We start from the raw sequence: 56,950 nt of genomic DNA, 5'->3' as shown, positions 1-56,950 counted from the left end.
AGCAAAAGGAGTGTTTTCCATCACGCCCTTCATCACCGGGAACATATAGTTCTTTTCCATGATGATCTTTTGACCTTCTGGAGAAAGCATCAAATTAACAAACTGTTCGGCCAGGTCACAGTGCCGACAGAAATCCGGAATCCCCACAAACTCGAACTGCACCGGAAGCGCTTCTGTAAACGGCAGCGCCAGATAGTCTTTCTTTTTCTCTTCAGTTTCGTGATACAGCGGAGAGGTCACATACGAGTACACCAACTTGGTCTGCTTGTTGGTGAAAAGTCCATAAGCTGTCGACCAGGTCGGGGAAAAACTATGGATTTGCGACATCAGCTTTTGCAGATAACGGAAGCCCTCTTCCTCACCTTTGGAGCGAATCACCCAATACAAAAACTGCATTCCCGGCGAACTGGTGCGAGGATCCTGCAAGGCGATTTTTTTCGCCAGCTCTGGTGCCAGCAGGTCATCCAAGGATCCCGGCATGTGGAGCAGTTCTCCGCGACGGGCCACGAACGTCAAAGCGCCCCAGTCATAAGGCACAAAGTAACTGTTTGCCAGTGCCGGCTTCACAGCATCATAGACATCCAACTGTCCCAGGCTGAGTTTGCGCCAAGGTTGTTCAGCCGTCGCTTTGGAAAGATCAAACTGATCCAACCCCACGACAACATCCGCGCCCAGACTTTCCCCTTCGATTTTCAGACGCTGAAGCAAGATGCCCGAATCGCTGCCTTCGATAAATTCAACTTTGCACTTGCAGGTCTTTTCAAAAAGTTCCTTCAAGAGCGGACCCGGCCCCCAACGGCCGGTAAAGGACGCATAACCAAACACCCGCACTGTCGGCAAAGAGCTGGAGGGAGCTGCATTGTCCGTGCGATTTAAAACCGCCAGAAACAACGTCAAAAAGACAACAGAGATGAAAAGAACAAAATGCTTCACAATTTACCACCAAAAACCGCGACGGCGCTTGTAGAAGTAATAATCAAACCCAAGGCAACGACCGGCTCCGACCCAAGCCAAAATCAAATGAATCGCCAGGAAGGTCTTATAAAGATCTTCTGAGGCCGGTCCTGAAATAAAGAGCATCGTCACACACAACAACACGCCCAGCAAAGCCACCGGACGCACGACATATCCGACAATATAGGAAATGGCGATGGCAAATTCCAGACCCAGAACAATAAAGGCCACCGTCTGCCAATTGGGAATCATCGTGCTGCTGGCGAAAATTTTAAACCAGTTCGGTGCATGACTGGCTGGCAGCCACTCGGCCATTTGATCAGCGATGCGTGGACGAGTCAGATAGTCACCGCGATATTTCAAAAGGGCATGTTCCAGGTAGTAATAACCCAGGAAGATTCTAAGGAAAGAAATCGGCAAAAGATGACCAACGTATTTAACGCTCTCAAAGAATGAAACTAACATGAAGACATTGTGAACTAGACACCCTTCTTAGGGCAAGTCTCCTCGAGAAAGCAATGACTGCATGCAGGTTTTCTCGCCTTACAGACAGCTCGACCATGGGAGATCAGATAGTGCGATAACATGATCCAATCATCCTGGGGCACCAGCTTGGACAGCTGACGTTCGATCAGCACGGCATTGTCCGTTTTGACCCACCCCAGACGATTTGCCAAGCGGGTCACATGAGTGTCCACGACGATCCCGCTGGGAATCCCGTAGGCATTGCCCAAGACCACGTTGGCCGTCTTGCGCCCCACACCTGCAAGCTCGACCAAAGCCTCGAGGTCTTCCGGCACATGGCCCTTATGCTTTTCAACCAAAGCCGTCGCACAGGCCTTCAAATTTTTGGCTTTATTCTTAAAAAATCCCGTGGAACGGATGATCTCTTCGATAGACTCGACCGGGGCCTTCGCCATGGCCTTGGGGGTTGGGTATTTCTTAAACAAATGAGGTGTCACCATATTCACCCTCTCGTCCGTACACTGGGCGGACAAGATGGTGGCAACAAGAAGCTCAAAGGGGTTTGTGTAGTTTAAAGCACAATGAGCGTCGGGGTAATATCTCTTGAGAAGTTCAATAGTTGCATGAACTGAGGCCTGCTTGGCAGAAACCTTTTTACTGGTCACCATCGTTCCCGATAGCTTCAACTGGACAGCCTTCCATCGCCTCTTTGCACAGAGCTTCTTCTTCCGGAGTTTCAGGCTGTTTTGCCACGAAAGCATGACCGTCTTCTTCGTGCATGGAGAAGTTCTTAGGAGCCGTCAGGACACAAGCATCACAGGCAATACAAGATTGATCCACGAACATTTTGCCGGGCTTATTTTCTTTCCAACTCTGACCTTTATCTGCCATTGCAATCTCCTTAGGGTGCCAAGCCGCCTTAATATAAGCCTTTTGCCCTTGATGTCAAATCCCCTTCCCGACTTGGGTCGCATTTTTCAGGCCGTCCTGTGTTGAATGCTGGGTTCCCCCTCGCCCCCCGTATAGTATCTATATATGTGCCCCAGGGAGGGATAATGGAAGGACCTCGTTCTCCAATGGAAGCTGAGCTTCCTCAAGTTTTGGACTTTTTGAATAAAAAACTAAGAAATGAAGCCTCTTGGTCAATCGCCGCAGAGTATCCTACGGCCTTTTCCTCTAACAACTTGCACAACATGCGCATTATTGCCGATGAGGGCGCCGTCCTTTCGCATGCAGTGTTAAAGCCTCTCATTATCAAATCCCCGCATGTCATCTTCAAGGTCGGCGCTATCGGGTCGGTGGTGACGGATGACCAGCATCAGGGCCAGGGCTACAGCACCCAAATCATCAAAGACTGCCTGAAGTCGGCCACGGAACAATCCTGTGATATTGCCATCTTGTGGACGGACCTGTTCGATTTTTATCGCCGTATGGGGTTTGAGCTGGCCGGTTCCGAAATCAGCTTTGTGATCGAGGATGAGTTCGACATCCCGCCCATCAACCTGCGTTTCTCGACGGACAATAAAGTTTCTCCTGATGCGATCTATCGCCTTTATGCGGCTCATTCCGTGAACTCGGTGCGCACCATTGAAGAAACCAGAAAGTTCCTCTCAATCCCACAAACCAAGGTGTATACAGCCTGGGAAAGCAACGGTCAGCTGGCAGCCTATGCCATTGAAGGCAAAGGGGTCGATCTGGGGGGCTACATCCATGAATGGGGCGGCTCTGTTTCCAAACTGATGGCGCTGTTCAGCTTTATTCGCTCGCAGAAAGGTCAGCCTTACACCATCATCTGCCCACGCCACGCGCAAAATCTGATCAAGGCTTTGCAAACCAAAACAGTGACTATGAACAACGGCTTCCTGGGCATGATCAAACTTGTGAACTTTGACCAGTTGGCCGCGAAAATAAAACGTGCCTTCCGCGCCGAAGGTGTCGCGGATATCGTGCTGGAAAAGCACCCACAGCACTTTGTCTTTGGTATCGGTCAGGATCTTTACACCATTAACAATGAAACTGACATGGTTCGTCTGTTGTTCGGCCCAGTGGACTATCGTGCCCTGGGAATTTTTAAAGAAGAAACAGTTCTGCAGTTTGAAAAAATTCTGCCTCTGAATCTTTGGATCTGGGGATGGGATTCCATATGAAGCGCTACTTAAAACCCCTGCTGCCCGTTTTGCTTTTAACCTCTGCTATTTCCTGCGTGAAAACGCCGGAAATGGAAGATGAAGAAAATCCGTCCACCCTTCAGGAGGTCGCCGGAGCTCTGGGGGATGCCTGGGACAATGCGGATCCTCTGACCATGTCCGCCAATGACTTCGTCTTGCAGCGCACTTACCGCAAAATCGAAACTGGTGAAGACAAACTTTGGCTTCAGGAAGGAATCACGATCTCCAAAAAGGAAGAACGTGAAAATGACTGGCTCTACACATATCTGTATCAAACCGAAGTGCTGACCTCTGACGGCAACACACAGCAAAGCACTCAGGAAGAGCATCGCACAGTGACAAAGGCCGCTCCTGCCGTCGAAGTCATGGCGCGCGCCGCCCGCCTGAAGGGTGAAGTATCCACTATGGCTGATGACTTGCAAATGTCCTTGGGATACGAGCGGGTTTTGGGTTTGGCCTATGCCTGCCAGTTGTCCGATGCCCAACAAAAAATTTGCAAAGAAACTTTGGGTTACGACAGTTGCGAAATCAAGTGCTTCAATCTGAAAGTGTCTGAAGAGATGCGCCCGGCACCAGACCTGATGAAGACACAACCCAACTGTGGCGGTTTAAGCAATTGCACCATGAAAGTAAAAACTGTGTCGTTTGACTGGGCTGCTTACTACAAGAAGGGTGAAACGACCGAGAAGCAAAAGGTCAATTACAGTGTTTCAATCACTCCGGATCTGCCGTTCTTCTCGCGCGTGACCGACTACTGTTATCGCGCGTTGGCAAGTGCTGGCGACCAGAAAGCCCTGGTCACCGTCTGCAGCCGCTTGGCAAATTATCAAAAGGGCGGAAACTAGATTCCGTCCTCCTTCGTTGCCATGCCCCCACGAATCCGCTAAGCTAAAACCTCTTTCGGGAGGTTTTTTTATGAAAAAAGTGGCCGTTGTTCTTTCAGGCTGTGGCTTTAAAGACGGAAGCGAAATCACTGAGGCTGTGAGCCTGTTGATTGGCCTGAACCAGGCCGGTGCCGAGGTGTCCTGCTTTGCTCCCGATCTGCAAATTTCTGTCACCGATCATCTGACCGGAAAACCCTCCGGAGAAACACGCAGCCTTTTGGCTGAGGCCGCACGCATTGCCCGTGGCCGTATCAAAAGTTTGGACAAGTTGCACGCCAAAGACTTTGATGCTGTTGCCTTTCCTGGCGGCTATGGGGCAGCCAGGAACCTTTGCAACTGGGCTGAAAAAGGCGCTCAGTGTGATGTGAACCCTGAGGTCAAGCGTGTGATTCTGGATTTCTATAATTCCAGCAAACCAATCGGGGCTCTTTGCATTGCTCCCGTGGTGGTAGCCAAGGTTCTGGGCGACAAAAAAGTCACTGTCACGATTGGTGATGACCCAGAGACGGCTTCTGAAATTCAAAAAACCGGCGCTATCCATGAAGAATGCCCGGTGAATGACTATATCACTGATCGCGAAACCAAAGTAGTGACCACACCAGCGTATATGTACGGCGATGCAAAACCCAATGAAGTGTTCGCAGGTATTTTCGGCCTGGCCCATGAATTGGTGGAGTGGGCTTAATAACGTTTAGACAAATAAAGTTAAGTTAGGATTAAAGACAGTTTATGAAGCAAGTTGTAGCATTGATTTTTGGTGGCAAATCCGCAGAACATGAAGTCTCCATGCGCTCTGCCAAGAATGTGGCGGATGCCCTGGATAAAGACAAGTTTTCTCCTGTAATCATCGGCATCAGCAAAGAAGGAAGCTGGTATCGTTTCCCGGACATGAAGGTTTTTGCCGAGGCGACCAAGATTGTTGATCAATCCCTGCCCGCCAATGCCGAACCCGTAGCGTTGATGTCCTTGCAGGGAAAGCCCGTTCTTTACTCGTTGAAAGATCACTCTAAAACTCATGTTGATATTGCCTTCCCGATCATGCACGGAACCATGGGCGAAGACGGTACCATTCAAGGGTTGTTCAAAATGGTTCAACTGCCTTTCGTGGGCTGTGGTGTCTGGTCTTCAGCGGCGGGAATGGATAAAGAGATCATGAAGCGCCTTTTGCAGGTCGCCAACATCCCCAATGCCAAGTACATGCTGCTGACTCCGCACAAAAACACAACCTATGATGAAGTGGTGGCTCAGTTGGGTACGCCGTTCTTTATCAAGCCAGCCAATGCGGGATCGTCAGTTGGTGTTCACAAAATCAAATCAGCTCAGGATTTCGCTGATAAACTGAAGGATGCTTTCCAGTTCGACAGCAAAGTTTTAGCCGAAGAATTCATCCAAGGCCGTGAAATCGAATGCTCGGTGATGGGTTTGAATCATGCTCCGAAGGCGTCATTGCCAGGTGAAGTGATCCCCCAGCACGAATTCTATTCTTACGAAGCCAAGTACCTTGATGATAACGGAGCTTTGTTGAAAATTCCGGCTGAACTTCCGGAGGCCACCATCAAGGCCATCCAAAAAATGGCCGAGCAGACTTATCAGGCCATGGGATGCGATGGTCTGACTCGTGTGGATTTCTTCGTCCGCCCGAACGGGGATCTTTACATCAACGAGATCAACACCATCCCGGGCTTTACCAAGATTTCCATGTATCCCAAGATGTGGGAAGCTTCCGGCGTCACTTACAAAGATTTAATCACCCAGCTTCTGCAGTTCGGTTTTGAAAAGTACCAGGCCGAACAAAAGCTCAAAACCAGTTATCTGGATTAATTTTTAGCAATACTTCTTATCTGGGCCTCTCTAACCTCGGGGAGGCTGGCTCCAATGTCCTGATGTTAATCAAAAAAGCTCTTTTGTTTACAACAATAGTCATATATGCCGATAAGTTAGTGCATATGGGACTTCGACGTTTCTGGAAATTTCTTTCTGTAGCAAATAAACTCTATATCGTTATCGGAGTCATGGCGCTTCTGATTACACTGGAGCTCTTCACTCTTTACTTTGCCATGGACACTCTTTCATCCGTTCGTGGTTTTGTCGCCGGAGAGAGTAATTGGTCCAAAGCGCAAAAAGATGCTGTGCTAAATCTGCACAAGTACGCTCGCACCAAAGACAGTGTGTACTATGAAAAATTTCAAAGCAACGTCCGTGTGCCCTTGGGTGACAGCAAAGCTCGTCTTGCCCTTGAGGAAAATCCCCCGGACCTGGCACGCGCACGGGAAGGATTCCTTGAAGGAAAAACTCATCCCGACGATATTACCGGGATCACCAAGCTGATCCTGCGGTTTCACAATTTCAACTACGTGAACAAGGCCATTCAGATCTGGCGAGAAGGCGACAAGATGACCCAAGAGCTGATTGGCTATGGAAATCAGCTTCACAGTCTTATCCAGCAAGGAGCCAAAGAAGACCAGATTATTGCCGCTTTGGACCAGGTGGATTTGCTCAATGAACGCCTGACGGTTCTGGAAGAGGCTTTTTCTCACACTCTTGGTGAGGGCTCCCGCTGGTTAGAGCAGGTCTTGATGGTGACATTGCTTTTAGCCGTTCTGCTTGTCGAAGGTGTCGGCCTTTTACTGACAGTTTCATTCAGCCGCAATCTTTCCAAAGGTTTGATAGAACTTAACGAGGCCGCCTTCAAGGTCGGCGAAGGCAAGTTCGATGTGAAAGTTCCCGTTCGATCGGGGGACGAACTGGGGCAGTTAGCCGAGTCCATTAATAATATGGCTCACCACCTTAGCAGCAGCATCGGTGGCCGCCGCCAGGCCGAACAAGCCAGTCAGTCGAAAAGCCTCTTCCTGGCCAACATGAGTCACGAGATTCGCACTCCCCTTGCCGCCATCATCGGCTTTTCAGATCTGCTGAAGGACTCTCACCTGACGGAAGAAGAACGCTTGCAATACGTCAACATCATCCATAGGACGGGCGAACATCTGACCCGGATTATCAACGACATTCTGGATCTTTCGAAAGTGGAAGCCGGACATCTGGAGCTGGAGTCCCACAATGTGAATCTTTCATCTTTGCTGAGTGACCTGCATATCCTGATGGTGGCTCGGGTGGGATCAAAACCTGTGCATGTTGAATTCAATCGCCGCGGGTTGGTCCCGGATGTGATCCGCACCGACTCTCTGCGCCTGCGTCAGATCCTGACCAACATTCTGGGGAATGCTGTGAAGTTCACTGATGAAGGCTACGTGCGCATGACTTACGAAATCTCCGGACCCTATCTGGTCTTCACCATTAAAGATACGGGTGTGGGAATCTCCAGCGCACAACGCAGCTTATTGTTCCAGGCTTTCAGTCAAATCGACAGTTCGATATCACGCAAGTATGAGGGCACAGGTTTGGGCCTTGTGCTGTCGCGCCGCCTGGCCCAGATGATGGGTGGCGACGTCACCCTGGCAGAAGGCGAAACCACAAAAGGCAGCACCTTTGTCGTCAAAATTGCGCTGGATATTCCCAGAAATCCGAAGACCAACCCTTCTTTGGGATTACCAAAAGAGGTTCATCTGGGACAACAGCTTTCAGCCACTTCCATTTTGCTGGTCGATGATGTCGAGGACAACCGCCTGTTGATTCAAAGAATGCTGACCAAACGCGGGGCCCAGCTCACCTTGGCCACCAACGGTCAGGAAGGACTCACGAAAGCTCTGGAAAAAGAATTTGATATTATTCTGATGGACATTCAAATGCCCGTGATGGATGGCTATACCGCCACAAAAAAACTACGTCAGGCAGGCTACAAAAAACCCATCATTGCCCTGACAGCGCATGCGATGAAAGATGATCGCGAAAGATGCCTTGAAGCTGGCTGCACGGACTATCTGACCAAGCCCGTGCAAGTGGAATTCCTGATACAAACTATTCTGAATTATTCGATGGAAGGTAACTAAAAGCAGGTGGCCTTTCCATCACGGGTCACACACGCCGCCTGAGCAATCCCACTTGTTCCTTCAGTTCCAGTAGGCCCAACCGGCCCGTCAGCACCGCGTGCCCTATCAACTTGGACTTTGCAGAATCTTCCACCCTTTCCGCTGGGACCCGGAATTCTGCTACCATCGATACCGCCTTTTCCTCCAGCTCCGCCCAGTCCCCCAGCCCCTCCCTTACCAGGATGTTTGGTCAAAGAAACGGAAAACCCAATCTCCTTTTGTATGCTCAACTCTAGCGTTCCACTATGACCGCCGTTTCTCCCGGATTCTCCCCCATGACCTTGCTTTCCGTCTCCGCCAAAAGAGGGGATCAAATCTTGTGACGTCGATGAACAGCCCACTGTGATGGTTCTTCCATTAGCTCCATTCATGTTTGGTGTCGGAGGAGGGCCATCATAGCCATCACCACCGGCTTCCCCGCGCATTTCAATTGCTAAGCGTCCCCTACCGGTTCCTATATTCAGAAACAAATGCCCCCCGGATCGCCCAACAACCCCCTTTGGTGCTTTAGTCAGTTCCGGAAAAGTCCGAATCAAAGCCCCCTGGGAAACATTCAATTTGTCCACATGGAAGCGAACTCGATGCCCCATGGTATTCAGTATAGCCCCTTCTACAAATACCAACTCGGCAAAACGAAACTCAAAGTCACCCGTCTCGCGAGGTAAGGTCTTCTGCCCAGCCCTATACATCTCAAACTCCAACTCTTTCTTTTGTAGAAGTTTGCCTTTGAAAATAAATACCTCGCCCTCAATAACGAACTTATCTCCCTTAACCTCCTCCACCATTGAAGGAGTGACAGGGGCATCCCCAGCTGTTGGTTCGCTTTCATCTCTAATTTCGACGCAGCCGGATAGTAGAAGAAGGGGGACTGAAATAAATAGCAAAAGTAAATACGATTTCATTTTAAGATTCCTTTGTTAGGCCGATTGTCTGATTTCACTTCTTCTCAATTTCAGTTCCTGCCCGAAATCCCAGTACTTCAAGATTGAGTCCGGACGCCGGACTTTGGCCTGTGAACAGCTTTTGCATAGACACATTAATGCTCCGAAAAGGAGACTTCGTCAGGACGACGATGAACGCCCCAAGGATAGAGGCAAATGGAATACAGCAAGATCAACTACTTCGAAAAAGCCGAATCAGCACAACACCGCGAGTTCATCATTTCCCAAAACAATTGCATACTTTGCGGCACCGTACTGGAGCTAAAACATATCGCCGATCGAGAGCTTTCCGAAGTCAAAGAAGAGGCCTTCTGCCCACACTGCGAAGTGAAGACACGCAATCGCACCCATATTCTGAACTAAGTCCAGCCAATGTTTCGACGGGAATCTTGTCAGATGATTGACGTTACCGGGTTCCCGTCAAGATCTTAACATCCGAATAGAACGTCCCTGACCAGGACATATCGGGGTTGCCGAAGCTGGACTGCTTATGCCCAAAGATTGTCGGGCCTTCGCCCTTCATCCATTCGTTCATCCAGACCTGTGCACATTCTAACTGCGTGATCACCTTGTCCAGCTTTTCCGCCGGACCCCACATCACTGCAGAGTGCGCAAGGTAAGAGGTGTTCACCCACTTGGCGATTTCATGCTGATACTTGACCGACGTTATTAGGAACAGAGGACCTTGAAGTTCATCCTGTTGCAAAACAGAGCAGTTTGGCAGATCCACCATCATCGCCGGCTTCACAAAGAATCCGGAACCAATCACCTTCTCTGCACCCCAGGCGACCTTCCCGTGTTCGGACACACCACCTTGAGTTTTCTTTAGAACCTCTTCCACCGCTTCGGCGGAAATCAGTGGTGTCCAAGGGGACGATCCGGATGGATCTCTTAACGGCTCTAACTGATCCAGCCTGGTCTTTAGGGACTCCATAAATTCTTTTTGGAAAGATTCCAGCAAAAACAAGCGCGAAGTGTTCCAGCACATCTGCCCCTGTCCGATCAGGAAAGAGCGCAGAATTTCATCCATATGACTGGCAAAGTCAGTTCCGGCCAATACAATCGCTGCGTTTTTCACACTGCCAGACAACTGCATTTTTTTAAACTGAGAAAGTCCGGCCTTGGCAATACTTTCCATCGTGCTGGTTTTACCCGCAGCCGTCACCGCGTGAATGCTGGGATGACCGGCAATGACTCTTCCTACGTCCTCATCGCCCTGTAATACGTTGACCACGCCGGCGGGAACCCCTGCGGCTTGCAAGACTTCGCCAAGAATCTGCGCCGTGATCGGGGACTTTTCAGAAATCTTGATCACACACACATTCCCCGCCGCCAGCGCCGAGGCCATACGTTCGGTGACCAGGCGCAAGGACAAGGACCAGGACGATATTATTCCCACCAGTCCCACCGGCTGCACCTGAATCTGCGACGAAAGTGGCTGTTGCAGCGACTCTGCATTTTGGCGCAAAAGCTTTATCGCCACCCGGATTGAATTTTCCAGAACAAAACTTTGCGGCAGTCCCTGATGCAAGGCCTCTTGATAAGCATAGTGTGACGCTTTGTCCTCTAGAGCCTGCGCTACCTTCTTCAGTAACAACGCCCGCTCTTCAAAGGAAAGGTCTTTAAAACCAGGCAGTGCTTTTTTAGCGCTTTGAATAGCTTTGATCACATCCATCGCATCGGATGCAGTGATATCGGCCAGCAACTGTCCGTCAAATGGAGAATATTTTGCGATTTTTTTCTGACTGTCGGAAGGGACAAAAGCCCCTCCGATAAAGTTTTGCAGTTCCAACAAAGATCCTAGTATAAGTTTTGGTTTCGATACTGCATCAGATGATGCGCCAACATGTCGGCATTGAGTATCTCATCCGCCACTCCCAATTCAATGGCTTTCTGAGGAGCGTAGGGAAATTGCGCCTCGTCGGGGTGTTGCACCACAGTGGCCCCGCCGACCTTTTGTACATCCACGAGACCTTCCACACCATCAGCCCCGAACCCACCCAACAAGACGGCATAAACCCCTTGCGAATAAGCTTGTGCCGCAGACTGGAACAAGACCGTGCTGGAAGGAAGCTGGGACGCCACCGGAGCACCTTTCATGATATTGATCATCGGCCCTTGGGGGCGTGACACGATTTTGCCATGGTGCTCAGCAGGAATAAAATACACATGCCCCATACGCAAGAACTCGCCGTCTTTAGCCAGGACAGGTGTCACCTTTGAACCGGCTTTTAACTTGCTGATATAGGCCGTCACGAAGTTGGCAACGGTACTGCAGGCCACCACAACAGGAGGCGTATCGGCCGCAAGACCTTTTACGAACTTTTCCAGCGAATCTGCGCTTCCGGCATTGCCGCCCACGACGATCACTTTCAGTTCGGCCGCTTTCTTGCGCGGCATCGTCGAAAGAGTGCTCGTTCGGACCACCTGTGGCGCAGGAGCTTCTTTAAGTTTCTTTAGAATATTCACAGACGCAGCCGCACGCACTTTTTCAACCAGCATGCCGGCCAGATCTTTTAAAACCGCCGGATCGAACTGCGATGGTTTATGGACAAACTCAACAGCCCCCAGCTCTAAAGACTTCATGGCCGCTTCCCCGGTGCTGGCCAATGAAGAAACCATGACCACCGGAATTGGATGATGCTTCATCAGTTTTTCTAAAAACATCACCCCGGACATTTTGGGCATCTCGATATCCAGAGTCAAAACATCCGGCTTCTTGGACAGAATCAGTTCACGGGCCTGATAGGCATCCGCCGCAGCTCCAACGACCTCCAGGCCGTTTTTGGTAAACATATTCGTGAACAAGGTGCGCACCGTCGCGGAATCATCCACCACCAGCACTTTCACATTTTTCGCTGCCGCCAAAGGGCGGAAGCCGGACAAATCCACAGGCTTGTCAACACTGCCGCTTTGCGAAGATGAATTATGCAAAACCTCAAAGGTCGCCGTGTTCAACTTGATCGTGCGGGCCGCTTCTCCGGCGACGTTCTTTTCAAGGATTGGAATTCCCAGTTCGCGCAAAGTTTTTTCCGCAAATTCGATATTGCGCTTCCCGATCCCCTCTCCGATTTGCGCCACACTGATCACATTGCCGCCGCCATAGATTTTGGCCTGCAGCTTGCTGCGATTCGCTCCCAGCCGAACACATTCTTCGACCAACAGAGGAATCGCGTGAACTCCATAGCGGGTGTTCACATGATCATCCGGGGCACCATCAGAAAGCAGATAGTGATTTAAGCCACCGATCCGAGTTGTCGGATCGTGCAGGGCCACAGCCACACAAGAGCCCAGAAGAGTTGAAATGATCGTCTCTTCGCGAAAAGCGGCGATTTTTCCAGGGAACAAATAGTGCGTATTCATGCTGCCACCAGTTTTTCAAGATCCAGCACCATAATACTGCGCGAGTCTTTGATAAAAAACTGGCGAATAAAGTCGGCAGACATCATGTGGGGATGGTTTTCAATATTTTGTAGTTCTGTTTCTTTCAGGGTGATCAGTTCCTCAGTCCCCGTCACCTGCAAAGAGAAGCGAATCCCCTGTTGTTCGCAGATGACATAAAAGCGACTGTCAGTATCCACTGACACAAAGCCATGATCCTGCAAATTCACCACAGGGACCGCTTCGCCCCTAAAAGGCACGACACCCAAGATGCCGTTTTGACGCTCAGGCAGACTGTACAAGGGCAGGCGTGGACTGATCTCAATCACACTCAGGATAGGAATTGCAAACTCCTGCTGGCCCGAACGACAGTGCAGCAGCTGCACCTCACGCAGATTCTGAGAGTTCAAAGCAAACCGCGTGGCCAGATCCGCGCTGTCTTCTTTTTCCTGCAACAGCGCTTCCGCATAAGACTTTAAAGTCTTCAGAGCCTTCAACAGTTCGCTGACACCTTGAACTTCCTCGGACTTTTGCTCAAAACTTTCCAGCCATAATGCCAGATGTTCAAACTCATTGGTGCGAGCATCCACGGCCCAACTGCGGGCTTGTTCTGCCACCTCACCGCGAATACGGCGCCAAAGATTTTCATCGGTCAGATCAGAAAACTTTTCGACTTCCTTGATCAAACTGTCCAGAAAGTAGGATTTAAGCTCGGCCGTGAAGTCATCACCGAAGAAATCGCTCATGCAGCCTCCCTGTTTTCCTCTGGCAGTGCCAGCAGCGCTAACATCTTTTCCGGATCCACGATATAGGTGATCTTCTCATCCGCCAGGATGGAAATACCCTTGAAGCCTTTTTGCTCACGAATCAGATTGCCGAAGGATTTAACCACCAGATCTGTCTGCGCTTCAATTCGATCCACCATCAAAGCCAGCACCTGATCCTTCACGCGAATAAACACCGCCGAAGAACCCCGTGCGACTTCGTCAGAAACCTTTAGGTTCAAATTCAGAATTTCATCATAATTCATAAACGGCACCGTCAAACCACTGAACTGGCAATAGCGCAGATGCTGGACGGTGTTGATCTTGAGTTCCTCACACGAGGTGATATGTGCCACGGACGACAGCGGAACCGCAAACTGATGTTCACCCCAGACACACAACAGGGCGCTTTCAACCATGATGTGCTGTGGAATTGGAAGCTCCAGATGGAAGGACGCCCCCAGGCCGGGATGATTTTCCACCGTGATTCGACCACCGTATTTTTCCACGATCGCCTGGACAACATCCATCCCCACACCACGTCCGGAGATCGTGGTGACCTTGTCTTTTGTGGAAAAGCCCGCTTGGAAAATAAATTTGTAAATCTCATCTTCTGAAAGACGGTCTGCCGCCTCGGCGGTGACCAGAGCGTTTTTTATCGCTCTTTGCAGGATGCGCTCCTTGTCCAGACCTTTCCCGTCATCTTTAAAAACCGCGTGGACCGAACCACTCTTTTCGAAGATCTGCAAATGCAAAGTTCCGATGGAGCTCTTTCCCTGCAAGGCCCGCTCAAACTGATCTTCGATACCATGATCAATGGAATTTCTAACCAGATGAACCAGACATTCATAAAGATCCTTGCCCAGCCCCTTGTCGATTAAAAGTTCGGAACCCACCACTTCCAGATGGACGTTTTTATTAAGTTCTGTCGAGGCCTGACGAACCAGCACCGGCAAAGCCTGTAAGCTGTCACCCGCCTTCTCTTTGCGCACCACCTGCACCTGATTCTGAAACTGGTCACAGATCTTACCCAGATTCTGGGCAAAGTCCCCCTGACGACGCTCGAAGACTTCCGGCTGAATGCGAAAGTTCACAGTTTGATTCATCATCTGGAAGAAGTTTTTTAGAACCAGCAGTTCCCCGGATAAACGCAGGAATTCATTCAACTGCGCCGTGGAAAGCCAAACACCGGGATCATCCCCGGAACTGGCTGCTGCTGCCGCCTCTCGAATGCGCGTCGGGCCTGACGGTGTTTCATTTTCAAAACTGAAACTGCCATAAGAGGAAATCACCTCAATGGCTTCGCTGAGCTCTTCGGGATAGACTTCCCTTTTTTCACGCAGGCTTTGCGCCAGCACTTTGAGAATGCGTGAACTTTTAAGAAAGATATCCACGCAGGCTTTGGTGACCGGCCGGGATTCGCGTTTGATTCGCGTCAACAAAGCTTCAAACTCGTGAGCTAAAGAGCCCAGAAGTTGCCCTCCGGGAACCGCCCCCACGCTGCCTTTTAACGTATGTATTTTTCGAAAAAGAATATTCAGTTGATCCTGATCCTGCGGGTTGGCTTCAAGCTTCAGAATCAAGGCATCCAGATCTTCGAGAATCTCTTTGGACTCTTCAAAGAATGCGCGGGAAACTTCTTCGACTTGCTCAAAATCGATGAAGACAGCACCTTCCTGCTGTGATTTCTCTAGTTGATTTGTATCATCTGCCATTTCTGGGAAGGCCCGCTTTCTGCTTAAGAGGTTTCCAGAATTTTATCGGCATTTCAGGGATTTATCTTAGGACCGGGATTTCAAATTAATGGATGATATGTGAGCTCAAAAAGGAAGAGCGACCTTCACGGTCGCTCTTGTTACAAGATTCTTTCGAATCCTCGGCGAAGGTCCAGTCGTCCTAAGAGGACGCCACCTCCGCCTTGGTTATGTCTACGTGTTTAACCATAAGCACCACCTCCTTACCAGCCCCAATAGAAGCTTGTATTCATGGTACTATGGTCAGACTGTTAGATGCCACTTTTCTGAGGTCCAGTTTTAACTTTCCCAGTTCAGATTGAAACAAGTCATTACAAAGACTTGATGAACTGAATCAAAGCGGCGCGATCCGTTTTGGGAAGTTGAGTAAACCGAGTTTTTGAATACTCGGCCTCACCCCCGTGCCACAGAATCGCTTCTTCCAGTGTTCGGGCCCGGCCATCATGCAGGAAACCTGCCCGAGGATTGATCGTCTGAGTATGACCCATCCCCCACAGCGGGCGAGTCTTCCACTCGCGGCCATCAGCATCGAAATCCTGACGTCCATCCGCCAGGCCATCCCCCATGTCATGCAAAAGCATGTCCGTGTATGGATAGATCTTCTGATTTGCAAACGCCTTGATCGGATGATCGCCGGTTGTGAAACTGGGGTGATGACAAGTCGTGCAGCTGACTTGATGGAAAAGACCCGCTCCGCGAATGACTTCTGCTTCGGTGGCTCCACGGCGCGCAGGCACAGCCAAAGTTTGCGAATAGAACACCAAATCATTTGCCACCTGATCACTGACCTCCAAAGTCTGACTTGGCTGACGGCCCTGATTGAAAGCATCCAGCAAAGGCGTTCCCGCAATGCTTTCAACTGGGAACGCGTAGTTGGTCACCCCAATATCCCCACGCAAAGCCCCTAAGGACTGGTGCAGTACTGACGGCGTGTTATTCTTCAAACCAAAACGCCCCATGGACACTGGATAAGGATTCCCCGCCATGCTTTTTTCGATATCAAAAACATAGTTCGGACGACCGCTGACACCTTCCGCAGAAAGATCTCGGGCTGCCAACGCCAGAATGTCAGATTCTTGAATCGCCTCGAGCAATCCCAGGCCGATCATTGGCGTGCCGATGCGAGCCCCCATCTTCACATCCCTTTCATAAAGACGGCTTCGGATTTGACCTGTCACGGAATCAAAGTACTCGTCATAGGCCCCTGTGACTTTGAATACAGGTTTGCGCAGCTCCACTTCCTCACCATCGGGATAAACAAACGTGCTTTTTTCGTACTTCATCCAAACCTGCGCCTGCCCGGCACCAGGAAGATCTTCACGAACTCCCAAAGACCCCAGGTGGAAGAGCTGATCCGAGAAGCCTGGAACCGGAACCGGCGCTCCCCAGTTGTTTTCCTTATTCTTTGGGCGCTTGACACCATCCTCAATACTGATGCGCAGGAAAACGGCTTCATTTTGACGAAGCAGAACCCACTCTTTGTTGAAGGGCACCACAGGCAATGCCCCCCGGCCATCTTTGGAATGGCAGGCATTGCAACTGGTATTGTTATAAACAGGCCCCAAGCCATGATCAAAACGGCTGGCATCATCAGAGAAATTTCTCTCAAAAAGAGCGTCGCCGGTCAGATGACGGGCGATCTCTTCTTCAGACAAATTTGCAGCCGGATTACGGAAAGCCCAGATTGATTGTCCTTTGAAGAATACAGTTGTATCTCCGCCGGACTTTTCCGCGTACACATAATCCATGTCAATCTGTGGGGCAGCCGTCGCCGCCCCCGCCATAAGATTCAATACAGAAATAACAATCCAGGCTTTCATATTTTTTCCCGCTTACATATCCAGAGTTGGAAGAACTTCAGATTCCAAAGTTGCATGGAGTGCATTCAATGCATCAATCGCCGTCTGAGTGCGCGCACGACCATCTTTTGTGAAGATCGCCTGGCCGAAGTCGCCCCCATTTGCCGGGCGGATGGCTTCGATCAAGTTGATGCAGTTGATAATGTCCGCTTCCACGCGGGCTGCCAAAGCAGGGTCCACTTTTTCTACCAGGGCTTTTACGCCCGGGCCTTTGTTTTGTTTGTAGTGGCCAGTATAGATGCTGTAAACAGAGCGGATGTTGTGCTGGAAGTCCTTCAAAGAATTCCATGCAAAGGGAGATTCCACCAGCGCCATGTTTGCAGAACCGATGTCGGCCCCCAATGGATCTGCCATTTTACCATTGGCAACCTCATCCACGATTCCCATCATGCCCTGAACAAATTCTTCCATCACGGCTCTTTCAGAGGAGTAGAACTGATTGTTCATCCCAGGGTTGCTGATGATTTTTACATAACCCGGAGCCTTTGGATTTTCCGGATCATAGTTGGTTGTCCAGGCATGAGCCAGTTCTGCCGTGTGTTCTGCCAACAACTGAGCCGAAGCCTGCAAATACTGAATTTGTTTTGCCGTCAAAGCAGAAGCCGGTTTTGTGTTCGTGACTTTGCCGTCGCCGAACAAAAGATACTCCAGCGTGTGGAACCCTTGAAGGTTTGTACCCAAACCACGAACCAGATCCGTTGTGATCGCACGGTTTGAGTTCATCACCGCATCCAGATCCAGCTTGTTCAAAGGCCATGTATCCAACAACGGATCGATTCCCAAAGAGTCCACCGGACCAAACAGGAAGGATTCGGAGCTTTCCCAGGGAATACGAGCCGCACGCCAAGCAGCTTGGGCTTTATCCAGATTTTCTTGATTTACATTTGCCGCCAGAACTTCAACAGCTTGGGACAATTCTGCCGTTTTGGCAGCCAGATCATTGTAAGTCGCCAGAATCACATTGTAAGAAACGTGATTGATAATTTCTTTGTTGGAGGCCGCTTGTGCTGTCACACCGGCAAAAGCCAAGGCTGCCACCATCAATTTAAGAGCTTTCATTGAGTACTCCTTATGGTTGTTAATAAAATTTCAAAATCTATTTTTCAAACGCGGACAGGTCGAAGCCGAAGGCCACATTCGCCTGATATGTCTCTGGCAGACCTTGCAGTTCTGTTTTGTCACGGGAGTACTGCACTTTCATGAAGGCCGCTGTGTCCCACATCCACATAAAACCACCCGAACGACGGCTGACATCGTAACGAGGGTTCTTGGTGATGTTCCCCATGACGTCTGCAAACGTATTTACATGTTCGGCCTTCACATAGAAGGTCAAACCGGGCGCCGCCCAGTCATATGAAAGCTGCACGCTTTCCAGACGCGCCTTGGAACCCAACGGAGCAAAGGCTTTCGGTTTTGCAAGACCACCCAAGGTGGCATTCGCTGCAGAAACCTTATCTGCGTTGGTCAAGGAACCCTCAATGTATTCGGCCGCAATTCCAAAACCATTCCATTTATAGTTGCCCATCACGGTTGTGATACGGACCTCGCCAGGAACTTTGAGTTTGTCCACTTTATAGCGGTTGTCTGTGGTATCACCCACGTATTGAGCAATCGCCACACCCGTGCCTTTGGCAACGCTGCCCCACTCGATGCTTGCCACCGTCGCCAGATTGTCAGCATTCATGTTTTCAAAGTGACGCTGATATCCACCACCGACCCAAGAATACGAACGGAAGAATTCTGAGTTCAAACCATTCACCAAAGAAAGACGACCTGTGAAGCCGCGGTATTTTTGTTCCACTGAAACACCGGTTTCAGTCCAGCCCAAGGGAATCATGCGGGATTCAAGATCCGAAGCCAGGATCGTTGGGTAACGATGTGGCTTGCTCAGCACCGTACCCAAGGAAATGAACAAAGGAAACTTACCGATTTTCAATGCTGTGTCGGTTTTCTTGAAATCCTTTTTGTAAACGATTTCCTTCAGAACAACCTCACCACCTTTTTCAATTTCCTGTTCGAATTCACCGAACTCTTCAAAAGGATCGAATTCCACCGTTGTGCCCACACCGCCGTGCTCGATCTCTACTTCGAATTCGACTTTGGCGCTGTCGTTCAGATGGTATTCCCCCTCAAAGGCGAACTCTGCCAAATCCATGGAACGGCGAACGATCGGCTCCAGATTCTGGACTGTTTTAAAGGTCTCGCCCTGACTGAAAGAGATATAGCCATAAGAAGTAAACTCGAACTGCGGGAAGTCCTTTTTCACTTCCGGCAATGAAGCCACTTGTGTCACTTCAGCTGCTGTGGTTGTGGCCGTTGTCGTCGCGGTGGCCGGGGAAACTTCCTGAGCATGAGCTGCGGAAGAAAAGGCAAAAAGGATATATAGGACCCATTTCATTTTATCAATATCTCCGTGAGGCCCGTTTGTAGGCTCGCGGCAGACAAAGGTAAAGAGACGCGCTAAGAATTCTGCTTAACTGAGAATTTCCTGAATGTCAGATGAAAGCATATTGATAACAAAGATAGAAACCCGCGGAAACTCGTGGTTTCCTCAGACGGGGTTGGCTAACTTTGCCATAAACTCCCGAACCGAACCAGCCTGCAATGTCCCCAAACCCCGTCCTGCCCACAGGGACTGAAAGTCAGTGTTGCCAAGCTCCTGGGCTTTTCGACGAAGCGGTGTCGTCAACCAATGCTGAAGGGGATACGGCGGGATCTCGGCTTCGTGCACTTTCATTTCTGTCGTGAATCTGTTCGTCAGACCGCGAGCCCATCGGCCCGAAAAAACTTTGATCATTTCAGAATTTTCCGGACGAGCCGACAAAAGTGCCTGCTTGTATTCTTTCGAGGCTCCGCTTTCATCACAGACCAGGAACGCAGTGCCAATCTGCACGGCGGATGCACCGGCAGTCATGACTTTATCCAGTCCTTCTCGGTCACAGATTCCTCCAGCCCCAATCACTGGAATCTTTAAATTCAACGACAAAGTTTGCACCAGCTCTTTGGTAGGAATTAATTCAAACGTTTCACCAAGAAACGATCCACGATGCCCACCAGCCTCAGCCCCTTGAGCTACGACGGCGTCACATCCCTGCTCTTGCAAGACAAGGGCTTCCGCCAAAGTAGTCGCCGTACCCATGACATACACACCCTGAGCTTTCAGAGCTTGCATCTGCGACCCCGTCAAACAACCGAAAGTAAAGCTGAAGGCAGGAACTTTTTCCTGCAAAACCACATCCCACTGCTTTTCAAACAGCCCCGGATCAAAACTCAATTCGGGGACTTCAGCAAAACCCAGCTCCCGATAATACGGAGCCAGCCACTGTTTCATTTTTTCGACCTGGGACGTATCCACCGGGACATCAGAGGGAATAAACAAATTTACGGAAAAAGGTTTCCGTGTTCGGGCCTTCACCGCTTGGATCAATAGGCGCAGGGACTCTGGCGCCATGTACCCGGCCCCGATCGAACCCAGGCCCCCGCACTCGGACACTTCCGACACCAACTCTGCCGTGGTAAATCCGCCCGCCATAGGCCCTTGGATAATCGGAAGTGATGTCAGTGTCCATTGCATCGCAAGCTCCTATTTAAACAGGAACTTAAAACGTGGCACCTTTTCCCCGTTTACATCCACAAGCTCATTCCACATGTGTGCCGGACGGCTCCACAGGCGTCCCAAAGGATTGTCATACAGAGACTCATACAGCACCACATCTTCCAGTGTTTCACTGTGATGCCCCAGCCCGATGACCTTGTAAAGCCGACCTTTGTAGTGCTGATAAATAGCGCCGGGAATAATGTCTGTTTCTGGCTTGGAATCTTGCATCCTATCTTCCCGCTTCTTTCAGAAGTTTTTCCTTCTCTTTTTCATAAAGCTCGAAGGATTCATTGATGATCTTCAATGTTTCAGGCAGATCCAGAAAGCCCTCCACTTCGACCTTCTTATTCTCCAGGCCTTTGTAGATCTCAAAGAAGTTTCGAATTTCTTTGAGCTTATGAGGCGCCAGATCCTTGATCGTCTGCACATGTGCCATCTCCGGATCGTCTTCGTGGACCGCAATGACTTTGTCATCTGATTCACCCTGATCAATCATCCGCATGCAACCCACCGGGCGAGCCCGCATCAGGGACAACGGATAAACCTCTGCCTGTCCCAGCACCAGAATGTCCAACGGATCATTATCACCACAATAACTGCGGGGAATAAAACCATAGTTTGCCGGATAGTGAACCGAGCTGTACAGCACACGGTCCACCTTCAGCAGACCTGACGCCTTGTCCAGTTCAAACTTGGTTTTAGAGCCCCGAGGAATTTCAATCAATGCCGTTACGATCTGCGGAGCCTTTTCGCCAGGGCTGATGTCATGCCAAGGATTCATGGGAAACCTCCAGGAATTATAAGTTTTCTAGATGCTTGATAATTTCAGACTGAATCTGCTTCATCTCTGCATCGGAACGACGCTGAGCTCTTTTAAAATCCAGGTCCGGGATAGACCAAGCCGGGATCAAGTGCAAATGGTAATGCGGCACTTCGAATCCCGCCACCATCTGGCCGACACGCGGTGAACCTGCCGCCTTCAAAATAGCCTTGCCGATTTTCTGGGACACCTTGTGAAGGTGAGCATAGGTTTCTGCAGGAACCTCTGTCCAATGGTTGATTTCTTCCTTACTGATAACCAGTGTATGCCCCAGATTTACCTGATCCAATGCCAGGAAAGACAGGACGCGATCATCTTCATAGATTTTGTAACAAGGCAGTTCGCCGGAAATGATTTTTGTGAATACAGATGGCATGATTTCTCCTCAAATTAAAATAGTACAGAAAAATCATGCCTTAATCAGTGACGTTTGGCCAGTCCTCCAACATCTTCAACACTCCCCATTAAGAAAGCAGCAGTTACCACGCACCCAAGCGTAACAAACGGGGGCCCTGCTTATAGGAATCTTCTGCGAATCTCAGCACACCGTCTGAACTCTGCTGCGATGTCAGGAAGACCAGATACACCGGCATGTGCTGCTTCAGCTGCACTCGGGTTTCATTTTCAAGAACCTCTCCGGGCTTAGCCATATATCTTTCAATGGTGCGACGATCCCAAGCCGTTCCCCGCATCAAGTACTCTGCCAGATCCACAGGCTTTTCAACTCTTATGCATCCGGAACTGAGCAGCCTGTGTGGCTCGGCAAAGAGCTCTCTTTGATTCGTGTCATGCAAATAAATCGCATAAGAGTTTGTCATCATAAACTTCAAAGAACCCAGGGCATTCATACGATGAGGTCTTTGCCGAATATAGATATTGGCGTCCTGATTAGGATCCATGTTGTACCAGTCGATACTGGCCGGATCGAGCTTCTGCGTGAAGGACTTGTTCCAGACTTCATAGTTGTGACGATCAAAGTACTGGCGGATTTCCCAGGGCCATAGATTTTTGATTTCCTCCACTTTGTCTTCGCGGAAGATCGTCGGTGGCACCACCCAGAATGGATTGATGACCAGGTAAACGATCTTGTCTTTCATAGTTGGAGACTTTCTTTCAGGACGTCCATTGATCGTGCGAAAGCTCATGGTGTAAAGGCTGCCACCCGTCTTATCCACCAGGCTGAAATAGGACATCGCCAGGTTCACAAAGATATAACGATCTTCAAAGTGCTGTGGAAACCAGCGCAGCTTTTCCATATCCAGACGCACCTGACGCATTCGATCCTGACAAGACACATTCAAATATTTCCACGTCTTACCCCCCGGAGAAATTTTACTGTCGGGCTTAAAACGCAAGTTCCATTGAATGTCGTTCACCGCCGCAAAAACTTTGTCATCAAAGACATCGTCCAGATTGTTCATCGGATATCCCAATTGTGACATGCGTGTTTTCAACGGAATCAGAACTGGATCTTTGCTTCCCAGCTTCAATGTCTTTTTCACCTTGGGAAGAGGACCCCATTCCCCGGCTTGACAGATTCGGTCTATTTTACGAAGGCTGTCCCGCAAAGCCAAATACTGCGGGGACTGTGGTGACAACGCTTCCAGCAAGATCGATGGATTGGAGGCTGCGACGACCAGCTTTTCTTCCAATTCTTTCACTGTCAGAAATGGCTTACGGGTCAGTTTGACATCCACCCCCACCAAGGCCGGATCCACCACACCCGACGACACATCCCTTAAAAGCCTCAGAAAATTCAAGTTGGCCTGAGCCTTCAGGTTGGGATTACCTGAATCCTGCAGGTAAGTGGCCTCCATGGCATCACTCCAGTAGCTCTTTGCATTCACACCGTGGTCTCCGGACCGAATCATCGCCTCGCGCAGATCCTGCAAGGATATTCTATCTACAACGGTCAGGTACTCCTTTTGAGTCTGTGCATTCGCAAGCAGGGACAGGCTCAGAACAATCCAGAAAACCATGAGACGTATCAACTCCATAACCCCTCCTCATGTTCTTCCTTATCTAAATTTTGGCCATAAACGGGCTGCAATGTTAGGGTTGGACTGGGCCTCTGCCCGGAAGATTTCCAAAACTAAACCCACCTCATGCAATTAGACATTTTTCTGGCTTCAGGTTTGCTCCTTACCAAATGTGACAGGACTCTTGCTGGCGCAGGAAATCTAATGCGAGCTGATCGCATAAAAGATCTACACCTGTTGAACTTTTTTGGGAGGTCTCAAAATGAGATGGTCTAAAACAATGCTGACTTTGGGTATGATTGCTTCGTGTGCAACACTGACCGCCTGTAAGAAAGAAAAAATCGACGGTGCGAGCATTCACACAGTGCGAACCAAGCCAGCTGCTGAAAAAAGCACGACTTCTCAAAAACAAGCTGAAGACACCAAGAAGACTTCAGACCCAGCAACAACCGCTGACGCTTCCAATCTGACTGTCGGCCAACGCTGCTATCAGGATCTGTGTGCCGCCAATGCTGAGGTTTCTTTGACAAAACTGATGACCGATGCGGCAAGTGCCAACGAGACTTTGAAAAAATATTATGATGAACACCTTGCCCCCCAAGTGCTGGCGACAGTCAACGCCCGTATCGAACAGACCTCTGCAACTTTGGCATATTTCGCTGAAAAAGAAGCCCAGTTTGACAAAGTTGAAGTCGCAGAGGATCAAGCCCGCCTGATCAAGGCCATCTATGTTCTTGTTCGTCCCGAAGCCACCGAAACCCAGAAAACCATTATCGGCCTTCTGGGCAATGAAGCCTTTATTAAGGCACATACGTTAAAACAAGTAAAAGGGGCATCGGCCTATTTCACTGCCATCCACAATGGCAAGAATCTGACCGATGCAACCAAGGTTGAAATCAACAAGATTCTGGAGCTGGAAGAAAAGATCAACAATGCAGCCAAAGGCCGCATCCTGAATATGAAAACCGGAGCCTTGCAAAGATTCCTGAATGGCGAAGTCATTGAAATGGATGAACTTGAAGGTCTGGCTGACAACAGCTTTGCCTTGCGTCTGATCGATGCCGTGATGGATGAAAAGAACAACATCGCCCAGCAAATCAACCTGGATCTGGCAGAGATGAAACAAATCTATGGCAAGGCCACTTTGAAAGAACAGCTGAAAGACCTTGAGTCCCTTAAAACGGAAATGCTGAACCTTTGCCAGAAAGAAATGACCCAAGCCCTGAATTTGTATCCGCAAGAAAGTGAAGTGACCGCCTTCAAAGCAACGACTGAACAAGTTCGCAAGCAGGTCCTTTCTTTGTTAAGCGCTCAGGACACCGCCTACCAAGTTGTACAAAAGGCCGTCGTCTACAGCCCTATGACAAACGAGAAGGCCGTGAAATTCTGGTCCCAAAGCCTGAAGGATTTAACGGCTGATTCCAAAGACGCCATCAGTGACCTTAAAAACCTGGATACTTCTGGCACGTTCACCCTGGCCACCATCCTTTCGATGACCCTCAACCCGAAACCAACCAACTGCTTCCACCTGGTGGATTTGCGGATCTCTGATGCCGCCCACACGACGGATACTGGAATCAAAGCCAGCTGGTTGTCGGTGAAAAAACCATCCTATGGCGTGGCGATTCTGGCACATGAATTCGGTCATTTGGTCTCAAAATTCAGCCAAAGCTTCAACTCACAAAAATCCTGCCTGGCAGGCAAACAGGGCAGCACCCGCTTTATTGAAGAAGACTTTGCAGACGTGATTGCCGGAAAAGTTATGACCGGCATGCAAAACAGCCTGAACGGAAAAAGCAATTATGGCTGTCTATTTGCTTCGACAGAAGGGACTCCAAGCCTTCAGGTCGAAAAAGAGGATACCGAGACCATTCATTCCACTGGCCTGTTCCGCGCTCTGCAACTGGCGCAGCTAAGTAAAGCAGCCATCCCCGAGAGCTGCAAACAAGCCGTGCAGCAACAAGCCCCTAAAGCTCTGGACAAGTGCGAGTAACAAAACAACTGCTGAAAATAAAAGAACCCACACTTTGAAGGTGTGGGTTCTTTGTTTTAAGCCTTGAATCAAATCCAGATCTTAGCGCTGGTTGGCCGGAGTCCATTTCAGACCCTCTTTGCCAGCCCATTTGCCGCGAGGACGGTAGATACGGTTGTTCGCGTACTGCTCGAAAGCATGAGCGCACCAGCCGGAAATACGAGACGCTGCAAAGATTGGTGTGAACAAATCTGTCGGGATACCCATAGAGAAGTAAACCGTTGCAGAGTAGAAGTCCACGTTTGGCATCAAACCTTTTTCGTTGAACATGGTGTCGTCGATCAAAGTGGACATTTCGTACATGTGGTGAATACCAGCATCTTTAGTCAACTTTTCAGACATGCCACGCAAGATACGAGCACGAGGGTCGCCGTTTTTGTAAACGCGGTGACCGATACCCATCACTTTTTCTTTCGCCGCCAAAGCGTCCTTAACGAACTGCTGAGCTTTTTCCATCGTGCCGATTTTTTGCAGCATCAAGATAACCTGCTCGTTCGCACCACCATGCAAAGGACCTTTCAACGCACCAATCGCAGAAACGATCGCAGAGTGAAGATCAGACAAAGAAGAAGCCGTTACGCGAGTTGCGAAAGCAGAGCAATTCAACTCGTGGTCTGCGTGAAGGATCAAACAAGTGTCCATCACTTTTACGTGCTCAGCTTTAGGCTCAACCCCGCCGCCCAACATGTACATCATGTTCCAAGCGATGGATTTGTCAGTTTTTGGAGTTACAGGCTCTTTGCCTTTGCGGATAGCATCGAACGCACAAAGAAGAGTTCCCATTTTGGCAGTCAAACGAACAGACTTGCGCAAGTTTGCTTCAGCGCCGTTGTCGTTAGCATCTGCATCCCAGTGTGCCATCAAAGAAACCGCAGTGCGCAGCCAGCCCATTGGATGAACATTTGTAGGGATTGCTTTTAGAACCTTGATGAACTCAGGGCTCAAAGCCATTTCATTATGAAGCTGAGTGGAGAACGCCGCCAACTCTTGAGCATTTGGAAGTTTGTCGTTCCAAAGAAGGTAAGTGACTTCTTCAAAAGTGGAATTCGCAGCCAAATCTTCGATCGTGTAACCACGGAAATTAAGAGAATCACCGACGATAAATGATACTTTCGTCGTACATGCAACTACGCCTTCCAAACCCTTGTCCAAGGCGCCTTCATAGATATTTACTTCAGCCATCGCAGTTTCCTTTCTGACTTTTTCATTTCAATAGCATTGTAGACTTATCAATAATTTTGACAAGTTGTCACGGAGTTCCCGCCCCAAAGTCGCATAAACAACCCCACTGAAAACATAGTAACAATCAGGTTCTAGCGGGAAGCTAGTTTAATGACTCGATCTTTGACTTCGGTGACGATCAAGGTCTGATCTCGTACTGGGTCCGACTTGCCGGAGTACTTCTCATTGGCGAAAAGAATCTCGTTACGCAGCTCATGCACCCCTTGCTTCGGGGCCCGAGAAATCGCCTCGGAAATTCCATGTCCACCCCAGTTCACACCCAGGGAATTCTGAGACATCTTCAGCCCTTCCGTCGCCAGAATCAGGCGGTCTCGCGGATTGAGCTGGATCACTCGACTTTGAGGCTCCGTGTTAAAATCTTTGCTGAGACTCGGACCTGTCGGCAGAAGCTCCACCAAGCCTTCTTGCCCGTAGACCTGCATAAAGCCGTCGATATTGCCGACGGAGCAATACTGCATTTCAAAACTGCGACGGTCCACGATCCCGTAAAAGACGCTGGCCTTGTCTTCGTTCTGAATATTGGGAACCACTTCCTTGGCCAGGAGCGCCACAACCTTGTGTGCCTCCAGCCCCCGGCGTGCTTCGATCTGAGAGGAAATTTTGATGATCATGGACAGCAACAATGACGACAGCGAATAGCCGCTGGCACTGGAAATCAGGATCCCAAACTTCAGCTTGTCTTCATGTTCAAAAATATCGAAATAATCACCGCCGGACCGAGTGCCCGGCAGGAATTTGGTGCTGAACTCAAAGCCCTGCACATTGGGCAGTTCGGTAGGAGACAGGAACTTTTGCAGACTTTGCGCCAGTTTCAGTTCCTGACTGACTTGCACAATCATTTTTTCCAGGGCCCCATTGGCCTTGCCCAGTTCCAGACGATAGCGGTGAAGCTCGGCTTCCTTGACCGCCAATTCGTGTTCAAGTTCTGAAATTCGCTCTTTGAGTTCGTCTTGTTCTTTTGCCATGACGGCTTATCTTAAAGGCTTTTTTAGTGCCAGTCGTGAAGGAACATATTCAACTGTTCTTCTTCGGCCTTTAGTCGAGCCTGTATCGGTGCCGGAACTTGCCCCTCTGTCAGGGTTCCTAATCCCTGCAGATGATAGCGGATCTCGCTGTGTCTTTTGTGGACCTTTTCACGAGCCCAAACCATCACGGGGGCTGACAACAAACCCCAGGCTTTCCAGTTTGAGCCAAAATATTTCGCATCCTGCATTTCATCCACCGGAGCTTCGGCCCCGAAGTGACCCCAGATCATCTGCGCCATCCACTGTGTTGCCAAAATCAATGCAAACAGCAACACGAACTGTAAGCTCTTGTCCTGAAATGACGCCAGACCGGAAGTGAATCCCAAGCCCAGGAAAGTTCTGATTTCACCCGCCAGCAATAGGCCCACCACTGCCCCCAGCGCAGAAACACCCGCAAACTGCAGGGCCATACGGCGGCATTGCTGATTTAGGGATCGGCTTTGCCACCAGAAAAAGATCATGCGCCCCACACGCTCCCCAGCGACAAGCCCCAGGGCTCCGTTGAAAGCGATCGTGTTTGTCAGAAGCAGGCTCAACGCCAGCGCCAGGGACCAGAACTCAATCTGCACCACCAGACTTAAAGCAGCAGCCAGCACAAAGAAAGTCACCACCGTCGGGAAACGACCATCTGCCAGGAAGAAAGCCAAATCACTTTGCCCCAGAATTGTCTGAATCACACTGGAATTACGAAGCATGCTTTCGCCGCCCACCAGGAACAGCCCCACGGCACCCACGAACAACAAAACGTCGCGGGTTTTAGCGCCGACAAAAACTGTCAGGCACAAAAGACCGGCAACCCCTAACAGGAAGAAGCCGTTGAAGCTCATAAATAGTACACCCAGAATCAGAACCCACCACGCCCCCAGCGTGCTTAAGCACATGACCAGTGCACTGGGACGGGCCGGAAGAACTCGCAAATTCAAAAGCGCCAATCCCGAATACAGGGATCTTTGCGAAGAAACCTCCAGCATCACCACACTGAAGGCACGTACGAACATCGTGCCGAGCTTTGCTTCCAAACCCTTGTCCAAAAAACTTTTTTGCAGACCGGACAGCAGCTTTGCCAGAAGTTGCTGGGAATACACCATTCCGGCCAGCATCAGAACAAAACTACCCAACCACATAAGTATCATAGCGAACCACCTTTCCTTCATAGGAATGACGAACTCCCGGCAGCAGTTCTTCCGCCTGCATGGGGCGCTTCACCACCACTCTTTGCACAGGCCAGGTCAGGGCTTCTTGCAAAACCAGACTGGCATCTTCGTCATGTCCGACCAAATCCCTGAATACAACCATCTCTTGCTTGGGAAGAGCGGACTTCTTTTTGTGCGGATACATCGGATCAAAATAAATGGAGTCGATTTCAAGCAGGCCTTTGTTCTTTTTTAAAAACTCCAGCGCATCGCCAAAATGAAGCTGATAGGACTTCAGATAATCTTTTTTCGTGCGAGCAAAGGCCTCGGACAAAAGCGCATACAGCACCGGGGACCGCTCCACACCATTGACCGTGAACCCCAGTTGAGTCAGGAACACGCTGTCGATGCCCATCCCCACAGACAGATCCAGAATGCGTCGGGCCCCTTTTGCAACCCCAAGCGCCTTGGCGATCAGCTCATTCTTGCCGCGATGACCTTTGCGCTCATAATCCAGATGATTCTTATCAAAGTCGATTTCCAGCAGACGCTTTTCCAGATCGCGCACAAACACGCGGTCGCCTTCGAGACAGAAATGGAAAAAATAGTTTTCAGGATTTTCCGGATTGAGCGGCGCCTGCAAAAACGCCGCCCACTTTTGAGCTTTTTCAAGGCCGGCGTCATCGGCCCTGACACATATGCGAGAGCCGCCTAGCGGAGCAGATACCATAGACACTCAAAAACCCACATGCCGATGGCCAAGAGGAACAAATAAAAACCAGAGCGGAACACAGCTTTCATGTCGCTGCCAACAGGGCTGGAGATGTTCTTCAACTTATGGATAAATCCCACCGACGCAAACACCAGCACAACCGTCAAATACAAGCCCCAGTAGAATCCGGCGTACAACAGATGATAAGCCAGATTGAAGATCACAAACAAAACCCACCACGCCGCGATCAGTCTGCGGGCTTTATCAAACCCCAGCCAATTCACAGTGTTGGTGAACCCTGCCTGACTGCTGGGGAAGATGTTCATGAAGTTGCGCAAGTGAACCATGAACAGAATCAACCAGCCCCAAACACATCCCAGCCAGAAGCTTTCGATATCCGCAGGAACCCCCATGGACATCTGAAATCCCACTGTCAGCAAGGGCCCTAACATCACAAAGAGCGCCAGCTCCCCGCCGATACGATATTTGAAAGAATTCTGTTTTTTAAACTGCGCCCACAGTCCAATACCCAGACTGGCACCAATAATTCCGGCCAGTTCTGGAAAAGCAAAAATCAACGGGATCGCACACAAGATGGCCAAAACCAAGAAGACGGTGGACAGACTTTTTACCTGAGCCGCAGTCACCCATCCACTTTGAATGGCGCGGCTGCCGCTGCGCTCAAGCACGCGATCCACGCCCTTCATGTGGTCCATATAATCATTGCGCAAATTGACGGCAATAAAAGCCAGCAAGACCCCCACGGTGGCGATGATTGTCGTCACCGGGTCCTGCATGGTGTGATCATCCACGTTCTTGGTCATGATCAAAAGCAGCGGCAGGAAAATCAAAAGAAAGCTGCGAACTTTATAAATCTGTGCAATCGCCATCCACAAAGACGGCTTGGGGATTTCATTTAAGGACATCACTTTGAACGTCACCGTTTCAGCAGCCGAATTCACATTCAGCGTCTGTTGTGGCAGCGCCCGTTGAGTCTTTGAAAATGTTCCGAGCAGATAAGATTCAAACTCCGGGTTCTTTTTGGAAAGCGTGATCAGCTCACTCACGAAGGCTTCCTTCTCCAGTACAGGATCTCTGTCAACGGACGAAGCTGGTCGATCAGTTTTTCCTCGCCCGGCTTCAGGAAGGTTTTCAGACGCTCCAGATGATGATCGTACAGCTTGATCAGGCCCTTGTTGATTTCGTCAAATTCCAGAAGCTTCTGATCAAAGCGGGCTTTACCCCCCACGTTGGCATAGAATTGTTCCAGGTTTTTACTTTTGACGATTTGATCAATTTCATGACGAGTGGCCCCTTGGCACATGAATGCACCGAAAGAGTTCAGATAACCTGATTTCAGATCGCCCAGAATCGCTTTGCCTTCATCGTTGCGGATGTCATAGTCCAAAAGATCATCACTGCGCTGGAACAACTGCCCCAGTAAAGTTCCCATCTCAGACAGAATGTTGTGCAATTCTTCGTCGTAGCGCTCTTGCGCGATGAACGGAGCACGGATGCACCATTTGAACAGACTTGCGGTTTTCAGATTATGAATGCGATCCAGTTGTTCAATGGTCACAAAGAAGTCACCGACCACAGAGTCCTGCAGCCACTCCCCTTCCAAAAGATCCGAAATCACTTCGGCCGTGTACTGAACCAGCTTGATGTTCCCGTGACCGGACAGATTCACCATCACTCGCGCCAGCAGATAGTCGCCCGCCAGTACCGCGTATTCAGGAGTGTACTTTAGCCAGGCCGCCGTCTTTCCACGACGAAGATGAGAGCGGTCGATCAGATCATCATGCAACAGCGAAGCGTTGTGGATGAACTCGATTGTTTGAGACAACAAAAGCTCGGTTTTGGGTTCGATCCCCAAATTGGCCGCCATCATACGAATCAATTTTGCACGAAAGCCTTTGCCGCCGGAAAAGAGATCGTCATAAAGCTTGTTCAGCTTCGGCAGATAGGCCGGGAAATCCTTTGAATCATAGACTTTCAGATCAATGACGCTGCGTTGCAATTTTAACTCCTCAAGAGGGCGACTTGTCCCGCTAACTTCGCGATTTATCTGCTTGCTGTCAAGGGATCAAAGGCCGTAAAGTCCGAGACATTATGAATAAAGTCTTTCACACAAAGAAGACCATCACCTTCCGGGAAGCCGACCCCGCGGGGATCATGTTTTTCGGAAATATTTTTGGCCTGGCCCACGACGCTTTCGAGCAATTTATCATCGAGGCGGGCTACACATGGAATGAATGGTTTGGCAGCCGCGAGCTGATCATTCCCCTGCGCCATTCGGAGGCCAACTATCTGGCACCTTTCGTGCCGGGCGAAACCTATGACATTCACGTTTGTGTGGCGAGTTTTGGTGAGACTTCCTTTAAAATGAAATACGTCTTTAGCCGCAACGACAAAACAAACGCCGTCGTCACCATGGTCCATGCCGTGCTTGACGGAAAGACCAAACAAAAAACTGCATTGCCAACTTTGATGAAATCGCGCCTGGAGCCCTATTTGGAATCCACCGGTCAGGGTTGCTAAGGGAGCGTGATGGAAGATTTTAAATTTACCGGAAAAGAATGGTGGCGCGAAGGCGTTCGTTTTGAGTGCACAGGTTCAGGCAAGTGCTGCACCTCCCACGGCGAATATGGCTTCGTTTATCTGAGTCTGGAAGACCGCCAGCGTTTTGCCAAACACTTGAAAATGCGCACGGGTGACTTCACTCGTAAGTACTGCGAGATGACCGGTGGTATCTGGCATCTGAAAGAGGATCCCAAAAATCCGGATTGTATGTTCTTAAAAGGCAAAGGTTGCAGCGTCTATGAAGCGCGCCCCACCCAGTGCCGTACCTGGCCGTTCTGGCCCGAGGTGATGAACGCCAAGTCCTGGGCTAAGGATGTCAAAGCCTTCTGCCCTGGCGTGGGTAAGGGTCCGGTGATCCCGGCTGAAAAAATCGAGCAGCAGATCCGCGAACAGATCGAAAGTGAAAAAGGCTGGGGCAAATAAGCCCCCTTTTTTGCCCATTTTTGTCCCTTTGAATACTGTCTTGTCAGAGCGCACTGTCGACTCCTTTGACAATGCTGAATTACCTTCCTTCTCCACTAGATTCCGCACTTGCAATTCTCGGGGGCCGACAAAATATGGTACAAGGATGCCATATGAAAAAAATCATCTTCCCCCTATTGGCAGCAAGTCTTCTTTCCGTACAAGCTTTTGCGGGCAACCCAAAGGATCGCTCCTACAAATTCTGCGATGACATCACCCGCATCGACAAACTTCTGGATCGCAGTCGCGAATCTGTGGAGCGCATCAAGCGCGAAGGTTTAAACGTCGAACGCATCGTCGTTTCCAAAGACCGCCGCCAGCTTTATCTGGTTTCCGGAGAAACTTTGCTAAGAACTTACACCGTGGCTTTTGGCTGGAACTTCATCGGTCACAAACAATTCGAAGGTGACGGAAAAACTCCGGAAGGAATCTACACCATCGACTACAAGAATGCGCAAAGTGCTTTCACCAAATCCTTGCACGTGGACTATCCAAATAAAGACGACATCGCGTATGCAAAATCCCAGGGTCGCTCCCCGGGCGGCGATATCATGATTCACGGCTTGCCGTCGAATCCGGCAAAATACGAGCGCATCAGCAAAATCCATCCACTGGATTGGACACTGGGATGCGTGGCTGTGACCAACGCGGAAATCGAAGAGATCTTTGCCTTAACCAAAGAAAGAACTCTGGTTGAAATCTGCAAAGTCAGCCCAACGAAATAAGCCCCCAAGATTTGCCCTAGGGGCGACGCAGCAGATACTTTCGTTCCACACCCTGAAGGCAGGATAACTTGCCTTCATCGGTGAAAACCTTCTCACAGATTCTAACTTCATCAGCGACAATAAACTTATTGCGCAAAATCGCCAGGCACTGGATCTTTTCGTCATCAGAAAAACGGTCCGCGCAGAATCCCACCGCATCCACTGTGAAGAGTTCGGCGGCGGTGAGCTCTCTTAAACAACGGCGCTTGTCTTCATCAGTGAAGAATGACTGACACAATCGTGAAGCCGCCTGCAGTCCTGGAGTCGGATCCACCTTCAGACGGGTTCGATAAGGAAAAGGTCTGTTGATCCCAGCCAGACAGCGCGCCTTTTCATCATCAAAGGTCAGGGATTCGCAGACCTGCACTTCTTCAACACGGATATGGCTGTTTTGAATACCGCGTAAACAGCGAACTCGATCTTCATCGAAACTTTGCTGCATGCAAATCGGAAGGGCTTCTTTGGTAAACCAGTTTGCGGAACTTTCGATTCGCACACAGGCTGGGATCACTGTGTCGTCCTCAATCTGCGTGCAAAACTGCAAGGCAGCCATCAAGCCCGGCACGGGATCGGGGACGGGAATGGCCTGAGCAGACACCGAACTCATCACAACAAAAATCAACAACAAGTGTTTCATATTAAGACCCTCCATTTCACTATTCCGCTGAATGTGAGCAGACTCAAGACATGCTCGGTCAAAATGATGCAAAGACCTTACATTCGAACAAGAACACTGCTGATTCTCAGTTTGACGCTTAAGGGGTCCTAAGAGCCTGTCGAAAAGTACAGCATGACGTACGTAACTGGTAAAAAACTCACCGCTTTTTTGTTTACATGCTTGATCCTGGTCGGATGTAAAGAGCCCGAGATGGAGATGTCTCCGCTGGGGAAAAAGCTTCCGGCGCCCGCGCTGAAAGGGACCAACCCTTTCCAGCAGGAATTTGAAATTCAAAACTATGCACGCCTCCAAGGAAGCTGCGACACACGGGTCAGCACCGTGCTTGTCAGTTTTGACAAGAAGGCGTGGCACCAGGCTCCGACCACGCCTGATCTAACGAACACCTCTCTGCCCGTGGGGCAAACCAATGACACGGATTGCGCTGATGGCAGTTTTGATATTTATCTGACGAAGAATGATCTGCTCAACCTTTGGGGTATCAGCACGTCGGATGATGTGAACGCGATCTATATCAAAGGTCTTTCCGTGATTGGCGATACGGAAACCCTGACCCTGCTGGATATGAGTCCCGGCAACGGCGGCGGCGCTGGCGGAGGAAGCTCTGTCGCGACAACCTTGAATTTGGAAAAAAACTGGCCCCGCGGATATGCGGGAGCAAATCAATGTGGTTCTTTCTTCGTTTATATTAGCAATGCTTCCGGATACCGAGTCGCTCATAGCGCCGACGTTACTTTCAAAATCAGTCAAAGTGCTTCAGGCAACACTGCTAGCGCCATCACAGCTTATTCCAACTGGGGAGATTGTCACAGCAGCATTAATCCGAGCGACACGTTCAAGATCCCCGCAGGATCCGATTATGCCGAAGTGATTTACCGCTTCCCCAATACGCCCATTGATGGTTTGTTGGCCTTCACACTGTCGAACCTGTCAGCTTTGACCGCCAACCCCGTTGCGACCAATGTGATTCTGCGCAGTTCAGAGTATTCCTCCACCCAACGCTGGCTGTCCCTGGAACAAACTGTCCCGCAACTTTATAAAAATGTCTGCTATCCACTACGAATCCGCTCGCAGATGTACAACAACAGTCCTGCCAACGATCAATTTGGCGGCACTCTCAATCTCAGTGCCACGGATGCGCGGCTGAAGTTCTATTCCGACGAATTCTGTATGAATCAAGCCACCGAATATAGCTTCACCAGCTATGATCCGGTTCTTAAGGCTTATATGAAGTTTGTCCCCAGCGGGGCTGACACACAAAGTTTTGTCGCCTTCCAATTTACAGCGGCGGGATCACCGGGCAACTCTCTGACTTATGATGCCCAACCTTGGGATCTTCGGGCGGATCTCAGTGACAAAAATACGGTGACCCGACTTGAGTTCCAAGGTCCGCGTAATATCGTTAATGGTGATTGCAACGTGTACCAAGTTCTTACAACGAATGCCCATGGCTCGTTACTGCCAATGACGGGTGCCTTGAATGTCAGCCTGGCAACACAGGAATCCGGCCTGGGTCAGTTTTACTCTGATGAGGGCTGCTCCTCGCCGATCTCCTCCACCACCATCGCAAAAAATAAAAGCAGCGCCACCGTGTACTTCCGCCCCATGGCATCCAGTGCCGGAACATATCATTTCAATATCACGGCTTCCGGCCTGACCTCGGCCACGCCTCTTGTGGACATTCATTCCATTGCCCGTCAGTTTAAAATTGCGCCCATGGATCTGACGGCCGGGAACTGCAAGCCTATCTCTGTGGGGCTCATTGATGGAGCGGGAATCTTCAAGACAGCCCCCAGCACGATCACAACGGCTTTGCAGGTGTATCTGACGCCCGGTGGGGTGGCACCGCTTTATGCTGATCCGAACTGCATGACCCCGATGAGCGGCGGCAGCTCGACACCACTGACAATCACTGAAGGTGAAAGTATCGGGACCGTCTACATACAGACTTTGGGTCTTGCCGGAACTTCCTTCACGATTTATGTCAACAGCACAGCCGGTTACATGGGGGCCGACTTCAGTGAGATCTTCAAGTAAGCTGCACTAGTCGATTTTTTCGTGCAGGTATTTCAGGATCTTTTCGCGGTCCTTTTCCGGATGGATCGCGAAAGTTTCTGTGTCCCCATCGGTGCCGGCATAGGTGATGGCTTGAGTGTCATCAATACAAACATCCAAACAGCTTGAAGTCACCACGCGGATCTTGGAAGAATCACCGGATTCTTTAAATTTCTTTTTCAGGAACATTTTCAGATTTTCGGCGCTATTGCCCTCTTCTTCCAAAAGTTTGGGACTGATGGACTTATGGCATTTCGTGCAGATCAGCACAATACCCTTGGACCACGGATTCTTTTCGTGTTTCATAGTTTTCTCCTCAACTCCGCCCACAGGATTTTACCCAACTCACTGCGCGGAATCTCTGACATATAGTAAATCTTACGAGCTTTTTCGAACGGAAGCACTTTTTCCGCATACAACTGAAGGACTTTTTGCGTATCTGCTTCAGACAAAAGACTGACGGCGTGAATCTCGGCCCCCAGCCTGTCAGAAGGCATGTCCAGCAATGTCACCTTCACCGGCCAGTCCGGATTTAAATGCAAAGCACACGATTCCAGCACAGTACGCAGGCGAGCCACGTTGGTGCCCTCGCCACCGATCTTGATATAGTCTTTGCTGCGGCCCTCAATTTTCAGTGCGCCCTCAACAACCTCACCACGATCCTCCGTAGTGAACCAGCCATCTTCTTTTTTGGGATTCCAATGACGGGGGCCTTCAGGGGTGTTCTGAGCATAAAGACTGAACAAAGATTCCGCCCACACTTCCAGATATCCTTCAGCGTTCTTGCGAGCTTTCGCATGGGGCAACAATCCCACCACCGGGAACTCGTGCCCACTGAGTGATTCCAACGATGCCGTGGCAATCTGCGAGGCAGTCTCGCTCATCCCATAACTGGGAAGCACCGGCCAACCCAAGGCGCGCGCTTTTTTATAAAGATCCAACTCAAAGGCACCGCCTCCGACGACAATGGCCCTCATATGGGACGGAGCACGATAACCCTGCGCCACCAGGTCATAAACTTGCGTCGGCACCAGAGCCGAAAGAGTGCATTTTTCATTGAGGAGTGTTTGATAGAAGTGATGCACATCCCAGCGGTTTTCTTTCAGGGCAGCCACCACTTTCGCCCCGCTGAGAGCCGCACGAATTTCAATCCCCAGCCCCCCCACATGAAAATGCGGAAGCACCTGAGTCCAGACGTCCTGTTCAGTACTTTGCAGATGGGCATTCACAGCCTTGGCAGAAGCCATCAGGGCCTTTTTAGAAAGCGCCACCAGTTTGGTGGCAGAAATTGAATGAGCCGTCGAACCCGAGGTCGCAATCCACACATGACCCTGCAGATTCAAAAGATCCTGCGTGTCTTGGGCCAATTTATACAAAGCCTGATAGTCCGCCTCGGGCCAGCGTGGGTTGAGCAGAATTTCGTTGTCGGAAGAATAAAGGTCTAAGGTCTTTGAACGGGTTGCCACGGCAAAGCCTCCAACAAAGCATCAAAGCCGACACCGACTCCTTTGGTCTTTAGTATATACGGTCCTTGAGTTCCTATCTCGGCCGAGAAAGAGTCCATCTGAAACAGTCGATGGGTCAGGCAGCCTGCCTCTAGCACCATATCACCGTGCTGTTTCTTGAGGTCCATCGCAACACCCAGGGCATGAATCACCCCAACGGGATGATCCATATAACTGGTCACCGTCAGTTTGAGATTCCACTTCTGACAGTATCCCACGGCTTTATCCACGTCTGTCTTCGCGGGCTTAACCACGATCACATCAAAAGGCGCCGACGGAATTTTTCCCCACGGAACCTTATCATATTGATTGTCCAAGGCGATCTTACACAGCTTGCGCGCCTCATTCCAGGCATGGAAATCAAACGGAAATGGATCTTCCACATAGTCGATCAAAGCACGCACTGAGGGGGAAAGTCCCGTCATGAACTTTTCAAAAATCTGCCAGCTTCCCAGCGCATTGAAATCCAGTCGGATGCGCAGGCCTGCCGCCGCCAGGTGAGTCAAAGCCACCGCCTCTTGCTGAAGATCCTGCCCCATTTTGACTTTTACGGTGGTGAAGCCTTCTTTTTTAAGTTCATCCAGAAAACCCGGCTTTAAATCCTGATAGTTCGAAAGCAAAAAGTTATTACGGATCTTTTCACCCACATCAAACACGTTCTTGCGCTGTTTTCTTAAGACCGCATCCCGACGAGCCAGCCAGATGCTTTGCTCGATTTGCGTGGTCATACGCCCTAAACGCAGATCCTCCAGTTGCTCCGCCAAAGACAGATCACCCAGTTCAGGCCAGGGGTGCAAATCCGCATAGCCCACATGTCCGTCATTCCATTCCACCCGCAGCAAAGCCCCTTGCCGTGCTGTGGGCTTGGAGGCCGCATTCAGGACGGTCATGGGCTTTAGAAAATAAGGGTGAAAGAAGATTTTAATCAAAAGGCAAATCCTAACGCGATAAGAAGACCAAACACCAAGTGCAATCCCGCCGCCTGCCCCAAGAACTTGTTATAGGCCGGACTGGGCTCTGTGTTGAAAATATTCTTGGTGATTTTGACAGCCAAAGGAATCGCCAGCAAAGAAACGATCGCGGCAATTTTGTATCCTTCAAACCACCAGTAAAGATTCAAAACAAACGGCAGGAAGCTCAAGGCGGCAATCTCCCAGCGGGAAAATTTCACTCCAAAGCGCACGGCCAAAGTTTTTTTGTTCACCAGACGATCCCCGGTGTGATCGCGCAGATTGTTGATCGCAATCAACACAGTGGCATGCAAACCAATCTGCAAACCTAAGACAAACGCCTCGACCATCCATTCCCCTGTGTTCAGGAAGACGATTCCCATCACCGCCAGCAGGCCGAAGAAAATAATCACAAACAAGTCCCCCAACCCCAGATAAGCCAAAGGGAACGGGCCTGCAGTATAAGAGTACCCCATCAAGACAGAAGCAATCCCGATTGCCACAATCACCCAGCCGCCTTTCAGAACCAGCGGAATCCCACACAGCACCGCCAGTAGGAAACACAAGGACCCCAAAAGCATCACTTGATTAGCCGAAAGAATCCCGGCTTGCGTGATACGCTGAGGGCCGATGCGCTTTTCCGTATCCGCGCCCTTTTTAAAATCCACGGCATCGTTCACCAAATTAGTTCCGATCTGAATCAGGAAGGACGCCATCAGTGCGTAAAACAAAACCCACCCATCCCAGGAAAGGCCGATCGCCTTGACCAGCGCCGTCCCCGCCACACAGGGCACCAGGGCAGCAGTCAAAGTTTTTGGACGAAAAGCGAGAAGAATACTTTTAATTTGGCCAGCAGAGGTCATTTTGCATCGCATTGTTAAGAGTTAAAATCCAGTCTCTTTGTATCAGATTCTTTTCGCGTGACCAAAAGAATTTCTAAGGGCACAAAGGGGATGAATTCGATGATCTCAAGGGGGTTTTATGAGCGTATGGACAGCACTGGCATTTGTGGCGGGAGCCTTGATTTCCGGACTGTTGGTTTATTTTAAACTCAAAGCTCAAAACACCGCAGACCTGGCCCAGATGCAGGCGGATCTTTTGGCCGCGCAGATGAAAAATGACCTTCTGTCACAAAGCCTGAAGGAACAAAAAGCCCTGATGACGGAAACGAAAAAACAACAAGACGAACTGGCACAAAGAATGAACACCCAGTTTGAGGTCATGGCGCAAAAGATCTTTGAAGAAAAATCTGCCAAGTTCACCGACCAGAACCACAAAAATATTGCCTCTGTTCTGGAACCCCTGAAAGAGCGCATTAAAGACTTCGAGAAAAAAGTGGAAGAAACTTACTCGACTGAACGTTCCGAGCGTGGGGTTCTGCGTGGCGAGCTGACCAAACTGATGGAACTCAACAAAGTCATGTCCGCTGAAACTCAAAACCTGACTAAAGCGCTCAAGGGTGAAGTGAAAACCCAAGGCAACTGGGGCGAGCTGATTCTGGAAAACATTCTGGAGCGTTCAGGCCTGCGCAAGGGCGAAGAGTACATCATTCAAGGCACGGACATGGATCTGCGTGGCGAAGATGGTCAAATCTTACGTCCGGATGTGATCGTCAATTTGCCGGATGAAAAACATCTGATTGTGGATTCTAAAATGACCCTGATCGCCTATGAGCAATACTCTTCGGCGGAAACTCCGGAAGAACAGGAACGTCTGGGCAAGCTGCACATTGATTCGTTGAAAAAGCATATCGACGGTCTTTCTGACAAAAAATACCACGCAGCTGACAAGTTGATCTCCCCAGACTTTGTGATTTTGTTCATGCCACTGGAACCTGCGTTCGCATTGGCCTTTAAACTGAAGCCAGACCTTTTCCAATACGCTTGGGAAAAGAACGTGGCCATCGTCAGCCCAACTACTTTACTAGCCACACTGCGCACCGTGGCGGCTTTGTGGAAACAAGATCGTCAGGAAAAAAATGCGCTTGAGATCGCCAAACGTGGCGGACTTCTATACGACAAGTTCGCAGGCCTGCTGAAAGACCTTCAGCACCTGGGGAACAAGCTGGAAGACGCGCAGAAAGCGCATGAAGAAGTGATCAAAAAGGTCTCTGAAGGTCGCGGCAATCTGATCGACCAGGTCGAGGATCTGAAACGTCTGGGTGCGAAGACTGAGAAGTCCCTGCCGCAGTTGGAGCAAGCTTAGTTTCTGCATTTTGGCATCTTGTGAGTGAACACAAGATGCCCATCAAATTTGAATCTCTCCCCTTGAAAAATTAGTCTAATCAAGGGGCCTCATGACTGGAAATAGCTTTTTTCTTCTCGCCCTGGTTGTCATCATCGGCGCTTCGCTGTGGATGGTTCGCTCGTACAAGGGAATTCAGAATACCCAAACACAGCTTGTTGAACGCGTGGAACAAATCCAGCAGCGCCGCCCCGCCAGCGCGCCTGTGGTTGTAACAGCAGCCCCGGACAACAAGGCTGTTGCCGCCACCAAGGCCCGGCTGCGCAGCGAGGCTTTAAATCTGCAACAACAACTCACGGAAGAAAACCGCAAGTTGGAACAACAAAGACAAGCCTTGGAAAGTCTGCAGGCCCGACAGCAAGAAAATGCACAGGCCCCCACCCCCGACAGCTATGCCAATGAACTGCGTGAAAGCAATTTACAACTGCAAGACTTCATGATGGAGCTCAACAGTTATGATCGACTCAGTCAGGATATCAATCGTCGGGCAGACGAAATTCTGAAGGCACAAAACAGTCAGATGCAAGCGATCCGCGATCAGCTGGATGATAATATCCGAATACAACAACAAGCCATCCAACAGACCAGGGAACAACTCAATTACTGGCAAACCAACTTCAACGACATCACCGCCCGACAGAATGAACTAAGCGTTTTGAATGATTTGCTGTCACAACAAGAACAGCAGCTGGTACTGATGCAAAATGAAAAGCTCCTGCTGTCGGCGCAAGCGCTGGAAGCCCCCGGCCAAGTTCAAGCCGACCGCGAACAGGCCTTGGCCGAAATCAACAGCAATCGCCAGGATCTGCAGAATGAAATTATGGGAATGCGATCCCAGATTCAAAATCTGCAAGAAGATATCTATCAGTCCACAATCTCGGAAACATCCCTGCGTCAGCAGATCCTGCAAACACAGCGGGCCTATGAACAACAGCAACAGCAGGTGCGAAAACTGGAATCCTCTTTGCTGGAAAAGAACGCCGAACTCAATGCTTTGGAATAAAAAAAGGAGCCTTGCGGGCTCCTTCGTCGTTTTTTTTGATTCTTCTGAAATTAAAGTTCAGCGTCGCGAATCACAGTCAGCTTCGTCGCAACGTCGATGCCTGTGGATTGATTCTTGATCGCCACAGCCGGGTTCTGAACCACACGCTGTTGCAGCTTCGTGAAGATCGGCTCACGAATCGCCAGGTTGTTGTCCTGAAGAACACACTGACGAGCAGTGCGCGCTTCAATGTTCACCACAACGGGTGCCTTCAAGTTCGCCGTCATTTGTGTAGGATCGTCAGGGATTGTCACGATAGAGAAGTAACGAGCTTTGTCTTGAGACGTCAGCTTCAAAGCTTCCATGTCACCTTTAGTGAGGTTGGCTTTGTATTGAGGAGCAAACAGCTCAGGCTCAAGCACGGGGAAGGCAATGGCGGGCGCTTCGCAGCTTTGCAACCAAGCGAAGATCTCGTCATTTGGATCATCAAGAAGAACGAATTTGCGCAAATCAGCGAAGCCCAAAAGGCCTTCGGTGAAAGTCAGAACATCTTCTTGTTTCAGCTCAATCTGGCCGAATCTTGATGTCGAAATGATCATTCAACCCCTCCAAACAGGTACACAGATTCACCCTTATTTTAGACACACCAAGGCACTAAGACGGTGAATACACCTATAAATCTGGACCTAAATCTAGGGAGACTCAATTAAAATCTAGAGAGGATGACTGACCGCTTCAGGCGCAACCCCTTTGCCAGAAAGGATTTGGGAGGGATTTCAAAAACGAAAAAAGGCCTGACAATCAAATGCAGGCCTTTTTATGCACAAGTTCAAAGAAACACTTATGGTTTCAATAGCTTAGCAATATTTCGCGTCTTATCAGCGTCTGTTGTGGCAGACTGCTGATTCTGATCTTGGATCGCAACGTAAACTTCTTCACGGTGGATTTTGGTATCTTTGGGCGCTTCGATGCCTAGGCGGACCTGTTTACCTTTAATTTGAACTACTCTGATTTTGATGTGGTCATCGATAGCGATGCTTTCACCCAACTTCCGTGTGAGAACCAGCATGACAACTCCTTTTGCTGCAGTCGTTATCGGTAGTTTTAAGCGGAACTGTAGGTATTATTTTTATCTTAGAAAGTCAAGAAGGCTTGGCTGAATAAGCTTTCCAGACGTTTCGAGGGTCGCTTTGAGCGTGCTATCGGTCTTATTGATGTCGGAAATAACCTGGAAGGCATCCGCATCTTCAAGCTGGGAAGCCGTAATTTTATTGTCCACCACAGCCTTTTGCAGGGAATCCATGGTGTTATTCACCGCCATAATTCTGGACCCAACTTCAGATCGGGCCAAAACCACCTGGGAAATAGCCTGATCAAGGGTGTCCAGGGCTTCCTGGATGCCCTCTTTGTCGTTGGTGCGCATGGAAATCTCAAGATTCTTCAGGGTCGAGAACAGGTTCACCCCGCTCGACCCCGTCACCGGATCTTGCTTATCCAAGCGGCTGGAACGACGCTCCGAGGCAGGACCGCGAGTTTCCAAGTAGTTGGAGTCGATCTGCTCATTGCGCTCTTGACGCTGAATCTCCTTATTTTGGAAGTCTTTTAAGGACTCAACATCCGTCGGAGTCTCATACTGCGCCCGAACGATCCCGTCCCCGCCCAAGCCCCGACCCAGGAACACTTTACTGCCCGGAAGGTTCATCGCCACAAAAGCGTCCTTCTGGGTCTGAATCTTCATGTCCGAGTCGTTGCCGAAGTATTCGCCGCTTTGATTAAACGGCGTCGTCTGAGTTTTCTGCCCACCAAAGATATATCTTTCACCGAGCTTGCGGTTGCCGATCTGGATGGACTGATTGTAAATCTGTTCAATCTCAGAAGCCGTCACCATACGGCTTTCTTCGTTTCCGCTGGCATCATTGGCCTGACTGACCGCCAGCTCTTTGGCGCGCACCAGAATGTCAGTCAACTCACTCAGGGACTGATCCGAGAACTCCAGGAAGCTTTTGGCGTTATTAATATTCTTAATAAACTGAGAATTTCCACGTTCTTCAGTTCGAGCCGTCAGAACACGCGCTGATGCCAATGGATCGTCAGATGGCTTGTTGATACGTTTTTGAGTCGCAGCCTGATTTTGCAAATCAGCCATGTCCGACCTGTTTTTGGTCAGATTCTGGTTCACCTGATTGAAAGCCATTTTATCTGCGATTCTCATCTATTCCTTCTCTGCTTCAGCTTACGCGGCTGCCGCCGCTACAGCTCTGCCCGCTAGAGCGGAGCTTCAACTCTGCCCGCTAGGGCGGCTACATCCGTTTTAGATTCAACACTGTATCAAACATTTCATCGGCGGTTTTGATCAAACGCGCGGATGCATCGTAAGTTTTCTGGAACTCGATCATTTTCGTGGTCTCTTCATCCAGACTCACACCGCTGATACTTTCGCGGATGTTTGTCAGTTGAGACATCACATTCTTTTGCGACTCCTGTGACTTCACCGCACGCTGGGCAATCGCACCGATCTGACCCACTTGCGTGTTGTAGTAATCATCCAAGGTCGCTGTACCACCATCCATCACCTGGCGATACTGCAGGGACGAAATCACGTTGGCCACGGTGTTGTCACCCGGAGCCCCCGCTTGAGCCGCCGTGGCGATACGACCCACGTCATTAAAAACGGTTTTGTTAACAGCGATCTGAGACGCCGCCCCCTTGACGGCATCGGGCATCTCAAAGAACAAAACCCCATTACGGCCGGTTTTGTCATAACCTTCGATATGGGCCGTATTCACCTCTTTTGCCAAAGTGTAGGCCATATTGTCGACGTGACTTAAAAGATCCTCAATGACACGGTCACGAACATCCAGAGCCCCCCCGATACGACCGCCCGAGATCTGCTCGGTTATGTTGGCAGAGGTGCTGCCGCTTCCCATGAAGAAGACTTCGACACGGTCACGAGCATCTGTCTGCTGGGCCTTCAGTTCTGAAGAACCGATTCCGGAAACCAGAATCGCCGTGCGACCCGCCGTCACGGTCACCATACCATCTTTACCCTCTGCCCAGGAAATATCGATCTTTTCACCCATTTTTTTAAGCAAAAGATCACGACGGTCACGCTCGTCGTTGGCAGGAGTGTTTTGAACTTCAATCATCTGAATCTTTTCATTCAGAGAGGCAATTTCCTTGGAAAGCTGATTGATCTCTTCAACAGTCGTTTTTACCTGACCGTCCAGATCTTCTTGCACGGCTTTCAACTGTCCCACCACGCGACCGAAATCTTTGGTCAACGCCACCGACGTTTCACGCACCATGGTACGTGACGCCAAACTTTCTGGATTATTGGAAAGCTCACGGAAGGAATTGAAGAAATCCGTCATGTACTGATTCAGACCCTTGTTGGTCTGTTCGTTGTACACCTGTTCTACACGGCTCAGGGCTTCCGCGCGGGAATCCTGAAAGCCCATGTTCATGCCTTCTTTTTGGATTTGTTTTTCAAGCCAAGGATTGTTCACACGGGTCACAACACCCGCACGGGCCCCCATACCGATCTGAAGATTGCCTTCCGTGATAGGCATGTTCGTCTGAAGCTCCACTCTTTGGCGAGAGAAGCCTTCAGTCGATTTATTGGCGATATTATGACCGACCGTCTGCAACGCTGTCTGAGAGTTCATCAGAGAGCGTTTACCCGTATCCATCATAGCCGAGATTTTAGACATCCTATCCTCATCTCCGGTGGGTTCCGTTTACTGCTTCAGCCTGCGGAGCTCCGCCCCTTCGGCTCTGCCCGGTCAAGCCGGGCCTCAGGCTTCTTTGCTAACGAAGTTGCCTGCGACTTGAGGGCCTTGTTTTACCTGGCCCTTGCCTCCGTAAGTCTTCTTACCGGAAAGCGTGTCTTTGATATTATTCAAAGCGCCGTTCAATGTATTCAGAGCGGACTTTGTGTATTCTTCGTTTTCTTTGTTAATTTCGGTGATTCGTTTGATCAGAATATCCAGCGCCGCGTGCTGCGTGCGCAGACGATCTGCCGCTGGAGTGCCCGCCAGTTTTTGCGCCAGCTCCAACAAACGCGGATTCTCCGCATCAGCACCCACGATTGTCGCCAGCTCCATCGCATAGCGAGAGCGCAAAGAATCTTGCGCACGAAGCTTGAACAGCAGCTCTTCTTTAAGTTTGTTGCTTTCATCCAAAGCTTCACGGTCCGCTTTCAAAAGAATTTCTTTTTCTTTGCGAACGATATCCAACAGGGAACGGTAGATTTTTGTAAGTTCTTCGAGATTTGCTTCCAGCTTGTGAAACGCTCTTTCTACTGTTGCGTCCATCTTTATCATCCTTCCGCCTTTGCTGAAGCTTTGGCGGACAGGTCCGCGGGCTTACTTGGGGCGGGATTGAAATCGTTTTACTTCAGCTTCCTTGCTGTCGCTGCCGCGTCCGTCTTCACGGCGCGGACTTGTTCGGTGTCAGCCGATTAGAACTCCAAATGTTCGTCGACCATTTTGTCGGCGATGGCTTTGGCGTCAACTTTGTATTTTCCTTCGTCGATCAAAGCGCGGAATTTAGCAACTTTGGCTTCGTCAACATCAGGGGCAGACATAGCAAGTTCTTTGATGCGTTTTGCTTCCTGAGCACGAGGAGACAACTCCACGCGTGAGGATTCACCAAGATTGGAAGACGTCAAAGCATCCGCTTTTGTCAAACCTGCATCCGGCGCTTTATTCTTGATACCATCCGCTCTGTCAGATCTGGAAGAATCTGTAAGATTCAAATTTTGACCGACTTTGTTGTGCGTGATCTTCATCGAGAACTCCTCTGTCAGAGTGTAGAAACACACTCTTTTATTCTTTTTATAGTATCACAATGGGACAGTTACACCAAATCATTCTGAGACAGTTTCTGGTCCAGGTTCGATGGTCCAGTAAAGGGATTTGGCCTCTGGACTTAAAAAGCCAAGCGTGTCGCCAGCTTGCAACTTTTCCCCTGTCGAAACTTTAGACAGTCCACCCTTAAAAACAAGCTGACTTTTAAGACCATTGTCGTGTTCGATTTCCACCATGGTCTGATCATCTGCCAAACTTCGCTTCCCCAGCAAAACCCCGTCCCATGGGGCTTTGACTGCTGCTTCAGCTTGCGCGCCTGTCGACACTCCAGCATTGCCGGCTGCCGCCGTGTCAGACGAAGGTCCAGCGTTGGGTGACACATCAAATTTGTAGGACACGGCTTGTTTTTTTCCGGGATGCTGAAACGGCTTTGCCGTGTAATTGCTTTTTTCGTCCATCGCCAGTGGGCCGACAGGTTTGGTGACAGGAGCTTTGATTCCCATCATCACACCAAACTTATTCATCAGCTGATCGTAGATCATATTGGAAAGACCAATGCCGCCACGCTCGCCCCACTTTTCGACATACTGATCATCCAGCTGTTCGCGGAAGATTTTTTCAGCCTGGTTGGATTGAATGAAGCCACCCTCTTTGACGGTGGAGCGCATCGCCTTCATCATCTCGCGAAGGAAATGTTTCTCGTACATATCAGAAACTTCGCGCAGCTTCTGCTCGGGCGGCTTTTGTTCCGGCCGCCCCATCATACGATTTCCCATTGGTTTGAAGCCGCCGGAGGATCCCACATCGCTCATTGCGAGACTCCTACATCAAAAAAGAAAAAGGTACGGATGTACCTTTTTTGAAAGAGAAAAAAAGGGGAGTTAGAGTCGGAGAATCATGTGCATCCTGCACTCGATTCTGAGAGTGTAGCTTCGGCTCGTGTTGATCACTCCGTGATCTCTGCTGACCTATTGCTCCTGTTTCCTGCGAGAAACTTTTGACTCTTGACCTTCCATGGTTCGCGATCTCTTTCTCACCCTCCCCGCGTTTCAAACACGTCCATGTGTCTGAAACTATAACTTTGATTGTATTAAATGCTGTGTCATTCTGAAACAGAAATCTCATAAAACTTCGAGTTCCCCGTGCAAAGCTCCAGCTGACTTTATGGACTGAAGTATTGTAATCAGGTCCTTCGGCGAGACTCCCAGTTTGTTTAGTGCTTGCACCAGTTCTCCGACGCTGACACCGCTGTCGAGAACCGCCACTTTTTCTTCAGATCCTTTTTTACCTTCGCCCACTTTTACAGAAAGCGCACCGTGTGAGATTGCAACCCTGGAGATTTTCACTTTGTCTCCAATCACGATCGTGCCGGTTTTTTCATTCACCACCACACGCGCTTTCATGTCCGGATTGATCTCGATGGATTCAATGGTCGCCAACAGTTCCACGCCCCGATTTTCATAGGCAAATGGAGTGATGATGTCGATCGTTCCAGAGTCCTTGGCCGAAGCGTAGTGACCGCCCAGTTCTTTGTTAATCGTAAGTACGGAACGCGCAGCCGTGGTGAAATCCGGATTAATCAGTGTCAGACGATACATTTTTCTGGAAGAAAAATCCGCCGTCATGTCACGCTCAATGATCGCCCCGTTGGGCACACGCCCAGCGGTCAGATGCTGGTCTTTGCCGTCACCACCGATGATAATGCTTCCCTGAGCCACTGCATACACCTGTTCATTCGCAGCGCGCAGCGGAGTTTGCAACAGTGTGCCCCCCTGCAATGACGAGGCATCCCCGATCGCACTGACTGTGATATCAATCGGATTACCCGCTTTGCCAAATGCCGGCATCGTCGCCGTCACAATGACAGCTGCCACGTTTTTACTGGAGAAATCCACATTATCCAGTTTCATGCCCAGCTTATCCAGCATGCGCACCATGCTCTTGCTCATAAATTCATTTTTGCCGTCACCAGTGCCCTTCAGGCCCACAACGATCCCGTAACCAATAAGTTGATTCTCGCGCACCCCACGGATACTGGCGATATCCTTCAGGCGAGCGGCATTAGCCGACTCAATCAAAGTCATAAAGAACAAGGCCGACAGCAAAAAGAAGTTGATGATTTTATTCATTGCTCTTCGTCTTTCTTAAGCTGACCACGTCGTACTGTGGATCAAGCAGTTTTTCTGAATTGATTCCGGCATCGTTAAAGTCTTCTGGACGAATCAGACCCGTCACAATCACCTTGTATTCACGTTTGCCGATCATGAACGGCTGCTGTCCCTTGATGCGATAGTTGCCATCCGCCATCTTTTCCACAATACGGGTTGGTATGTTCTGCACATCCGCCAGGCCCTCATCTTTTTCGTCAGCCTTTGGTGCTTCCGCTTTTTTAGCTTCGGAAGCCGGTGCCCGGGAAGCATCCCCTGCATTTTGCGCCAAAGAGTTGCTCAATTCCTGCTGTTGCTGCTGTTGTTGTTCTTCCAACTGCTTCAACAACTTTTTAATCACTGACACTTTGGTTTCAACCTGCTTGCGGGCCGGTCCATCCAAAGTCACATTCAGTAAATCACCCTCTTTGCGCATTTTGTTTTGTGCAAAAAGATAGGCTCCCTGACCTTCCATCACCCACGTGGAACCGGCATTGGCCCCCAGTTCGGATTCTTCTTCCATACGGTTGCGGGTCATACGCTTGTACTGTCGGTCTGTGGGCACACCCATGTTCTGATTGTCAGAAAAACGTGGCGCCGTATTGATGTCTTTCAAAGCCGGAGCCTCTTTCGGTCCGTCCAAAGACGTCAAAAAATCCTGCATCGTCGCACAACCTGTTGCGAACACGGACATAACCAAAACTGAGAAGAGAGAAACCATCTTCATCATTGCAACTTCACCACACCTTTTTCAGTCACGAGACCGGAGAGTACTTTTTGTGTTTCCAGATTTTTTACTTTAATGATGTCTCCGACAAAGCCACTGTCCTCCGCCATCATATTCACGGAGATCTCGAAACTGTCGTCGCCAAGCAAAGCTTTAACGACTTGTCCCTTCTTAGCTGCCGGTTCACGTTTGAGATCAGAAGCCCATACAGTGCTTCCAACGGGAAGAGAGCGAGCTGCCAACTGACCCTGGATATCCTCCATGCGCAAACTGCCATCCTTGGCAAAGGTCACGTCCGTCATGGACATGCGCAGGTCTTCGGCCTGAACCCTCTCTCCTTGTAAGATCAAGCGAGTGGTCACGGGGGTTAATCGGGAAACACGAATTGTTCCAGAGATCCATTTAATTTGTCGCTGATCCCCGTCGCGCAACGGCAAAAGGAACCCACCCTTTGCTGAAAGCTGAGTATAATCCAGATCCCACAGCTTTGATGCCGGGCGTGGCGTACTTTGCACGCTGACCTGATACTCACAATCCTGACAACGGGCTTTGAGCACATTGTGAATCTTTCTTTCAATTTCCTGTTTGGAAACTGGTGTGCTGGCAAAACTCACCTTCACTTGGGAAGGAACTTTGAACTGCGGATTCATGCGGCGCAGGCTTTCCTGGCTGTTCAAAGCCGCTCGCATCTTGCCCAGAATCTCGCTGGATTCCAGATGCTGACTCAACAGCAAGTCACGTGCGTCTTCACGCAAAACCACCGCATCCAGGGCCGCCAGCAATTCCTCGCTGCCACCTTCAACAACGGCGATATCGCCCAGGCGCAGAAGTTCTCTTTGCGAAATCTCCACGCTGGCCGGAATAGAGATCTCAGGCCTTGCAAAAGCCTGAGCGCTCAAAAGAAATAGAAACACAAAGTACTTAATCATCAATTATCTCAAATTGTTGATGGATTGAAGCATCTGATCGGAAGCCTGCATCACTTTGGAGTTGGTTTCCATCGCACGCTGGGCGGTGATCATGTTCACCATCTCGTCCACGATATTCACGTTACTGGATTCCAACTGTCCTTGTGCCAGATAGCCTGTGCCATTCAATCCCGGACGCGAGGCAATGGCCTGACCGCTGGCCGGTGTTTGTGTGAACAAGTTCTTACCGACGGCCTTCAGACCGGCCGGATTAACAAAGTTCACCACATCAATCTGACCGATCGTCTGCGGAGCATCGTTAAGACCTGTGATCACACGAACTTCTCCCGTCGGTGCGATCTCAAGACCGGAAACATTCGGCGGGACTGTGATTTCGGGCTGAAGAACGTTGCCGTTCTTGTCAACCATGCGGCCCGTGGGATCTTTCTTGAAAGCGCCATCACGGGTGTAAGCTGTTTCGCCGTCCGCCGTCAGCACCTGGAAGAACCCCTGACCTTCGATTTGAATGTCCAATGGATTTTTCGTGACTTGCGCCTGACCGCCAGCAAAGTCCTTTTGCACGCCCGCAGTGCGCACACCCAAGCCGACTTGAACACCGTTGGGTGAATAAGCATTCAGACCCGAAGCCGTCCCTGGCTCCTTTTGGGTCTGATACATGAGGTCTTCAAACTCAGCACGGGATCTTTTAAAGCCAGCCGTTGAAACGTTGGCAATATTATTGGCAATCACATCCATATTGGTCTGTTGGGCTGCCATCCCTGTCGCTGCTGTGTTTAAACTCTTAAGCATTCACGAATCCTTCCGTTAGCTTCATTTCAATCTTTTATCTAACCTTGCCCATACGATGGCTAACCCGTTAACCGCATCTCCGCGAGAGCTAACCTGCTAGCCGTAGCTCCGCGAAGGCTAACCCGTTAGCCATAGCTTCAGCGAAGGCTAATTTGTTTTTCCCACCACATTGATCATCTTGTCCGCCATCTGATCGTAAGCACTGATGGCTTTTTGCGTACTTTCAAAGACACGATTGGTGGTGATCATGTCTGACATTTCCTGGATGATATTGACGTTGGAGGTTTCCAAGAATCCCTGCTTTACGCTTGGATTATTGATGTTCTGCATATCCGGCGCCATATTCGGCTTAAAGGTATAAAGAGAGCTTCCTGCCTTTTGCAAAGAATCAGGGTTATTCACTGCAACCAATGACAACTTGCCCAGGTTTTCAGTTCCTTCAAACACATCACCATTGTCAGCGATGCTGATAGCGCCATTTCCAGTGAAGCGAATCACTCGGCCGGCCGGGTCCGCGCCCGGTTCCGCTTGACGAAGGACCGGGTGTCCATCCTTGGTTACAAGCTGCCCATTACCATCCAAGGTGAAGTTCCCGGCACGTGTCAATTTTACGCCACCCGGAGTGGCTACTTCAAAGAAGCCTTTTCCGTCAATGGCCACATCCAGATTGTTCCCTGTAGGCTTCAGACCCCCTTGTGAGAAGTCCGTGAAAGTACCCTTGGTATCGACATAACTTTTGTCGCCACCTTGCATATTATAAAAACTTTCAATGGATGCGACATCGCGAGGGATTTGTGTGGTTTCCGGCATCTTTTCATTGGCGGTCAGATACTCTTGAAAGAGCTGCTGATCACGCTTAAAAGCGGGCGTGTTCACGTTGGCCAAATTATTGGCGATGGTATCAAGCTTTGTACTTTGAGCCATGGCACCACTGAGCGCTGTATAGACACCTTTTACTCCCATGAACTTCCCTCCCACTGTGTTGAGCAGCAAGGCGTGTGCCATCTTTTGACAGGACGGATCTTCGTCTAGGAAAAAGGTTCCAAGCTCGACCTTTGAAGAGTTCAAAAATTCTGGGCTCAAGTTTTTTTCGATTTGGCCGTGCATTGACCTTCGTCGATGGCGCCAGGGAATTGTCAGATCTTTGTCGACAGTGTCAAAGAATCGGCTTCATAATTGACTACATGAGGACGTGGGTTTCTTTCTTTTTCATTGCATCTCTTTCTTACAGCTTCAAGACAGAAGCAGCGCCAGTGGCTCCAACCAAGCCCTTGCCTGCTCCTGCCGTGGCCGCTGCAACACCAGAAAACCGCGCCCTGAGCTTGAAGGAAAAACTTAAAGCTCTGACCGCCAAGTCGACCCATGCGCAGTCGGACAATCTGATCTTTGATCTTCCAGTGACGTACAATAAGAAAGTCAGCAAGTGGATCGCCTACTTCCAGGGAAGTGGTAACAAGTGGTTCCGGACCTGGTTGCAACGCTCTTACAAGTACATGCCTTTTATTCAGGAAGAACTAAAACGTGCGGGCCTGCCTTCGGATCTTGCCTATATGGTGATGATCGAAAGTGGATTTGCGCCAAACGCCATCAGCCACGCCGATGCGGTGGGACCTTGGCAGTTCATTGAAGCCACAGGTTCACGCTACGGCTTAAGTAAAACCTGGTGGCTGGATGAACGCAGAGATCTTAAGAAGAGCACCTTGGCTGCCATCCGTTATCTGAAAGATCTGCATGCGGAGTTCGGTTCCTGGTACCTCGTGGCCGCCAGCTACAACATGGGCGAAAGTGGCTTACGCCGGCGCATCAAGAAGTATGGCACCAAAGATTACTGGGCCCTCATCAAGCTCGATGCTCTTCCGCAAGAGACTCAAGATTACGTTCCTAAAATCCTCGCAGCCATGCTAATTGCCAAAGCGCCAAATCTGTATGGATTCCGAGACTTGGAAAAAATGGACCCGTTGGAATACGATGTTGTCCTTGTCCCCGGCGGCACCGATCTGGAACCTTTGGCCGACCATTTGGGAGTCACCAGAAAGTCATTAAAAGATTTGAACGCCGAGCTGTATTTGGGATACATTCCCCGACAGGTGCAAAAACACTTTATCCGAGTCCCTAAAGGGGCCGGGCGAATGGTTTCCACTTACGTCTATCAGAACACTCGGAAAGTTGCATTGGAATGAAACCCCTGATTGTGCAAAAATACGGCGGAGCCACCTTGGCGGATCCTGAGAAAATCAGATCTGTCTCTGCTCGCATCGCAGCTCAATCCAAAGATAATTCGCTGATCGTTGTCGTTAGCGCCATGGGTAAAACCACTAATTCTTTGATCGATCTAGCCAATCAGGTGTCAGCTCATCCGCAAAGACGCGAAATGGATATGCTGCTGACTGTGGGTGAACGTATCAGCATGTCGTTGGTCAGCATGGCCTTGAATGACCTGGGCTGTTCAGCAATCAGCTTCACCGGAAGCCAAGCAGGTATCTTTACAGATGATTCCCACGTCAATGCTTTCATCAAGGATGTGAAACCCATCCGCGTGGAAGAGGCTCTAAAAAGTGACCGTGTGGTGATTCTGGCCGGATTCCAGGGTGTGTCCCCGGCGACCAAAGAAATTACCACTTTGGGGCGCGGCGGATCAGACACGTCGGCAGTTGCCATGGCGGCAGCCTTCAAAGCAGAACGATGCGAGATTTTAAAAGATGTTCCGGCTGTCTTTACGGCGGACCCCAACATCGTCAAATCAGCCCGACCTCTGAATGAACTGAATTATGATCAGTTGATGGAAATGACCTTCTGGGGCGCCAAAGTTCTGCACTATCGCTCTGTGGAATTGGCCAAAATGCGTGATGTAACTTTATACATTGGTCCCGCTTCCAATAAAACCTCTGACGGCACACTCGTCAAAAAAGGATTGAATATGTTTGAATCCTGCAAAGCTCTGTCCTTGAACTCGCATGAACTGGTTTTGGGAATTCACTGTAAAGAAAAGAATCCCGCTAAAGCTCTGCACGGGTTGCAAAGCCTGTTGGATCAAAACCAAATAGCCTTTCCTCAGTTGTTAAGCTGTGAACTTTCTTTGGACAAGACAGAAATCTTCCTGACCGGTCCGCAGGAGATCATGGTGGCAGTGAAGAAAGAGCTGCAGAAGCATTCCGATTTCACATTGCTGCCAACGGACTATTCCACAGTGACTTTGACCTGCACCGGAGCGACGTCGCCCGAGATCACCCAGAAGGTCCTGAATAATTTGAATGAAAAGAATTTGTCTGCCCAGAAACTTCTGGTCAGCGCCATGAGTCTGACGGTTTTGGTGGAGGCCCCCCTGCGCAAGCAGGTGATCGAGGCGCTCCATCCTTTGATTTAGTTTTAAGCTGAATTAAGGCAACAACGTCGGCGTCATCACACGATAACGATTCTGAATCTTCTGCCAGATATTCGAATGAGGGCCGGTGATCCCATCGGCTCCACCCATACCGGAGATTCCGCGTTTTGGATCATACTGTCCACCCGGAAGAAACTTGCTAAGATCCGGACCACCCTTAGTGGTCGCAGTTCCAGCCGCACCAGCACCGGGACGACCTCCGCCACCGGCAGCTCCACCGCCATAGCTTCCGAAGCTTCCGCCTCCGCCCCCATAGAAACCCGCTGTCACTTGAACACCATCAAGGCCTTCGCCATCTCCACCAGAGCCGCCGCCAGAATCTCCACCGCCGCCGGAGCCACCTCCGCCACCGGCCAAGCCTGCACCACCGCCCTGCTTGCCATCAACCGCTTCTCCCGCACCGCCAGAGCCTGGTTTTCCCGGAGAAATAGAGGGCAGACCCGGAAGATCTCCAGAAAGTCCATCACCGCCTTTGGCTGTCAGTCGGGAACTTGAATCCAAACTACTGCCCACGAAAGTGCCGCCACCTGATTTTGTATTCAAACAAACAGGATCCGTCGGACTCTTCGCACAAATACATACTTTGTTTGAGGCCATTTCAGGTTTCGTACAATCCACGGGACCCGCGGCAGAACATCCGGGCAGGTTCGGATTGGTCTTACAGATTTCCGGAATCGGCGTCGAATCACCCGACGTCAACGAAGCACACTGAGAAGCGTTTTGCATGGTATTACCAAAGTTCGCTATCGCCTGATTGGCTTCCTGAACTTTATTTTCAAAGTCCGAACAACGCTTTGCCTGCGATTCGGCACTGGATATGGAAATCGACCCACCACTGGCTTGCACACATGTGGGGTTTCTGTTCACCCATTCCACCAAAGCACCGCAAGCGGAATGACATGAATTAATAGAACTGCTGCAGGTCAGGCGATAAGCCGCCACTGCCGCATTGGCTGCCGCCGAAAGACTGGCCATCTTAGAACAAGCGGCCTGGATGCTGGCCGCCGTCTGCTGACCAAACATCAAACTGAGCTGGGAGGCCGTATTCGCCACACCACTCATGCCCGAGTCATTTTTTTCATCACAGGTATAAGCCGTATCGGTAATCTGGGCACTGCACTGTTCCTGCAGCTGCTGATACTCCGCACAGCCGCCTCCGCCGCCGGTCATTTCACTTCGACAGACCCAGCCATTCCCACCATTCACGTTGATGCAGTCACTGACTGCGCATCGGTTACCACAATGATTCACCGGGCCTGGAGGACCTACAAATCCGCGATCAACTTCGCATCTGAATATATTTGTCGTGGTATTTTCTGTGGCGTCATAGACCCTGATACAGGTCATTCCTTCAGGACAACCATCGGTATTACAGCCGGCCTGCGCCTGCGAAGGAAGCATAAAGAGAATTAAGAAAAATCCTCCGACAATAAACTGCGATAAAAGCACCTTCATTCCCATGGTGATTCTTTTCGGTACTTTTCAACGTGAACTTTACCAAAGTATAAGTAATCTCGATTTGAGACACTAAGGCATCAATGTCGGGCTTAAGACTTGATATCTGTTCTGAATCTTCTTCCAGATGTTGGAATGGGGTCCCGTGATTCCATCAGGACCTGACACACCGGCAACGCCGCGAGCTTTGGGATCAAACTTTCCACCGGGCAAGAATTGGCGTAAATCAGGGCCCCCCGCTTTGCCATCCGCGCCCACAGCTCCGGCTTTTCCAGCAGAGCCCCCGGCAGATCCCATAGCGCCACCACCGTAGGCCCCTCCGCCACCGCCGCCATAGAATCCGGCATTGACGTCAGGATCAAGACTGTCGCTTTCGGCCTGCCCTGAGCCAGAACCAGAGGCGCCGCCTCCCGCTCCGCCACCAGAGAGGGCAAGTCCCGCGCCCGCTCCCTGACGACCCTCCACGGCCTCACCGGCACCGCCGGGCCCAGGTTTTCCGGGAGAAATAGAAGGCAAGCCCGGCAAATCACCACCAGGCCCATCGCCCCCCACAGAGTTCAAGCGTGCAGCGGAATTAATACTGGAATAAGTTGTCCCGTTCATACCTTTTTCAGAACGACAAACCGGATCTGTTGGATTCTTCGAACAAATGCAAACTTTATTGGTAGCCATTTCCGGCTTGGTGCAATCAACAGGTCCGGCACTGGAACATCCTGGCAGGTTGGGGTTGGCCTTACAGATCTCTGGCACAGTCGTGTCCCCTGAGGTCTGATCAGCACACTGAGATGCATTTTG

Annotated in this window: 57 protein-coding genes (2 of these 57 running past the window's edge); 15 read left to right on the top strand and 42 right to left on the bottom strand. The window is 50.1% G+C overall.

From position 1 onward, the window contains the following. The 4 genes in view from ACZ50P_RS02565 to ACZ50P_RS02550 are tightly spaced (at most 14 nt apart) and all read right to left on the bottom strand, a layout consistent with a single transcriptional unit that may run on beyond the window. Positions 1–933: the 5' portion of a thiamine ABC transporter substrate-binding protein gene (locus ACZ50P_RS02565; RefSeq protein WP_464120034.1), read on the bottom strand. It extends 108 nt beyond the left edge of the window; the window shows 933 of its 1,041 coding nt (coding positions 1–933); the start codon lies at positions 931–933; its stop codon lies beyond the left edge, outside the window. 3 nt (positions 934–936) lie between these two features. Next, on the bottom strand, positions 937–1,419 hold the full coding sequence (locus tag ACZ50P_RS02560) for a DoxX family membrane protein (protein ID WP_464133212.1): 483 nt from the start codon (positions 1,417–1,419) through the stop codon (positions 937–939). 14 nt (positions 1,420–1,433) lie between these two features. Beyond that, positions 1,434–2,087 (bottom strand): endonuclease III, encoded by a 654-nt coding sequence (nth, locus tag ACZ50P_RS02555; RefSeq protein WP_464135164.1) that lies wholly within the window; start codon positions 2,085–2,087, stop codon positions 1,434–1,436. Next, the gene (locus ACZ50P_RS02550; RefSeq protein ID WP_464120033.1) at positions 2,074–2,310 is read right to left on the bottom strand and encodes a ferredoxin; all 237 of its coding nucleotides are present in this window, start codon (positions 2,308–2,310) and stop codon (positions 2,074–2,076) included. The genes nth and ACZ50P_RS02550 overlap by 14 nt, the downstream gene beginning before the upstream one ends. 164 nt (positions 2,311–2,474) lie before the next feature. Between ACZ50P_RS02550 and ACZ50P_RS02545 the strand changes: the two genes are divergently transcribed. The 5 genes from ACZ50P_RS02545 (at position 2,475) to ACZ50P_RS02525 (ending at position 8,418) form a co-directional block, all read left to right on the top strand. Next, positions 2,475–3,566: a GNAT family N-acetyltransferase gene (locus tag ACZ50P_RS02545; RefSeq protein WP_464120032.1), complete on the top strand. Its 1,092-nt coding sequence runs from the start codon at positions 2,475–2,477 to the stop codon at positions 3,564–3,566. Beyond that, on the top strand, positions 3,563–4,432 hold the full coding sequence (locus ACZ50P_RS02540) for a hypothetical protein (protein ID WP_464120031.1): 870 nt from the start codon (positions 3,563–3,565) through the stop codon (positions 4,430–4,432). The genes ACZ50P_RS02545 and ACZ50P_RS02540 overlap by 4 nt, the downstream gene beginning before the upstream one ends. A gap of 70 nt (positions 4,433–4,502) precedes the next feature. Next, complete coding sequence (gene elbB / locus ACZ50P_RS02535; protein ID WP_464133210.1) at positions 4,503–5,156, top strand: isoprenoid biosynthesis glyoxalase ElbB; 654 nt, start codon at positions 4,503–4,505, stop codon at positions 5,154–5,156. Between the two features lie 44 nt (positions 5,157–5,200). Beyond that, entirely contained in the window at positions 5,201–6,292 is a 1,092-nt protein-coding gene (locus tag ACZ50P_RS02530) for a D-alanine--D-alanine ligase family protein (RefSeq protein WP_464133207.1), read from the top strand. Positions 6,293–6,483: 191 nt separating this feature from the next. Then, entirely contained in the window at positions 6,484–8,418 is a 1,935-nt protein-coding gene (locus ACZ50P_RS02525; RefSeq protein ID WP_464133206.1) for a response regulator, read from the top strand. On the opposite strand, the gene ACZ50P_RS02520 is transcribed toward ACZ50P_RS02525, so the two are convergent. Continuing rightward, positions 8,415–9,146: a hypothetical protein gene (locus ACZ50P_RS02520; protein ID WP_464133203.1), complete on the bottom strand. Its 732-nt coding sequence runs from the start codon at positions 9,144–9,146 to the stop codon at positions 8,415–8,417. The genes ACZ50P_RS02525 and ACZ50P_RS02520 overlap by 4 nt on opposite strands. Before the next feature lie 408 nt (positions 9,147–9,554). Between ACZ50P_RS02520 and ACZ50P_RS02515 the strand changes: the two genes are divergently transcribed. Then, the gene (locus tag ACZ50P_RS02515; RefSeq protein WP_464120026.1) at positions 9,555–9,761 is read left to right on the top strand and encodes a hypothetical protein; all 207 of its coding nucleotides are present in this window, start codon (positions 9,555–9,557) and stop codon (positions 9,759–9,761) included. A 43-nt stretch (positions 9,762–9,804) separates the two neighbouring features. Here ACZ50P_RS02515 and ACZ50P_RS02510 read toward each other — a convergent pair whose 3' ends face one another. The 12 genes from ACZ50P_RS02510 to ACZ50P_RS02455 all read right to left on the bottom strand — a co-directional run bounded on the left by ACZ50P_RS02510 (position 9,805) and on the right by ACZ50P_RS02455 (position 23,571). Further along, entirely contained in the window at positions 9,805–11,190 is a 1,386-nt protein-coding gene (locus ACZ50P_RS02510) for an aldehyde dehydrogenase family protein (protein ID WP_464133201.1), read from the bottom strand. A gap of 8 nt (positions 11,191–11,198) precedes the next feature. Next, a complete protein-coding gene (locus tag ACZ50P_RS02505) occupies positions 11,199–12,761 on the bottom strand; it encodes a chemotaxis protein CheB (protein ID WP_464133199.1) in 1,563 nt (520 codons plus the stop codon). After that, complete coding sequence (locus tag ACZ50P_RS02500) at positions 12,758–13,525, bottom strand: chemotaxis protein CheW (protein WP_464120023.1); 768 nt, start codon at positions 13,523–13,525, stop codon at positions 12,758–12,760. The genes ACZ50P_RS02505 and ACZ50P_RS02500 overlap by 4 nt, the downstream gene beginning before the upstream one ends. After that, entirely contained in the window at positions 13,522–15,258 is a 1,737-nt protein-coding gene (locus ACZ50P_RS02495; RefSeq protein ID WP_464120022.1) for a chemotaxis protein CheA, read from the bottom strand. Before ACZ50P_RS02495 ends, ACZ50P_RS02500 begins: the two co-directional genes overlap by 4 nt. 350 nt (positions 15,259–15,608) lie before the next feature. Continuing rightward, the gene (locus tag ACZ50P_RS02490) at positions 15,609–17,117 is read right to left on the bottom strand and encodes a di-heme oxidoredictase family protein (protein WP_464133197.1); all 1,509 of its coding nucleotides are present in this window, start codon (positions 17,115–17,117) and stop codon (positions 15,609–15,611) included. A 12-nt stretch (positions 17,118–17,129) separates the two neighbouring features. Continuing rightward, positions 17,130–18,215, bottom strand: a complete 1,086-nt coding sequence (locus ACZ50P_RS02485; RefSeq protein WP_464120020.1) for an imelysin family protein — start codon at positions 18,213–18,215, stop codon at positions 17,130–17,132. A 37-nt stretch (positions 18,216–18,252) separates the two neighbouring features. After that, positions 18,253–19,554 carry a hypothetical protein gene (locus ACZ50P_RS02480; protein WP_464133195.1) on the bottom strand — a complete coding sequence of 434 codons (1,302 nt, stop codon included), beginning with the start codon at positions 19,552–19,554 and terminating at the stop codon, positions 18,253–18,255. Positions 19,555–19,707: 153 nt separating this feature from the next. Next, positions 19,708–20,730 carry an NAD(P)H-dependent flavin oxidoreductase gene (locus ACZ50P_RS02475; RefSeq protein WP_464133194.1) on the bottom strand — a complete coding sequence of 341 codons (1,023 nt, stop codon included), beginning with the start codon at positions 20,728–20,730 and terminating at the stop codon, positions 19,708–19,710. 9 nt (positions 20,731–20,739) lie between these two features. Next, the gene (locus tag ACZ50P_RS02470; RefSeq protein ID WP_464133191.1) at positions 20,740–20,982 is read right to left on the bottom strand and encodes a DUF1653 domain-containing protein; all 243 of its coding nucleotides are present in this window, start codon (positions 20,980–20,982) and stop codon (positions 20,740–20,742) included. A gap of 1 nt (position 20,983) precedes the next feature. After that, positions 20,984–21,535 carry an inorganic diphosphatase gene (locus ACZ50P_RS02465; protein ID WP_464120016.1) on the bottom strand — a complete coding sequence of 184 codons (552 nt, stop codon included), beginning with the start codon at positions 21,533–21,535 and terminating at the stop codon, positions 20,984–20,986. Positions 21,536–21,551: 16 nt separating this feature from the next. After that, a complete protein-coding gene (locus ACZ50P_RS02460) occupies positions 21,552–21,950 on the bottom strand; it encodes an HIT family protein (protein ID WP_464120015.1) in 399 nt (132 codons plus the stop codon). A 103-nt stretch (positions 21,951–22,053) separates the two neighbouring features. Then, positions 22,054–23,571, bottom strand: a complete 1,518-nt coding sequence (locus ACZ50P_RS02455) for a L,D-transpeptidase family protein (RefSeq protein ID WP_464133190.1) — start codon at positions 23,569–23,571, stop codon at positions 22,054–22,056. Positions 23,572–23,815: 244 nt separating this feature from the next. Between ACZ50P_RS02455 and ACZ50P_RS02450 the strand changes: the two genes are divergently transcribed. Beyond that, entirely contained in the window at positions 23,816–25,546 is a 1,731-nt protein-coding gene (locus ACZ50P_RS02450) for a hypothetical protein (RefSeq protein ID WP_464133188.1), read from the top strand. An 81-nt stretch (positions 25,547–25,627) separates the two neighbouring features. Here the strand turns inward: ACZ50P_RS02450 and ACZ50P_RS02445 are convergent, their stop codons facing one another. The 6 genes from ACZ50P_RS02445 to ACZ50P_RS02420 all read right to left on the bottom strand — a co-directional run bounded on the left by ACZ50P_RS02445 (position 25,628) and on the right by ACZ50P_RS02420 (position 31,717). Then, the gene (locus ACZ50P_RS02445; protein WP_464120012.1) at positions 25,628–26,767 is read right to left on the bottom strand and encodes a citrate synthase; all 1,140 of its coding nucleotides are present in this window, start codon (positions 26,765–26,767) and stop codon (positions 25,628–25,630) included. Positions 26,768–26,898: 131 nt separating this feature from the next. Beyond that, entirely contained in the window at positions 26,899–27,792 is an 894-nt protein-coding gene (locus tag ACZ50P_RS02440; protein ID WP_464133185.1) for a PP2C family protein-serine/threonine phosphatase, read from the bottom strand. Between the two features lie 23 nt (positions 27,793–27,815). Then, positions 27,816–28,985 carry a hypothetical protein gene (locus ACZ50P_RS02435; RefSeq protein WP_464133183.1) on the bottom strand — a complete coding sequence of 390 codons (1,170 nt, stop codon included), beginning with the start codon at positions 28,983–28,985 and terminating at the stop codon, positions 27,816–27,818. Continuing rightward, complete coding sequence (locus ACZ50P_RS02430; RefSeq protein ID WP_464135162.1) at positions 28,963–29,715, bottom strand: class I SAM-dependent methyltransferase; 753 nt, start codon at positions 29,713–29,715, stop codon at positions 28,963–28,965. Before ACZ50P_RS02430 ends, ACZ50P_RS02435 begins: the two co-directional genes overlap by 23 nt. Beyond that, complete coding sequence (locus ACZ50P_RS02425; protein WP_464133180.1) at positions 29,697–30,764, bottom strand: prenyltransferase; 1,068 nt, start codon at positions 30,762–30,764, stop codon at positions 29,697–29,699. Before ACZ50P_RS02425 ends, ACZ50P_RS02430 begins: the two co-directional genes overlap by 19 nt. Continuing rightward, positions 30,761–31,717 carry a polyprenyl synthetase family protein gene (locus ACZ50P_RS02420; RefSeq protein ID WP_464120008.1) on the bottom strand — a complete coding sequence of 319 codons (957 nt, stop codon included), beginning with the start codon at positions 31,715–31,717 and terminating at the stop codon, positions 30,761–30,763. The genes ACZ50P_RS02425 and ACZ50P_RS02420 overlap by 4 nt, the downstream gene beginning before the upstream one ends. Before the next feature lie 92 nt (positions 31,718–31,809). Between ACZ50P_RS02420 and ACZ50P_RS02415 the strand changes: the two genes are divergently transcribed. The 3 genes from ACZ50P_RS02415 to ACZ50P_RS02405 all read left to right on the top strand — a co-directional run bounded on the left by ACZ50P_RS02415 (position 31,810) and on the right by ACZ50P_RS02405 (position 33,467). Then, positions 31,810–32,238: an acyl-CoA thioesterase gene (locus tag ACZ50P_RS02415; RefSeq protein WP_464120007.1), complete on the top strand. Its 429-nt coding sequence runs from the start codon at positions 31,810–31,812 to the stop codon at positions 32,236–32,238. Positions 32,239–32,247: 9 nt separating this feature from the next. Beyond that, a complete protein-coding gene (locus ACZ50P_RS02410) occupies positions 32,248–32,703 on the top strand; it encodes a YkgJ family cysteine cluster protein (protein WP_464133179.1) in 456 nt (151 codons plus the stop codon). Between the two features lie 152 nt (positions 32,704–32,855). Further along, positions 32,856–33,467: a L,D-transpeptidase family protein gene (locus tag ACZ50P_RS02405; protein WP_464133177.1), complete on the top strand. Its 612-nt coding sequence runs from the start codon at positions 32,856–32,858 to the stop codon at positions 33,465–33,467. Between the two features lie 16 nt (positions 33,468–33,483). Here ACZ50P_RS02405 and ACZ50P_RS02400 read toward each other — a convergent pair whose 3' ends face one another. Further along, entirely contained in the window at positions 33,484–34,143 is a 660-nt protein-coding gene (locus tag ACZ50P_RS02400) for a hypothetical protein (protein ID WP_464133175.1), read from the bottom strand. Positions 34,144–34,296: 153 nt separating this feature from the next. Between ACZ50P_RS02400 and ACZ50P_RS02395 the strand changes: the two genes are divergently transcribed. Next, positions 34,297–36,219: a hypothetical protein gene (locus tag ACZ50P_RS02395; RefSeq protein ID WP_464133172.1), complete on the top strand. Its 1,923-nt coding sequence runs from the start codon at positions 34,297–34,299 to the stop codon at positions 36,217–36,219. A gap of 6 nt (positions 36,220–36,225) precedes the next feature. Here ACZ50P_RS02395 and ACZ50P_RS02390 read toward each other — a convergent pair whose 3' ends face one another. The 4 genes from ACZ50P_RS02390 to menA are packed head-to-tail and all read right to left on the bottom strand — an operon-like array spanning position 36,226 to position 39,555. Next, a complete protein-coding gene (locus tag ACZ50P_RS02390) occupies positions 36,226–36,543 on the bottom strand; it encodes a (2Fe-2S) ferredoxin domain-containing protein (protein ID WP_464120002.1) in 318 nt (105 codons plus the stop codon). Next, positions 36,540–37,703 carry an AMP-binding protein gene (locus ACZ50P_RS02385; protein ID WP_464133171.1) on the bottom strand — a complete coding sequence of 388 codons (1,164 nt, stop codon included), beginning with the start codon at positions 37,701–37,703 and terminating at the stop codon, positions 36,540–36,542. Before ACZ50P_RS02385 ends, ACZ50P_RS02390 begins: the two co-directional genes overlap by 4 nt. Beyond that, positions 37,679–38,671, bottom strand: coding sequence for an o-succinylbenzoate synthase MenC (menC, locus tag ACZ50P_RS02380; protein ID WP_464133169.1), 993 nt, complete (start codon positions 38,669–38,671; stop codon positions 37,679–37,681). Before menC ends, ACZ50P_RS02385 begins: the two co-directional genes overlap by 25 nt. Beyond that, a complete protein-coding gene (menA, locus tag ACZ50P_RS02375; protein WP_464133167.1) occupies positions 38,668–39,555 on the bottom strand; it encodes a 1,4-dihydroxy-2-naphthoate octaprenyltransferase in 888 nt (295 codons plus the stop codon). Before menA ends, menC begins: the two co-directional genes overlap by 4 nt. Positions 39,556–39,673: 118 nt before the next feature. On the opposite strand from menA, the gene ACZ50P_RS02370 reads away from it, so the two are divergent. After that, positions 39,674–40,897, top strand: a complete 1,224-nt coding sequence (locus ACZ50P_RS02370) for a DNA recombination protein RmuC (RefSeq protein ID WP_464133165.1) — start codon at positions 39,674–39,676, stop codon at positions 40,895–40,897. Between the two features lie 91 nt (positions 40,898–40,988). Next, positions 40,989–41,939 (top strand): hypothetical protein, encoded by a 951-nt coding sequence (locus ACZ50P_RS02365; protein WP_464133164.1) that lies wholly within the window; start codon positions 40,989–40,991, stop codon positions 41,937–41,939. Between the two features lie 50 nt (positions 41,940–41,989). Here ACZ50P_RS02365 and fliW read toward each other — a convergent pair whose 3' ends face one another. From fliW to flgF, 12 genes are all read right to left on the bottom strand, one after another. Continuing rightward, the gene (gene fliW, locus ACZ50P_RS02360; RefSeq protein ID WP_464119996.1) at positions 41,990–42,517 is read right to left on the bottom strand and encodes a flagellar assembly protein FliW; all 528 of its coding nucleotides are present in this window, start codon (positions 42,515–42,517) and stop codon (positions 41,990–41,992) included. A gap of 242 nt (positions 42,518–42,759) precedes the next feature. Continuing rightward, positions 42,760–42,987: a carbon storage regulator CsrA gene (csrA, locus tag ACZ50P_RS02355; RefSeq protein ID WP_038451346.1), complete on the bottom strand. Its 228-nt coding sequence runs from the start codon at positions 42,985–42,987 to the stop codon at positions 42,760–42,762. A 60-nt stretch (positions 42,988–43,047) separates the two neighbouring features. Then, positions 43,048–44,130, bottom strand: a complete 1,083-nt coding sequence (gene flgL / locus ACZ50P_RS02350; RefSeq protein ID WP_464133161.1) for a flagellar hook-associated protein FlgL — start codon at positions 44,128–44,130, stop codon at positions 43,048–43,050. 88 nt (positions 44,131–44,218) lie between these two features. Then, entirely contained in the window at positions 44,219–45,628 is a 1,410-nt protein-coding gene (flgK, locus tag ACZ50P_RS02345) for a flagellar hook-associated protein FlgK (RefSeq protein WP_464119994.1), read from the bottom strand. An 84-nt stretch (positions 45,629–45,712) separates the two neighbouring features. Further along, a complete protein-coding gene (locus ACZ50P_RS02340; protein ID WP_464119993.1) occupies positions 45,713–46,231 on the bottom strand; it encodes a flagellar protein FlgN in 519 nt (172 codons plus the stop codon). A gap of 146 nt (positions 46,232–46,377) precedes the next feature. After that, a complete protein-coding gene (gene flgM, locus ACZ50P_RS02335; protein WP_464119992.1) occupies positions 46,378–46,707 on the bottom strand; it encodes a flagellar biosynthesis anti-sigma factor FlgM in 330 nt (109 codons plus the stop codon). A gap of 78 nt (positions 46,708–46,785) precedes the next feature. Beyond that, on the bottom strand, positions 46,786–47,538 hold the full coding sequence (locus ACZ50P_RS02330; RefSeq protein WP_464133160.1) for a rod-binding protein: 753 nt from the start codon (positions 47,536–47,538) through the stop codon (positions 46,786–46,788). Between the two features lie 309 nt (positions 47,539–47,847). Then, on the bottom strand, positions 47,848–48,855 hold the full coding sequence (locus tag ACZ50P_RS02325; protein ID WP_464133157.1) for a flagellar basal body P-ring protein FlgI: 1,008 nt from the start codon (positions 48,853–48,855) through the stop codon (positions 47,848–47,850). Then, positions 48,848–49,603, bottom strand: coding sequence for a flagellar basal body L-ring protein FlgH (locus ACZ50P_RS02320; protein WP_464133156.1), 756 nt, complete (start codon positions 49,601–49,603; stop codon positions 48,848–48,850). Before ACZ50P_RS02320 ends, ACZ50P_RS02325 begins: the two co-directional genes overlap by 8 nt. Continuing rightward, a complete protein-coding gene (flgA, locus tag ACZ50P_RS02315) occupies positions 49,600–50,529 on the bottom strand; it encodes a flagellar basal body P-ring formation chaperone FlgA (RefSeq protein ID WP_464119989.1) in 930 nt (309 codons plus the stop codon). Before flgA ends, ACZ50P_RS02320 begins: the two co-directional genes overlap by 4 nt. Before the next feature lie 3 nt (positions 50,530–50,532). Continuing rightward, positions 50,533–51,318 carry a flagellar basal-body rod protein FlgG gene (flgG, locus tag ACZ50P_RS02310; protein ID WP_464119988.1) on the bottom strand — a complete coding sequence of 262 codons (786 nt, stop codon included), beginning with the start codon at positions 51,316–51,318 and terminating at the stop codon, positions 50,533–50,535. 147 nt (positions 51,319–51,465) lie between these two features. Further along, positions 51,466–52,281, bottom strand: a complete 816-nt coding sequence (gene flgF, locus ACZ50P_RS02305; RefSeq protein WP_464119987.1) for a flagellar basal-body rod protein FlgF — start codon at positions 52,279–52,281, stop codon at positions 51,466–51,468. Between the two features lie 221 nt (positions 52,282–52,502). On the opposite strand from flgF, the gene ACZ50P_RS02300 reads away from it, so the two are divergent. Both ACZ50P_RS02300 and ACZ50P_RS02295 read left to right on the top strand, forming a co-directional pair. Then, positions 52,503–53,498, top strand: coding sequence for a lytic transglycosylase domain-containing protein (locus ACZ50P_RS02300; RefSeq protein ID WP_464119986.1), 996 nt, complete (start codon positions 52,503–52,505; stop codon positions 53,496–53,498). Then, the gene (locus ACZ50P_RS02295; protein ID WP_464119985.1) at positions 53,495–54,682 is read left to right on the top strand and encodes an aspartate kinase; all 1,188 of its coding nucleotides are present in this window, start codon (positions 53,495–53,497) and stop codon (positions 54,680–54,682) included. Before ACZ50P_RS02300 ends, ACZ50P_RS02295 begins: the two co-directional genes overlap by 4 nt. Positions 54,683–54,694: 12 nt before the next feature. Here the strand turns inward: ACZ50P_RS02295 and ACZ50P_RS02290 are convergent, their stop codons facing one another. Both ACZ50P_RS02290 and ACZ50P_RS02285 read right to left on the bottom strand, forming a co-directional pair. Beyond that, complete coding sequence (locus ACZ50P_RS02290) at positions 54,695–56,161, bottom strand: hypothetical protein (protein WP_464133154.1); 1,467 nt, start codon at positions 56,159–56,161, stop codon at positions 54,695–54,697. Positions 56,162–56,227: 66 nt separating this feature from the next. Next, positions 56,228–56,950 carry the 3' portion of a hypothetical protein gene (locus ACZ50P_RS02285; protein ID WP_464133152.1) on the bottom strand. 858 nt of this gene lie beyond the right edge of the window, so the window shows 723 of its 1,581 coding nt (coding positions 859–1,581); its start codon lies beyond the right edge, outside the window — the gene reads right to left on this strand; the stop codon is at positions 56,228–56,230.

The organism is Bdellovibrio sp. CKG001 (assembly GCF_055397465.1).
Note: the sequence above shows the minus strand (reverse complement) of the source record. Positions and strands in the feature narration are given on the sequence as shown.

Coding starts and splice junctions, on each gene's coding strand:
- ACZ50P_RS02505 (WP_464133199.1), bottom strand. CDS start 12,761: ATGAATACGCACTATTTGTTCCCTGGAAAAATCGCCGCTTTTCGCGAA.
- ACZ50P_RS02325 (WP_464133157.1), bottom strand. CDS start 48,855: ATGAATAAAATCATCAACTTCTTTTTGCTGTCGGCCTTGTTCTTTATG.
- ACZ50P_RS02415 (WP_464120007.1), top strand. CDS start 31,810: ATGAATAAAGTCTTTCACACAAAGAAGACCATCACCTTCCGGGAAGCC.
- ACZ50P_RS02290 (WP_464133154.1), bottom strand. CDS start 56,161: ATGGGAATGAAGGTGCTTTTATCGCAGTTTATTGTCGGAGGATTTTTC.
- ACZ50P_RS02550 (WP_464120033.1), bottom strand. CDS start 2,310: ATGGCAGATAAAGGTCAGAGTTGGAAAGAAAATAAGCCCGGCAAAATG.
- ACZ50P_RS02445 (WP_464120012.1), bottom strand. CDS start 26,767: ATGGCTGAAGTAAATATCTATGAAGGCGCCTTGGACAAGGGTTTGGAA.
- ACZ50P_RS02370 (WP_464133165.1), top strand. CDS start 39,674: ATGAGCGTATGGACAGCACTGGCATTTGTGGCGGGAGCCTTGATTTCC.
- flgF (WP_464119987.1), bottom strand. CDS start 52,281: ATGGGAGTAAAAGGTGTCTATACAGCGCTCAGTGGTGCCATGGCTCAA.
- ACZ50P_RS02530 (WP_464133207.1), top strand. CDS start 5,201: ATGAAGCAAGTTGTAGCATTGATTTTTGGTGGCAAATCCGCAGAACAT.
- ACZ50P_RS02495 (WP_464120022.1), bottom strand. CDS start 15,258: ATGGCAGATGATACAAATCAACTAGAGAAATCACAGCAGGAAGGTGCT.
- ACZ50P_RS02500 (WP_464120023.1), bottom strand. CDS start 13,525: ATGAGCGATTTCTTCGGTGATGACTTCACGGCCGAGCTTAAATCCTAC.
- flgM (WP_464119992.1), bottom strand. CDS start 46,707: ATGAAGATCACGCACAACAAAGTCGGTCAAAATTTGAATCTTACAGAT.
- ACZ50P_RS02520 (WP_464133203.1), bottom strand. CDS start 9,146: ATGTATAGGGCTGGGCAGAAGACCTTACCTCGCGAGACGGGTGACTTT.
- ACZ50P_RS02490 (WP_464133197.1), bottom strand. CDS start 17,117: ATGAAAGCCTGGATTGTTATTTCTGTATTGAATCTTATGGCGGGGGCG.
- ACZ50P_RS02330 (WP_464133160.1), bottom strand. CDS start 47,538: ATGAGCGATGTGGGATCCTCCGGCGGCTTCAAACCAATGGGAAATCGT.
- ACZ50P_RS02460 (WP_464120015.1), bottom strand. CDS start 21,950: ATGCCATCTGTATTCACAAAAATCATTTCCGGCGAACTGCCTTGTTAC.
- ACZ50P_RS02470 (WP_464133191.1), bottom strand. CDS start 20,982: ATGCAAGATTCCAAGCCAGAAACAGACATTATTCCCGGCGCTATTTAT.
- menA (WP_464133167.1), bottom strand. CDS start 39,555: ATGACCTCTGCTGGCCAAATTAAAAGTATTCTTCTCGCTTTTCGTCCA.
- ACZ50P_RS02405 (WP_464133177.1), top strand. CDS start 32,856: ATGAAAAAAATCATCTTCCCCCTATTGGCAGCAAGTCTTCTTTCCGTA.
- ACZ50P_RS02400 (WP_464133175.1), bottom strand. CDS start 34,143: ATGAAACACTTGTTGTTGATTTTTGTTGTGATGAGTTCGGTGTCTGCT.
- elbB (WP_464133210.1), top strand. CDS start 4,503: ATGAAAAAAGTGGCCGTTGTTCTTTCAGGCTGTGGCTTTAAAGACGGA.
- ACZ50P_RS02300 (WP_464119986.1), top strand. CDS start 52,503: ATGAGGACGTGGGTTTCTTTCTTTTTCATTGCATCTCTTTCTTACAGC.
- csrA (WP_038451346.1), bottom strand. CDS start 42,987: ATGCTGGTTCTCACACGGAAGTTGGGTGAAAGCATCGCTATCGATGAC.
- ACZ50P_RS02395 (WP_464133172.1), top strand. CDS start 34,297: ATGACGTACGTAACTGGTAAAAAACTCACCGCTTTTTTGTTTACATGC.
- ACZ50P_RS02560 (WP_464133212.1), bottom strand. CDS start 1,419: ATGTTAGTTTCATTCTTTGAGAGCGTTAAATACGTTGGTCATCTTTTG.
- ACZ50P_RS02525 (WP_464133206.1), top strand. CDS start 6,484: ATGGCGCTTCTGATTACACTGGAGCTCTTCACTCTTTACTTTGCCATG.
- flgA (WP_464119989.1), bottom strand. CDS start 50,529: ATGATTAAGTACTTTGTGTTTCTATTTCTTTTGAGCGCTCAGGCTTTT.
- ACZ50P_RS02320 (WP_464133156.1), bottom strand. CDS start 49,603: ATGATGAAGATGGTTTCTCTCTTCTCAGTTTTGGTTATGTCCGTGTTC.
- ACZ50P_RS02465 (WP_464120016.1), bottom strand. CDS start 21,535: ATGAATCCTTGGCATGACATCAGCCCTGGCGAAAAGGCTCCGCAGATC.
- ACZ50P_RS02435 (WP_464133183.1), bottom strand. CDS start 28,985: ATGATACTTATGTGGTTGGGTAGTTTTGTTCTGATGCTGGCCGGAATG.
- flgK (WP_464119994.1), bottom strand. CDS start 45,628: ATGTCTAAAATCTCGGCTATGATGGATACGGGTAAACGCTCTCTGATG.
- ACZ50P_RS02515 (WP_464120026.1), top strand. CDS start 9,555: ATGGAATACAGCAAGATCAACTACTTCGAAAAAGCCGAATCAGCACAA.
- ACZ50P_RS02390 (WP_464120002.1), bottom strand. CDS start 36,543: ATGAAACACGAAAAGAATCCGTGGTCCAAGGGTATTGTGCTGATCTGC.
- ACZ50P_RS02450 (WP_464133188.1), top strand. CDS start 23,816: ATGAGATGGTCTAAAACAATGCTGACTTTGGGTATGATTGCTTCGTGT.
- ACZ50P_RS02410 (WP_464133179.1), top strand. CDS start 32,248: ATGGAAGATTTTAAATTTACCGGAAAAGAATGGTGGCGCGAAGGCGTT.
- fliW (WP_464119996.1), bottom strand. CDS start 42,517: ATGATCATTTCGACATCAAGATTCGGCCAGATTGAGCTGAAACAAGAA.
- ACZ50P_RS02545 (WP_464120032.1), top strand. CDS start 2,475: ATGGAAGGACCTCGTTCTCCAATGGAAGCTGAGCTTCCTCAAGTTTTG.
- ACZ50P_RS02475 (WP_464133194.1), bottom strand. CDS start 20,730: ATGCAATGGACACTGACATCACTTCCGATTATCCAAGGGCCTATGGCG.
- ACZ50P_RS02430 (WP_464135162.1), bottom strand. CDS start 29,715: ATGGTATCTGCTCCGCTAGGCGGCTCTCGCATATGTGTCAGGGCCGAT.
- flgL (WP_464133161.1), bottom strand. CDS start 44,130: ATGAGAATCGCAGATAAAATGGCTTTCAATCAGGTGAACCAGAATCTG.
- ACZ50P_RS02540 (WP_464120031.1), top strand. CDS start 3,563: ATGAAGCGCTACTTAAAACCCCTGCTGCCCGTTTTGCTTTTAACCTCT.
- ACZ50P_RS02455 (WP_464133190.1), bottom strand. CDS start 23,571: ATGGAGTTGATACGTCTCATGGTTTTCTGGATTGTTCTGAGCCTGTCC.
- ACZ50P_RS02295 (WP_464119985.1), top strand. CDS start 53,495: ATGAAACCCCTGATTGTGCAAAAATACGGCGGAGCCACCTTGGCGGAT.
- flgG (WP_464119988.1), bottom strand. CDS start 51,318: ATGCTTAAGAGTTTAAACACAGCAGCGACAGGGATGGCAGCCCAACAG.
- ACZ50P_RS02440 (WP_464133185.1), bottom strand. CDS start 27,792: ATGGCAAAAGAACAAGACGAACTCAAAGAGCGAATTTCAGAACTTGAA.
- ACZ50P_RS02480 (WP_464133195.1), bottom strand. CDS start 19,554: ATGAAATGGGTCCTATATATCCTTTTTGCCTTTTCTTCCGCAGCTCAT.
- nth (WP_464135164.1), bottom strand. CDS start 2,087: ATGGTGACCAGTAAAAAGGTTTCTGCCAAGCAGGCCTCAGTTCATGCA.
- ACZ50P_RS02340 (WP_464119993.1), bottom strand. CDS start 46,231: ATGGACGCAACAGTAGAAAGAGCGTTTCACAAGCTGGAAGCAAATCTC.
- ACZ50P_RS02485 (WP_464120020.1), bottom strand. CDS start 18,215: ATGAAAGCTCTTAAATTGATGGTGGCAGCCTTGGCTTTTGCCGGTGTG.
- ACZ50P_RS02365 (WP_464133164.1), top strand. CDS start 40,989: ATGACTGGAAATAGCTTTTTTCTTCTCGCCCTGGTTGTCATCATCGGC.